This is a genomic window from Acidobacteriota bacterium, assembly GCA_020845575.1.
Lineage (GTDB): Bacteria > Acidobacteriota > Vicinamibacteria > Vicinamibacterales > Vicinamibacteraceae > Luteitalea.
On the sequence record JADLFL010000018.1, the window covers coordinates 1 to 57,671 of the forward strand.

The window sequence follows — 57,671 nt, forward strand, 5'->3', positions numbered from 1 at the left end:
CCTCCGACCCGTCCTTGAACGTGTCGGGCACGATGCCTGTGTAGTTGGCACGCACGACCTGGCCGTTGTGCGTCACCTCGAACCGGTAGTCGAGCGAGTCCGCCTTCCGGCGCACGTCCGACGCGTGTCCGTGCAACTGCAGCCGCTTGCCGTACCAGTCGGCCGGCTGCGTCATCACCTCGTCCACGTGTTTGTAGTACTGCGTGTCCTCGCGAAGGCTCGAGTAGAGCATGGCGCTGAACGCCACGCCGAGGACCAGGGTCGAAATCGCGATTTTGGCCGTTTTTGATCCGCTCATGATGTGACGTGGGCCCAGGAACCGCCGGACGGCCCACGAAGCGAATTATGACCCCGTTAGCCGGTCAGCGCCACCGTCGGCTGACGAACGGGTTGAAACCCGGTCGCTCCATGTCCCGGAGGCTGGAGGCCAGGAGCCTCAGCCCCTGGCACCCCACCGTCGCAGGCGTTCCGCGACCTGGGCGACCGGCAGACCGACGACGTTGGTGTACGAACCGTCGATGCGCGTGACGAAACGGGAGGCCAGTCCCTGGATCCCGTACGCGCCGGCCTTCCCCTCCGGCTCGCCTGACGCGACGTACCACGCGATATCGTTCTCATCCAACGGGGCCATCCAGACCACGGTACGCTCGACGAATGTCTCCACATCGTCGCCGGAGCGCAGGGCCACGCCCGTCAGGACCTCGTGCGCGCGACCGGACAGCCGGCGCAGCATGCGCGCGGCCTCGGCCGCGTCTGCCGGCTTGTTCAGAATCGCGCCATCGCACACCACCGTGGTGTCGGCCGCCAGCACCAGTTCGCCCGCGGCGCACGGAACGGCGTGCGCCTTGGTCAGGGCGAGCCGCTGCACGAGCGCGTCGGCCGCTTCGCCGACGTGTGGCGTCTCGTCTGCATCCGCCACGCGAATCGTGAACGCGAATCCCGCCGCCGTCAGCAACGCGGCCCGACGCGGTGACGCCGACGCCAGCACGATCGTCATCGCGCGGCGGCCCGAGCGCCCGAGACGACGGCGAACCGGCGACCGCGGTCACCAAGCACATCGCGAAGACGCGCTTCGATGACGCGGCGATGCAGGTCGAGCTGTTCGGCGATTCTCGCGTCGCGCGCCTCCACGTACACGACGCCGCCCGCATCGCGCGTCGGCCGGCTCAGGCGCGCCAGCGCCCCGCCGACGGCCATGTGCCAGGCCGCCTCGACCTTCCCTGCGCTGTGTGGCTGGCTGGCGATGAGTTTCGTCACAGACGGCATCAATTGCTGCGTGGGCACCACGGGTGGAGAATAGCAGTCTCGCCATGACTCTCCGCCCTACCGTCCTGGTCTCCGCCGTGCGCACGCCGACGGGCAAGTTTCTCGGCAGCCTGAAGGACCTGCCCGCTCCGGCGCTCGGCGCACTCGTCGTCCGTGAAGCCGTCGCGCGCGCGGGCCTCTCCCCTGCCGACGTCGACGAGTGCATCCTCGGCAACGTCATCTCGGGCGGACTCGGCCAGCATCCCGCCCGGCAGGCGGCGCTGCAGGGAGGTCTGCCGCAGGAGGTGCCGGCGCTCAACGTCAACATGGTGTGCGGGTCTGGCCTGCGTGCCGTCATGCTCGCGTCGCAGGGCATCGCCTGCGGCGACAGCGACATCGTCGTGGCCGGCGGCATGGAGTCGATGAGCCAGGCGCCGTACCTGCTGCCGCGCGCACGCGAGGGCTTCCGCATGGGCCACGCGCAGGTCGTCGACAGCATGATTCACGACGGCCTGTGGTGCGCGATCGATCACTGGCACATGGGCATGACGGGAGAAGCCGTCGCCGAGCGCTACGGGATCGCGCGCGAGGCGCAGGACGCGTACGCGGCGCGCAGCCATCAGAAGGCCGCGCGCGCACAGCGCGACGGTGCATTCACGGCGGAGATCCTGCCCGTCACGCTACCTGCCGCGCGCGGCGGCCGAAATGCCGACCCGGTGCTGTTGGACACAGACGAATCCGTTCGTGCGGACTCGACCGCAGACGCACTCGCGCGGCTGAAGCCGGCGTTCGATCCGAAGGGCACCGTCACGGCCGGCAACGCGCCGGGCGTCAACGACGGCGCTGCCGCGCTCGTCGTCGCGGCCGAGAACGTCGCGCGTGCGCGCGGCCTCACGATCAGGGCGCGCATCGTCGCGCAGGCGACGAGCGGGCTCGAACCACGTTGGGTGATGATGACGCCCGTGCCGGCCATCCAGGCCGTCCTGCGCAAGGCCGGCTGGACGCTTGACGATGTGGACCTGTTCGAGATCAATGAAGCGTTCGCGGTGCAGGCGATCGCGGTGACGGGAGAGCTCGGGATTCCCGAGGAGAAAGTCAACGTCCACGGCGGCGCCGTCGCCCTTGGTCACCCGATCGGCGCGAGCGGCGCACGCGTCCTCGTCACCCTGCTCCACGCCCTCGAGCGCTACGGCCTGCGACGCGGCGTGGCGGCTCTCTGCCTCGGCGGCGGCAACGGCGTCGCGCTGGCGATAGAGCGATGATTCAGTCCATCGGCGTTGTCGGCTCGGGAACGATGGGGAACGGCATTGCGCAGACGTTTGCGCAGCATGAGTTCGCCGTGACGCTCGTCGACGTCTCTCCCGCCGCGCTCGAGCGGGCGAAGACGGCGATTGGCAGGAGCCTCGGCAAGTTCGTCGAGAAGGGCACGCTGACGGCTGCCGATCGCGACGCCACGCTCGGCCGGCTCTCATGGCACGGGTCCATCGACGCCCTCGCCGACGCCCACTACATCGTCGAAGCGATCGTCGAACAGCGCGACGCCAAGCGTGCGCTGTTCGCGAAGCTCGATGCGTTAGCCGGAGCTGACGTGATTCTCGCGACGAACACTTCGTCGATCTCGATCACCGACATCGCCGCGGCGACGCAACGCCCCTCGCAGGTACTGGGCATGCACTTCCTGAACCCGGTGCCGCTGATGCCGCTCGTCGAGTTGATCCGCGGCCAGGCGACGTCCGACGCGTCGATGGCGGTCGCCGAGCACCTGTGCCGTCAGTTGCGGAAAACGGGCATCGCCGCCAACGACTACCCCGGCTTCATCGCCAACCGAATCCTGATGCCGATGATCAACGAGGCGGTGTTCGCGCTGATGGAAGGCGTGGGCACGGCCGAGGCGATCGACTCGGTGATGAAGCTCGGGATGAACCACCCGATGGGTCCGCTCGCGCTCGCCGACTTCATCGGCCTCGACGTGTGTCTGGCGATCCTCGACGTCCTGCATCAGGGCCTCGGCGACCCGAAGTACCGCGCCTGCCCCCTCCTCCGCCGCCTCGTCGCCGCCGGCCACCTCGGTCGCAAGTCAGGGCAGGGGTTCTACAGCTACGCGTGAAAACAGAACCGGCAACGGGCAACCGGCAAACCGGCAACCGGTCGGAGCCGAACCTGTTCTTCAAGTGGCAGGGCCGGCTCTCCAAGTGGTAGGGCCGGCTCTCCGAGCCCGGCCTTTCGACATGCCCAACCGGTTGCCGGTTGCCGATTGCCCGTTGCCGGACCCGGCTCCGCTCACATCCGCCTGTTGGCGACTCGGATGAGGCGCCAGTAGGTGAACGCGGCCAGCGGGGCCACGACGACGAGTTCGCGGGCGACGGCTGTCAGATTGTGCGCAAGGAAACCGTCCACCCAGTAGCGCCGCGAGATCGGCAGGAACAGGTGCAGGTCGGATTGGTAGTAGTCGGGCCGGAACGGCCAGAGCGCCATGACGCCGATCGGCGGCGTGGTGTCGTGCCCGAGCCAGTCGAGCAGCGGGTGCGTGAGGTAGGCCAGGCTCGCGGCGATGGCCCAGCGCCAGCCGCCCGTGACGACGCGCGCGATGAGCAACACAATCACCGCCGCGCCGACGCTATGCGTGTACATCGAGTGCACACCGAAGAGCAGGTCGACGTCGGGCAGCGCGCCCAGCACGGCAAACGGGATCATCGCCAGGAGCGCCGTGTCGATGGGACGCTTGGCGGCCGGCGGGTCGATGGCACGAACGAGGGCGCGGGGGCCGGCGGCCAGCACGCCCACGGCCAGGCCGGCAAGGGCATGCCCCACGGGGCTGGGCATCAGAGGACAGTAGCAATCCCTGCCACGCGCCGGCAACCTGGGGTGTGCATTTGCTGCACGCCTCAGACAGAGAGGCGAAAGTGATGCGATTCCGCAAATGACTATTTCATAGGTCTTTAGAGACAGTAGCCGCCTTCACTTTCGCTTGACTTGCGCCTGGCACATTCCTAGAATGCCCAAGGCGGCAGACACGCAATAGGGCCGCCGCGGCCCAACGCGTACGGACCAGCCACGTTTCATCACCGCAAGGAGTTTCGAGTCATGCCCGTTGACGACATCAAGGAACGCGTTCGTGCCATCGAGATGGCCGTTGGCCAGATCGAGAAGCAGTTCGGGAAGGGCTCGATCATGCGGTTGGGCCAGAAGGACGCCGTCGCCATCCCCAGCATCTCCACGGGTGCCATCAGCCTGGACTACGCCCTCGGCGTGGGCGGTGTGCCGCGGGGCCGTGTCATCGAGGTCTTCGGTCCGGAGTCCTCCGGCAAGACCACGCTGGCCCTGCAGGTGATCGCGCAGGCCCAGATGCTGGGCGGGATGGCGGCGTTTGTCGACGCCGAGCACGCGCTCGACGCGTCCTACGCGCAGAAGTTGGGCGTGAACCTCGAAGACCTGCTCGTGTCGCAGCCCGACAACGGTGAACAGGCGCTCGAGATCGTCGAGGTGCTCGTCCGCTCCGGCAGCGTCGACGTGATCGTGGTCGACTCGGTGGCCGCGCTCGTGCCGCGCGCCGAAATCGAGGGCGAGATGGGCGACGCGCAGGTGGGCCTGCAGGCGCGCCTCATGTCGCAGGCCCTGCGCAAGCTCACCGGCGTGGTGGCCAAGAGCAAGACCTGCCTGATCTTCATCAACCAGCTGCGCGAGAAGATCGGCGTGATGTTCGGCAACCCCGAGACGACCACCGGTGGCCGCGCGCTGAAGTTCTACTCGTCGGTGCGCATCGACATCCGCCGCATCGGCGCGATCAAGGATGGCGATCAGGTGACCGGCGGACGCACGCGCGTGAAGATCGTCAAGAACAAGGTGGCGCCGCCCTTCCGCGAAGCGGAATTCGACATCATGTACGGCGAAGGCATCTCGCGCGCGGGCGACCTGCTCGACCTCGCCGTCGATCGCAAGATCGTCGACAAGAGCGGCACATGGTTCTCGTACAGCGGCGAACGCCTCGGCCAGGGCCGCGAGAACGCCAAGCAGTTCCTCAAGGACAACCCCGCGACCTACCAGGCCATCGAGGAACGTCTCCGCAAGGAGCTCGGCCTCGCCGCCCCAACCGCCGAGCCCGTCGCCGGATAGTCGACCACAGCGTTCCTCTCCCGATCTGTAGGGGCACCCCTTGTGGGTGCCCGTTCGTCACTGTCGTCTCGACGAGCGCCTGAACGGATACAGCAACTGCTTCATCCACCCCACCGGTACGTCTGATGTGCTGGCAAGGCCGTACTGCGTCGGCCAGTGGCCCGGCAGGTAGTACGTCCCGAACAGGAGATCCCACAGCGGCGTGTGCACGGCGAAGTTCTTGTCGAGCGCGTCGCGCTCCGCGCTGTGGTGCCAGTGGTGGAACGCGGGCGTCGCAACGAATCGACCGAGCGCGTGGAACTCCCATCGGACGTTGGCGTGGATGAACGTCGCCTGCGCGGCGACGAGGAACACGTAGACCATCAGGGCCTGCCTGGAGAACCCGAAGACGAAGATCGGGACGTAGGTCAGGCCGCGCGTGAGGATCACGTCCACCAGATGCAGGCGCGAGCCTGCCAGCCAGTCCATCTCCTCCACCGAGTGGTGAATCGCGTGGAAACGCCACAGCACGGGCACCGCGTGGAACGCGCGATGCACCCAGTACTGCGTCAGGTCGGCAACGAGTACCATCGCGAAGACCTGCACGAGCAGCGGCAGCGCCGCGATCGTGCGCTCGATGGTCGCCACGCGCGCCCAGTCGAACAGCACGAGCGCCGGCGTCAGAGTCAGAAGCGTCAGCACTTCGACCAGCAACGAGTTCACGAAGAAGTACGACAGGTCCACGAGCCAGTGCCGGCGGAACACCGCCTGCGTCGTCTTCAAGGCAAACAGCCGCTCGAGCGGCACGAAGACCGCTGAATACAGCAGGAGGTTCAGCACGAAGAAGTCCGCGGCCAGCCAGGACGATGCCCCCGTGACGGCGGTGTCCACGCCGACGCGCGACCCGCCGAGCAATGCCGCGGCGAGCGTGAATCCGATGCCCGTGAGGGCGAGCGCCTTGTTCGCACGGAGCATGGCGCTGACAGTGCCGAGGAGGAACGACGCGACGAGCGTCAGGTGAATCGCCGCGCGCAGGTACGGTGAGGCGTAGAGCGGGCGCAATTCGCCAAAGGCGACGTATGTCGGGAAATGAAGACCGAGCACCAGACCGAGCCCGGCGATGCCCAGCAGGGCGGACATCAACCCGCTGATGAAGCCATGCCCGACAGACGTCGCCTCCGACGTCCTGAGCGCGAGGTGCGCGTGACGCCGTGGCGCCCTCCCGCCGTCACGCACGGATCCCGTCATCCGTCATCCAATCGGTCAGGCGCTCGAACGCCTTGACTCGACAACGTCCACTGACAGGGAAGAGGAAATGGTGCCGAGGGCCAGAATCGAACTGGCGACACTACGATTTTCAGTCGTATGCTCTACCAACTGAGCTACCTCGGCACGAGGTGCGCGGCGGGAACAACCTGCGAAGAATAGCACAGGCCGCCTAACGGGCTGAAGCGCTTCTGAAGTTGGTGTAGGGGCCGGCCCCCTACATCTGCGGGAGAGGTGTGTGCGAGGGGGCGCCGCGTCCCGCGCCGGTCGCGCCGACGCAGCGCGAAGGCGGATGAGTCCGCTCGATTGCGACGAAAAGGCGCCGCGAGAGGGAACTGTTTGCGGCGTTCTTGCAGAAGTGCCCTGTCCGGAAGCTCTGGCGGACTGGCTCGGCGTTTGCTCTTGCGTGGAGCACCGTGAGCGACATGCAGACTTCATCGACGGTGCTGCAGTTCCCATCCGACGGCAGGCGCGGCCGACGCATCGAGCCGCTGTCCTCCGGCGTTGCCCCACTCCCCGAGTTGCCGGGCGACCTCCTTGGTCCTCGTACGCCGGCGATCCCGCCGATCGGCAAGGATCGGGAGCGCGTCCTGCTCGACGCCTGGCGCGAGGCGCACTGGTCGCTCCGCATGGCCCTGCAGGAAGTGGCACGTCAGCGGCCAGAGATCGGTCTCGACGCGCTGTACGACCACGCGCGTCGCTGCGACAACCTCCTCGCCGACTTCTACCAGGCCCGTGCCGAACTGCTCGCGCGAGAGGTGCGCGACCTGCAAGCCGCTCTCGCCAGCAGTGCCAGGGGTTGACAGTGATGTCCGTCCGCCGGATGAAATCCGGCGGCTACCCTGCCCTGTGCTGGCCGGGCGACCTGTCGCGCCGTAGCCCGCGTAGGGCGCAGGCCGACGCCCGGCCCGATCCTCCGTTCTACTTTCCTGCGGTGTACGTCAGCCACGTGAACAGCGTGTGGCCGTGACGGGGGGCGCGAGTAGCGGTGGATGAGACGAACTGCCACACGTAACCGGACTCCAACGTGACGCGCTTGCCCAGCGGGCGGATCACCGTGGCCATCACGCGGTTCTGATCGAAGCCCTGTTGCGGCCCTCCGCGCGTGTCGTCGAGCGTCACGAAGTATTCGTTCCACAGCGCTGCCGTCCAGCGGCTCGCGCCGAGCGGACGCGTCAGGCGCGCCATGGTGCGCAGGCGATGCGACGAGTCCTGCCACGCATCGAGGAACCGTTGCTCCACGCGGATGCGGATCGACGGCGTCCACTTCCCCACGTTCGGGAACGTCGTGCTCAGTTGCTGCCACACCCGCTGCTCGTCGTCCGCGCGCTGACCGTCGGTCCAGCGAGCGACCGTCGCCACACCGCCCCACAGCGTCGCACGCCGCCCGAGCCGGCGCCCGACCGATCCGCGCACGATGGCTTCATGCCGTTCGGAGAGGTCCTCCTTCCACCGCGGCTGCACCTCGGTCTGCAGCGTCCACTGTTCGCCGATCGGTATGAGCGCGACCAGCAGCAGCCACGCCTGCACGTCGTGCGTGGCAGGACCTGTCGCCTCCTGCGCGCGCGCCACACCCACACTCAGCACCACTCCCACGGCCAACGCCAGGACCATACGCACGATCACGCTCACAACGTCCTCCCGAGCATCCTTGCCACGACGCGCATCCCACCGGCGCGCTGCAACCCTGGCACGAAGCACGCCTTCTCGAGTGTCGCATCATCGCCGGCCAACGTTGCCACGTCGAAGGTGACGCGGTGCCCGCCACCGGCAGCGGCAACGGCCACGGCCGCCCAATAGCGCGCATCGCCCACGGCGAGCACGTCAGCCGCGACGCCCGACGGCAGCGTCGCAAGTGCCGCCGCGATGTCTTGGACGCGCGCCTGATCGTCGCTGACGTTGAACGTCAGCCAGTGGTTGTGCGTCCTGGCACGCGGAGCCACCGATTCGCCCGTCTGGAACACTTCGACGATGAGGACGGGGCGACGCGCCTTGCGTGCGGCGGCGACCTCCGCGAGCGCGGCGCCTGCTGCGCGTCCCTCCGGGTGAATCACCACCAGCGGCCGGCCCTTGCCGGGCGTCCACGTGCTCGGCACGCGATCCCCCTGACCGCGCGTGATGATGCCGGCCCCGTCTCGCGTGGCCGTCACTTCGTCCGGCAGCGCGAGGATGCGACGCAACATTGTCCGCAGCGCCGCGTCGTCCTGCACGGCATCGGACTGCGCGGTGGCGGCACGTCGCCAGTCGGCGAACAGGCTGTCGTAGGTCGCGGCGTGGGTGGGCAGCGTTCGGCCCATCAGCGCCAGCATGTCTCCCGGCTTCTCCACCGGCGCCGACCGTTCCTTCCCCTCGTCGGCCCGGCCGAACGCCTGTCGATCCATGAAGCGATACACCGCCTCGCGCGACGTCTGGTTGTAGTTGTGCGGCGCGTCCACCTGCAGGTGCGACAGACGATCGGCAGCCCCGTACAGGTCGTAGATCCGTCTGATCGCCGGGTACTCCTCGTTCGGCACCTGCCTGGTCCAGTCGCCGGTCGCCGAGACCAGGAGCATCGGCTTGGGCGCGAAGGCGGCCGCGATGTCGAGATTGCTGATACCCAGGCGCAGGCCCGGTGCGTTCTCGCAATACGAGCCGCCCTGCATGTACGCCGACACCATGTTGACGGGGGCCGCGTACGCGATGCGGTCGTCGACGGCCGCGAGCAGGAACGTCTGCGTCGCACCGCCCGACGCACCGGTCGCCCCGATGCGTGTCGCGTCGACATCCGGCAGCGACGTCAGGAAATCCACCACGCGAATCGAGTTCCAGAGTTGCAGGCCGAGCGGACCGAATGACCACAGTGTCTCGCGCGGACCATGGAACGAGTGCGGCACCTGCATGGTGTCGTCGTACCCGACCATGTCGTAGATGAAGACCACATGACCGCGGCGCGCGAGGTTGGCAGCACGCATGGGCACCGACGCGAGCGGTTGATGTTCGAGCCTGCCGTAGTTCCAGTGGCCGTGCGGCGAGACCACGGCGGGATGCGGGCCCGGCGTGGCCGGCACGTACAGGTTGCCGCCGAGGAAGAACCCGGGCCACGTCTCGAGCAGGACCTTCTCGATCGTGTAACCGTCTCGTTGCAGTTTCCCGAAGCGCTGTGCGTGCAGCGGTGTCTTCTCCGGCATCGGGTCGAGCCCCGCAGCCGTGAGCACCTGTTGCCGCACACGCGTGCGGTGACGCTCCCAGGCCTCCTTCGTGTCGAACGGCTGCAACACCACATGCGTGTCCGTGTCGGGGACGTCGACATTGCGCCGATCGGCGACATCCGCCGCGAGCGGAGGGGCGATTGGGGCCTGCAACAGCGCAACGAGCAGCAATGGCAGCATGACCTGCACTCTACGCACGTCCCTTCGCGGCACGCAACTGCGCGCGTCCGCCCATTGCAGGCGGCGCGACACGGTGGTACCGTCAACGTTTGGAAGGACAGCCAGACGCCATCACGCCTCCGGCCCGTCCCGGTGGCCGCGCGCAGCGGCCGGCACGTCAGGTCAGGAGGAACGGCAGTGGCGAAGAGCCTGTTCGTCGGCAACATCCCGTACCAGGTCAGCGAACCCGAACTCGAAGAGCTGTTTGCGCAGGCCGGCACGGTCGAGAGCGTGACGGTCATGCGCGATCGCATGACCGGCCGCCCGCGCGGCTTCGCCTTCGTGTCGATGACCAACGACGATGAAGCACTGAAGGCGATCCAGCAGTTCGACGGCGCGCAGCTCGGTGGCCGCGCGATTGCGGTCAACGAGGCACGCCCGCGTCCGGAACGCGGACCCGGCGACTTCGGTGGCGGCGGTGGATTCGGCGGCGGTGGTGGCGGATTCGGTGGCGGTGGCGGCGGTCGTCCCGGTGGCGGGGGTGGCGGCCGCAAGCCTGGCGGTGGCCGCGGTGGCTACGGCAACCGCCGCGAACCCCGCTGGTAAGTCAGCACGAGTGTGCCAGGGGTTGAAACCCCTGGCCTCCATCTGACACTGACTCAGCACTCGCTCAGACTGAGCGGGATGTGCACGGCCAGGCCTCCATCGGCCGTTTCCTTGTACTTCGCGCTCATGTCGAGCGCCGTCGTCCACATCGTGTGAATCACCGCGTCGAGCGACACCCTGGCGTACGCCGGGTCGCTCGCGAGCGCGAGCTGCGACGCCGTGATCGCCTTGATCGCACCCATCGTGTTGCGCTCGATGCACGGGATCTGCACCAGCCCCCCGACGGGATCGCACGTGAGCCCGAGATGGTGCTCCATCGCGATCTCGGCGGCCATCAGCGCCTGGCTCGGTGAACCGCCGTTCACTTCGGTGAGCGCGGCGGCAGCCATCGCCGACGACACGCCGATCTCTGCCTGACAGCCCCCCATCGCCGCGGAGATCGTCGCGCCCTTCTTGAAGAGGCACCCGACCTCCGACGCCACGAGCAGGAACCGCGCCATGCGATCGGGTGTCGACGCCGTCTGCCCGAAGACCACGTCGTACGCCAGCACCGCGGGCAGCACACCCGCCGCGCCGTTGGTCGGCGCCGTCACCACACGCCCGAAACACGCGTTCTCTTCGTTGACGGCGAGCGCGAACGCCGTCACCCAGTCGAGCGTCCATCCGAAGCCCGTCCCGCCGGCCGCGATCGCCGCAAACCACGCGTCGATCTCCGCCGCCGTTGTCGTCGCGCCCGACACGTGGTCGCCGGCCGGCAGATTCTGCGCTGAGAGGTCGCGCGTCCCCAGCAACCGCGCGTTGATATCCGCCGCACGGCGACGCACGTTCAGCCCGCCGGGCAACCGTCCCGGTGTGTGGCACCCGCGATACATGCACTCGCGCATCACGCGCCACACGCGCGCGATGAACGCGTCGGTGTCCGCCCGCGGCCGCCACGCCGCCTCGTTCTGCAGCACGACATCAGCGATCGATCCGCCCGTCGTCTCGCACCACCGCAGCAGATCCTCGGCGGTGTCGATCGGGAACGGCAGCGACACGCCGGATCCCGACGCGCCGTCGCGCCCCTGCCACGCCACGAAGCCACCGCCGATCGAGAAGCACACGATCTCGTCACGACGGCCATCCGTCCACTGACTCACGAAGCGCATGCCGTTGGGGTGTTCCGGCAACGACTCCTGCTCATGGAAGGTGACGGCCAGCGACGCCGTGTCGCTTGTCGCCAAGGTGAGCGTGTGCGTCTCCAGCGCGTGCCTGACGCGCGCCTGCACGTCCACCATGTCGCACGTCTCTGGATCGGCACCGAGCAGCCCCGCGACGACGGCGATGTCAGTACCGTGCCCACGCCCCGTCTTGGCGAGCGATCCGTACAGGTGCGCCTCGATCGCCTCCACGCCGGCGAGGCCCGACTCGGCAGTCCAGCGCGCCATGCACTGCTCCGCCGCGCGCCACGGCCCGAGCGTGTGCGAGCTCGACGGCCCTACGCCAATCTTGAAGATGTCGACGACGGACAGTCGCTCGTCAGCCATGGCAAGTCTGAACCTCTGTCATTCGCCATTCGGCATTCGTCATTCCAATGCCCTGCATTCCGGGCATCGCGCGATCGCGGCATCGCGGCATTTCAGGTCACTGCTCTGGCAGTGCTGCTTCGATTTCGTCGATCTCCGACAACGACAACCGCAGGTCCGCTGCGCCGACAACGCCATCGATCTGCGCCGCCGATCGGCCGCCGACGATCGCCCCGGTGACGACAGGTCGCCGCAGCACCCAGGCGATCGCCACTTCGCCGGGCGACCGCCCATGACGCGCGCCAATCGTGCGCAGCACTTCGACGAGCGCGAGGTTCCGGGACAACTGCGGCTCCTGGTACTCCTTGTTGGTGCGCCGCCAGTCGCCGGCGGGCAGCGACGCCACGCGCTCCCGCGTCATCGCTCCGGTGAGCAGTCCCGAGAGCATGGGACTGTACGTCAGCACGCCGATGTCGTGTGCCTCGCAGTACGGAAGGATCTCCGGCTCGATCGCGCGGCGCAGCATCGAGTACGGCGGTTGCAGCGACGCCACAGGCGCGATCGCTTCCGCCACGCCGAGGTCCGCCACCGTGAAGTTCGAGACACCGATGTGCCGCAGCTTGCCCTGCGCCTTCAGGTCCGCGAGCGTGCCCCATGCCTCCGCCACGCTGCCCGGCGACGGCCCCTCCTGCGCAGTCCACCGCGGCCAGTGCATCTGATAGAGGTCGATGGCGTCCACGCGCAGACGGCGCAGGCTGTCCTCGACTTCCCGTCTGATCGACGCCGCCGTGAGGTCGTGGTGCACGACGCGATCCGCGCCCCACACGAGCGTGCACTTGGTGAACACGTACGGGCGCTCGGACAACGGGATGTCGGCGAGCGCGCGCGCCACGACGTCCTCCGAGTGTCCGAGGCCATACGCAGGTGCCGTATCGACCCAGTTCATGCCGCGGCTCACCGCCTGTCGAATCGCCGCGATCGAGTCACCATCGTCCTGCGGGCCCCACCCGAAGCGCCATTCGCCGCCGATCGCCCACGCGCCGAAACCGATGGGCGTGATGTGCAGATCCGTCCTGCCGAGTTGTCGAGTATGCACGACGAGATTCTACGCCCGGTCAGCGAACGTACACGGAACGGCAAGCGCCGTCGTCAGGCGTTCGAGGTAGTCCGCCCGCGGGATCTCGCGCGCACCGAATTGCACGAGATGCGGCGTGATCCATTGCGTGTCGAGCAGGACGTACCCTCGCGCGCGCAGACGCTCGACCAGCGCGACGAGCGCGACCTTCGACGCATCGGTCACCGTGTGGAACATCGATTCGCCGAAGAACGCCCCGCCAATCGACACGCCGTACAATCCGCCGACCAGCACATCGTCCTGCCAGGTCTCCACCGAGTGCGCGTGGCCGAGCCTGTGGAGCGCCACGTAACTGCCGACGATGTCGTCGGTGATCCATGTCTCGTCTCGTGCGCTGCAGGCGCGCATGACGGCCTCGAACGCGGTGTCCACCCGCACGTCGAAGCGCGACTGCCGGACCACGCGCGCCAGGCGCGACGGGGCGTGGAACGTGTCGATGGGGATGACGCCGCGCGGGTCGGGCGAGAACCACTCGATGCGGCCTCGCCGGCCGGTGCCCATGGGGAACCAGCCGAGCGCATAGGCACGCAGGAGCAGGTCGGGGTCGATGGTCTGTCTGCCGCGCGCGCGCATGGGCCTGCACGCTACGATACCGTCGATGCGCCGGTTCGCAAGACTCCCACCTTGGATACCGCTGGCAGCGAGCGTCGTGGTCGTCCTCGCCGTGACGACAACGCCCTGGTCGGCGTACGTGGGGCATTCACACTGGGCGGACGTGGAATGGGTGCCGTTCACGCGAACGCTGCGCCCGCTCGATTTTCTGCTGAACGTGCTGTTGTTCGTCCCGTTCGGCGCCGCCGCAACGGCGTAGCCCACAACGGGCGAGCGCGCGCGCCCGACAACTGCACGCCTCGCCCTCGTGGTCTGCGCCGGCGTGGCGCTGTCACTCCTGGTGGAACTGTTCCAGGTCTACTGCCACAGCCGCTCGCCCACCATGACCAATGTGGTGAGCAACGGGCTGGGCACCTGGCTCGGTACGCGACCGATGCTACGCGTTGCGACGCCCATCGATGATGGTCCAGTTCGTGAGCGTGGCGTTCAGTCCATACGCATCGGCCGTGAAGTCGTCGAAGAACACAGGAGCCGCCTGCGCTGACGAAACACCCAGTGACAGCACGACAACGAGCGGTGCGAGTCGCTTCAACATTCAAATCTCCTTGAAGACCACACAAGACCAGCCGTCTGGCAGCCCTGACTACCGACGCCGCCTCAGCACGCGGATGATGCTCCGGAACGACCGGTCAGGGCAGGCAGAGCGCTTGCCTGCGCCTGTTGCCAGGGACAGGCTACCGCATCACGTCGCTGATCGGACGGCCGGCATATCCCGTCAATTCGACGTAGCCGCGCCCCTTCACGGGCCGGCCGGCGGCTTCACCCTCGACCTCGACCGCGCCTTCCCAGTACGTGACGCCTGTCGAACGGCGGGTCACCAGTTCCTGCGCGTCGAGTACGGCTCGCACGCGCAGGCGGGTCGCGTCACCCGGCACCGACACGTCCCATTCGACGGGATAGGTCGCATGCGAGGTGGGCGACCGCCACGTCCGCCGCGGCTGGATGGCGAACGCGTCGGCCGCCAGTGGGCGCGACGCGCCATCGGCCGCCACCCACGTGCCCGACGAATATGGGTCCACACCTCCGTCGGTCCGCCTGAACCGATACAGCATCAACTCCCGCCCATCGTCCAGTTGCAGCGCGAACCAGTCCCACCCTTGCACGTGTCTCTCGAGGGTGCTGGAGCCGAACTCATGATCCATCCAGCTCGCGCCCGTGACGCGGACGTCCTTCGAGCCGATGCGCAGCGTGCCGCTCGTCGGCATGCGCGTGAGGGAGTAGTAGTGCGACGCGTTGCCTGGATCGCTGCCTTTCCGGCTGTAGCCGCGGTCCCCCTGCAGGACTGCGGGCTTCCCCGGCTCGAGCCGGAGATCGAGCGCGAAGGTCTCGGCGTCGATCGCGAGGTGGTGACGACCGTCCGCGTCGAGAGACACGCGCCATGTCTCGTTCCACACATCGTAGCGATCGGTGCGGGCGCCGGCCCAGTGCAGGCCCGCGCGATTGATGCGGTCCTCGTAGAGGTGCACACCCGTCGCCCGATCCGTCACGGCAACGTGCGCCATGAACAGATCGCGGACGGCCCACGGTGAGCGCGACGCAGGCTCGCGCACGAGGCCGTACCTGAAGAACGTCACCTGGTATCCGTAAGCACGTCCCTCCGCGCCAGTGACGTTGCCCGTGTAGTACCACCATTCGAGTCGGTAGTCGGGATGCGACACGTGATCGGCGGGCACCGACAGCACGCGCCCCGGCTCGGCCCGCCGCCAGTCCGTTGGCTGCGCGTGCGCGACGGTCATCGCCACCATCATCACCAGCGCGATGCGCATCGCCATCCCCTGCACGATTCGCGTCATTCGTCGCGCTCCGGGACGACGCTGACGTCGCGCATCGCGCGCCAGGCCGGGTACAACCCTGCGACGAGCGTGGCGATGACGACGAATGCGGACATCCGGGCGAGCGCACGCCACGGCACGTACCACTGGATGGTCCATCCGAAGCTCTGGACGAGCACCGTGTACACGAGGATGAGCGACAGCAGAAGGCCGACGCCAAGCCCCATCCCCTGCGCGATTGCGCCGAGCATCGCCGCCTCTCCCACGATCATCGTCGTGAGCTGCCTGCGCGACGTGCCGAGCGCGCGCAGGATCGCGATCTCGCGCCGGCGCTCGATCACCAGCGTCATGAGCGTCCCGATGATGCCGAGCAGCGCGACGAGCACGGCGATTGCCTGCAGCGCGTACGTGACGGCGAACGTGCTGTCGAAGATCCGCAGCACCTCTTGACGGAGCGCGCGGTTCGAGTGGATGAACACGCCAGCCGTTCCTTCGATGTCGCGCAACAACGCGTCCCGTACGGCCACCGCGTCCGCCCCCTCGCGCAGGTACACGGCAAGCCCCGCCGGACGACGATCGCCGAAATGCCGCGTGAACACCGCGATATCCATCCGGACGACGCCCCTGTCGTTCGAGTAGTCGTAGAAGACTGCCGCGACGTCGAACGTGCGCGGCCCCTGCGGCGTGGGCAGCGTCACGCGATCGCCGACGCGCAGGTCATGACGCATCGCGAACGGCTCCGACACGGCCACGACATCACGGCCGGCGAGGGCCTGCAGCGCCGCACGGCCATCAACCGGCGCCTTCACCCGCAGTCCGCCATGCGACAGCAGCGTGTCCACATCACCGGCTACCAGCGTGATGGGAGTATCGTCATACGTCACCGACAGATTACGGAAGGCATCGACGGCTAGGACGTCCGGATGTGCGCGCACGACGGCTTCGACGGTCTGGGAGATGGCGACCGCTCGCGCGCCGCTGGCTCGCGTGGCGGGTCCGACGTAGAGATCCGCCCGCAACGTCTGTCCCACCCACTCGATGACCGTCTCGCGGAAGCTCCCGACCATCACCGTGATGGCGACGGTCATCGCCAGGCTCGTCGCGAGGGCCGCCACGCTCACGGCGACGCGCGACACATGGCCGCCGAGATTCGCGTGCGCCAGCCACCCGCCCACGCGCAGCAGCCGGAACGAGGCCGTTCGCCCGACGCGCGCCGCACCACGCAGGACCGGCGGCGTCAGCAGCGCCGCGCCGAACACGAGTGCAGCGGCAGCCGCGTAACCGGCCAGCGGCAGGCCATCCACGGCAGGCACACGTGCGAGTCCTGCCGCAAGCACGATGAGCCCGACGCCCACCGCTGGCATCACGCCGCCGTTGCGTAGGCGAGCGGTGACGCGATCGGCGCCGCGCATCACGGCCGTCGGCGGCACGCGCGCTGCCTCGCGTGCGGGCAGCCACGCCGCGGCGAGCGACAGCGGGAGGCCGATGACCGCCGCGAGCAGCACGTCCCAACCGCTCAACTCCGGCGTGGCCGCGGCTGATCTGACGTACAGCGTCGCGACGGTGGCCGACGTCAGGCTTCCCATCGCACTCGCGAGCGCGCGTCCCAGCGGGACGCCGGCGGCAACACCCAGCGCGCCGAACACGAGCGCCTCGCCGAGGAACAGCGCCTGCACCTGGCGGCTCGTGCCGCCGAGCGCACGCAGCGTCCCGATCTCGTGCCGGCGCGCGAGCACCGACACGGACACCGCGTTGTAGACGAGGAAGAGGCCGACGAGCAGCGCGATCGACGACAACGCCGTCAGGTTCATGTGGAACGCGGCGAGCATGCGCTCGACCTGCGCGCTGCGCCGCGACGGGCGCTGCACGTTCACACCATCGGGCAGTCGCGCGCGCACGGCGGCTTCGGCCTCGGCAACGTCGACGCCGTCGCGCAGCCTGATGTCGATGCGATCGATCCTGCCGGCGCGACCGAATGCGTCCTGCGCGGCAGCCAGGTCCATGAGCGCGAAGTGACCGTCGAGCAGCGCAGCAGGACCGTCTGCCGCGAGCAGACCGAGCACCGTGAGCGACACCTGCCTGTCGTCGACCAGCCCCACGAGTCTGTCTCCCACGGTCACGCCATGGCGATCGGCGAACGCCCTCGTGACGACGATGGCGCCGGGCTCGACGAGCAGGCGGAGGATGTCTGTCGTACCGCGTGCCGCATCTGCCGTCGCGTACGTGCGCAATGGCGCGTCGCGCAGGACGTCCACGCCATACACACGGAGCAGCTCGGTCGGCTCATCCCCCTTGTCCACCGTAGCCCGCTGCGCGAAGGCGGAGGTTCGTACCACCAGGTCCGCGTCGATGACGGGACTCGCATGGCCGTACACGCGCAGCCAATCGAGATCGGCGATGAGTCGTTCGTCGAGCGTCCCGCCTACACCGAGAATCTCGAGCCCCGTGCGACCGGACGTCATGTCGAGCGCGGCGTCGAATCCGCGGAGGGCGCTCGCATTCGTCAACCTGATGGCCAGCACCACGGCGATACCGACGGCCACGCCGACCGCCGTCACCATCGTGCGCAGGCGCTCGGTGGCGAGGCGCCTCACGATGACCTGCCGGAACAGCTGCGTCATGCCCCGGCCGCGCCGTCGGGCGCCGCGATCCGCCCGTCGCGCAGATGGATGACGCGCGTCGCACCCGCCGCGATGGCGCTGTCGTGGGTCGCGAGGACGATCGTCAGCCCGAGCTCGCGATTGAGGGCGTGCAGCAGATCCAGCACGAGACCGCCGTTGGCGGAGTCGAGATTGCCCGTCGGCTCGTCGGCGATGAGCAGCAGCGGCTCGTGCACCACCGCGCGTGCGATGGCGGTGCGCTGCAGTTCCCCGCCGGAGGTCTGGGCGGGGTACGCGTCGAGGCGTGCGCCGATCCCCATGCGCGCCCCGGCGTCTCTCGCGGCCCGGATGGCGTCGACGGGCCGGCGCCCGGCCAGCAGCAACGGCAACGCGATGTTCTCGGCCAGCGTGAGCGTGGGCAGCAGGTTGAAGAACTGGAACACGAACCCGATGCGCGACCGGCGCGTCAGCGTCAGCGCCTCATCGTCAAGGGTCGTGAGGTCGTCGCCGGCGAGCACCACCCGGCCTGCCGTCGGGCGGTCCATTGCCCCGCACACGTGCAGCAGCGTGGACTTGCCGCACCCCGACGGTCCCATGAGAGCCACGAAGTCGCCGGCGGGCACGGTGAAGGACACGCCGGCCACGGCGTCGCGCGGTTGGTCGGGGTACCGCTTCCGGATGTCGTGCAGGTGCAGCATCGCTCTCAGGATAGGCCGGCCCGCTCGCCGTAGTATGCTGCTATCGACACGCACCACGACTCAACCAGGAAGACTTCAGGTAAGACATTACGCAATAAGCGTTTATCGCCCCTCAATAGAATCGAGAGTCTTCCGTTTGCGGACCTTTGTTCACCGAACCGTCCCGTCTGGGCACGCCGTCTGTCATCCCGTGGGGCGTGCCGGGCCGGCCGAGGGAACTGCAGGATCGGCGCCCGAAGCCGATTCGTGAGGCACGAGCCGCGCTCGTCACGTCATGACCATGTTGAAGAACGCCGAACAGGCTCAGCTCATCGGGACATCCGTTCAGATGACGGAGCTCAGGGAGGAAATCGAGCGCATCGCGCGCACCGACGCGAAGGTGCTCATCACCGGCGAGAGCGGCGTGGGCAAGGAACTGGTCGCCCGGGCGATCCACGTCCACAGCCAGCGTGCCGACAAGCCCTTCATCGCCATGAACTGCGCCGGACTGCCAGAGACGCTGCTCGAATCCGAACTCTTCGGGCACGTCAAGGGGAGCTTCACGGGTGCGTATCGCGACAAGCCGGGGAAGCTCGAATCGGCGCACGAGGGCACGATCTTCCTCGACGAGGTCGGCGAGATGACCCTGCGGATGCAGGGCCTGCTGCTCCGCTTCCTCGAGACCGGCGAGTTGCAGAAGGTGGGCGCCGACCGCGGCGGGCGCATCGTGAACGTGCGGCTGGTGGCGGCCACCAACAGGAACCTGCAGGATCTCATCGCGCGCGAGCAGTTCCGCGAAGACCTGTACTACCGCCTCAACGTCATTCACTTCCAGGTCCCGCCGCTGCGGGAACGGAAGGAAGACATCCCGCAGATGATCGAGCACTTCCTGCGCCGCTACGTGTCATGGGGCGGCCATGCCGTACGCGGGTTCGAGCCCGAAGCGTTCCACCTGATGGTGGACTACGCCTGGCCGGGCAACGTGCGCGAGCTCGAGAACGTGGTCGAGCGACTGGTGGTGACGGGACGGCACGAGCTCATCCGCGCGGAAGACCTCCCGACGGAGGTCAAGTCGCAGCGCGGCGTTGGCGTTCGTCCGCGCCGCGAGCGCCGGCGCACGGTGGCCGACGACCTGTACAAGCGGATGATCGAGCAGCGGGAATCGTTCTGGACCGCCGTGTACCCGCTCTACATGGAGCGTGAGATCACCAAGCAGAACATGCGCGACCTCGTGCGGAAGGGCCTCGAGGAGTCGCGCGGCAACTACAAGATCGTCTGCCGGTTGTTCAACATGGACGCCGGCGACTACAAGCGGTTCCTGAACTTCCTGCGCAAGCACGACTGTCAGTTGCCGTTCAAGGACTTCCGGTAACCGCTGTCACCGGGGCGGCGTCGGCGCGGCCGGCGCTCGACAGGCGATGAGCTGCGCGCTCACGCGTGCTGCTTCCGCGGATCGACCGAGAGCCGTCAACACCTGGGCATAGTGGTCCAACCCGTCACAGAGTGTCGGATCCGTTCGTGTCGCGCGCGACAGGACCTCGGCTGCCGCTTGGCTGCGTCCGGCCAGGTGCCACACCCACCCAACCGTATCCAGGACGGTCGGCGACGTCTGGCCGAGTCGCATCAGCCTGTCCGCCAAGGGAACTGCCGCGTCCACGTCGCCCGCCTGGACGGCGAGGTTGTACGCCAGGTTGTTCAGGGCGATGACATGGTTGGGGTCGATGGCCAGCACCGTACGATAGCTGGCACGCGCCAGGTCGTGATCGCCACGAGCCGTGTGGACGTCGGCCAGCAGCACATGGCCAGCCACGAACCTCGGAGCCTCGGCGACCACCTGCTCCAGAAGGTCGCGCACGACGCCCGATTTCGGCTCGAGGGCATTGGCCTTCAGGGCTGCAAGCCATCGCGCGGTGACCGCGTCCGAGGGCAACCCGAGGCGCGTGCGCATCGCCGCGACTCGGCGAGCCTGAAAGAGCGCCGGCTCACCGCTGGCGTCGTCGATGTCCGTTGCTTCCGGCGACGGCCACGTCCCGTCCGCCGCGCGGGCCAGTGGATCGCCGAACACCACGGCCTGCCAGCTCAGAAACGGCATCGCCATGTAGAAGCTCTCGGCCAGGGTGTAGCCGCGTGTCCATGCCTCGAACAATGTCGCAGGGCGGAATGCCGCGTCGAGATACGGCTCCCCCACCATGGCGCCCAGTCCCGTGAGTCCGGCGTCGAGCCAGTCCACGGCGAGGGCCTCCGGGCCTCCGGCGTAGAACGAGTCGCGCCGATCCCATCGGCCCGGCATCCACTGGGCAGGCGGAGACGTCAGCGTGCGCGCGTCAGCACTCATGAACGACGCGGCGACAGCCGCCGGACCGAATGACACCGGCGGTGTACGAGTCCGCGTATCGTTGGAGCCCCAGCTGTAGTAGCCGGTCACGGCACCTTCGGCAGTCGCAACAGCGGCGGTCTCATCGAACACCGTGGCCAGCCCCTCTCGTCGCGGCGCCACGTCAGCCAACCGGCCTGGCACGTCGGCCAACCAGCGGCGCTCGGCGCCGCTGCGGTCGGCCGCGCGGCCATCAACCACGAATTGCCATCCTGAGGCGCGTTGTCGGCCACGCGCGAGCAGCGCGCGCGTCGCCGCCGTGGTACTACCGTCAAGACGCGTCACCAGGTAGATGTCGTACGCGCGACGATCGAAGGGACGCGGTGTCGCCCCGATCGCGTCTGCCGTGAAATACGGGTTCGGCACGCGTCCGGCCCGCGCTACGACTGCGCCTGTCATCTGTCGGTACAGGAGGGCGAGTTCACTGTCGACGCTGGCTGATGTGCCATCACGACCGACGGTTCCGCCCACGCGCAACGGGAGTCCCGGCATCAGGACGACGAATGTGATGCGATCCGTGGCACCGTTGTCGGCCAGCCACCTGGCGACGGGACCCGCGATGTCCCTCTCGTACGCATCCCTCGCGATCGTCGAGTCCACCGGAACGTCCACGGTGACCACCTGTGATTCCGGCACGGCACGAAGTCGCCGGTATTCCTCGGCAAGCTCACCGCTGGCGGCGACCCGGGTGTTGACGACGAGCAGAACGGAGCGGCCATCGACGTCGGCCGCAGACGCTGCGCCGACCACGCCCAAGAGGGCCACAAGCGCGCCAAGGCCACGCCGGGCCAGACGCCAGCCGGCACGCGTGGCCCGGGTAGCGGCGGGTCGCGTCACTCCGACCGCACGCCCGATGCCTGCATGGCTGGTGCGGTACGCGGCGGGTCCACGCCGACAGACGGGGCGATCTCGGCTTTCGTGTGCTGGTACACGTTGTTGGTGGCCGTACGAATCCGCACAGTGTACGCGATAGGCAGGACCTCGAGAATCGGGCGTACGGCCGCCAGCACGACTTGCGCGACCCGGTCTTCGTCGTCTGGATTCAGGGATGAGATGAAATGGATGTCCATGGGGGACGGTCTGTCCCACCGTCAGAGCAAACCTCGTTCCCGCCATGCGCCCCGGATTCCGCCTCACTGATCTACCGCAAATTCCTGACTTTCCCGAGCAAGGCAGCCAACATCTCAGGAAGTGGCAAGTGTACGTTGTCGGCACACCCTCGGCCAAAAGTCGCGCCATACACGACCTCTCGTCAGCCAGGGTTGACGCGGGTGTCTGCCACTCCCAGAATGGCAGCGCACCATGGCTACCCTCAAGGGCATCATCCTCGCTGGCGGTTCGGGCACCCGCCTCTATCCGGTCACCCGCGGCGTCTGCAAGCAACTCGTGCCCGTCTACAACAAACCGATGATCTACTACCCGCTGGCCACGCTCATGCTGGCGGGCATCCGCGACATCCTGATCATCACGACGCCCGAAGACACGGCCGCCTTCCAGCGTCTGCTCGGAACGGGCGATGACCTGGGCCTGTCGTTCTCGTACGCGCAGCAGCCCAGTCCTGACGGCCTCGCGCAGGCCTTCATCATCGGGCGCGACTTCGTCGGCGACAGTCGCGTGGCGCTCGCGCTCGGCGACAACATCTTCTACGGGCATGGCCTGCCGGACGTCCTCGAGGCGGCGGCCACACGCGCAACCGGCGCGACGGTGTTCGGGTACCTGGTGCGCGATCCCGAACGGTACGGCGTCGTCGAGTTCGATGGGAGTGATCGGGCCATCTCGCTGGAGGAGAAGCCTGCCACGCCACGATCGCCCTGGGCGGTGACCGGTCTGTACTTCTACGACAACGATGTGCTCGATGTGGCCGCGCAACTCCGGCCCTCGCCGCGCGGGGAACTGGAGATCACCGACGTGAATCGCCACTATCTGGAACGCGGGGATCTGCACGTCGAGCGCCTCGGTCGGGGCTACGCGTGGCTCGACACGGGCACACACGAATCACTGCTGCAGGCATCGCAGTTCGTGCAGACCATCGAGGATCGGCAGGGACTGATGCTCGCGTGCGTGGAGGAGATCGCCTGGCGCATGGGCTACATCGACGCGGCACAACTCGCTCGGGTGGCGCAGCCGATGCGCAAGAACTCGTACGGTCAGTACCTCCTGCGCTTGCTGTCTCAGGACGACGCGCGATGATCGTCCATGCCACGTCCCTGCCCGGCGTGCTCGTCATCGAACCCCGCGTGTTCGAAGACTCGCGTGGTTTCTTCCTCGAGACGTATCACGCACGGCGCTACGCCGAAGCCGGACTCGACGCGGTGTTCGTGCAGGACAACCATTCACGATCGGTACGGGACACGCTGCGCGGGCTGCACTTCCAGGAGCAGCGTCCGCAGGGCAAACTCGTGCGAGTCATCGACGGCGCGATCTGGGATGTCGCCGTCGACATCCGCCCGGACTCGCCGACGTTCGGTCGGCACGTGGGTGTCGAGCTCACGAGCAGCAACTTCAGGCAGATCTACGTGCCACCCGGATTCGCGCACGGGTTCTGCGTGACGAGCGACGTTGCGCAGGTGGAGTACAAGTGCACGACGTACTACGACGCGGCCGACGAGCGCGGCATTGCCTGGGACGACCCGCGGCTGTCCATCCCGTGGCCACTGCCGGGCGCGCCGATCCTCTCGGCCCGCGATGCAGCGAACCCGACGCTCGACGCGTGGCTGGCCGCTGGCGCCCCGCCGCACGACGCTCGCTCACGCTGACCGTATCAGCGTGGCAACGATGCGTTCCGCGGCGCGCCCGTCCCAATACTCCGGCACACGCGCGCCCGTGCGGCCCGCCAGGGCGGCGTCGACCGCCGCCGGCACGGCCTGCGCATCGGTCCCCACCAGCACGTTGGTCCCTTCCGTTACCGTGATCGGCCGCTCCGTCGAGTCGCGGAACGTCAGGCACGGCACGCCCAGCGCCGTCGTCTCCTCCTGAATCCCGCCTGAATCGGTGAACACCAGCGTCTGCTAGGCTAGAGGGTCGCGTCGTACCGGAACTCGACGCCCATTCGCCATGACCACTACGCTCGCTCGCATCACGGACCGCTCGGCGGTCGTCGGCATCATCGGACAGGGCTACGTGGGCCTGCCTCTCGCGCTCGTCTTCGAGGAAGCCGGCTTCCGGGTCCGCGGCTTCGACCTCGATCCGAAGAAGGTCGACGCCCTCACGCGCGGCGAGTCGTACATCCGGCACATCGGCTCGGACCGCGTGGCCGCCGCCATCGGCCGTGGTCGCTTCTCCGTGACGACGAACTTCGACCAACTGGCCGACTGTGACGCCATCCTGATCTGCGTCCCGACGCCCCTTGGCACGCACCGCGAGCCCGATCTTTCGTACATCCACAACACCGCGCGCGAGATCGCGAAGCGGCTCCGCAAGGGTCAACTCGTGGTGCTGGAGTCCACGACCTACCCCGGCACGACAGACGAGGAAGTGCTGCCGATCCTCGAAGCCACCGGCCTGACATGCCCCGACGACTTCCTGCTCGCCTTCTCGCCCGAGCGCGAGGATCCGGGCAATCCGCACTTCAACACCAAGACCATCCCCAAGGTGGTCGGCGGCGTGAACGCGCCGTCCACCGAGGCGGCCGTCGCCCTCTACGCCGCGGGCGTGGACAAGGTGGTCCCCGTGTCGTCGGCACGCGTGGCCGAGTCGAGCAAGCTGCTCGAGAACGTGTTCCGCTCGATCAACATCGCGCTCGTCAACGAGCTGAAGATCACGTTCGACAGAATGGGCATCAACGTGTGGGAGGTCATCGAGGCGGCCAAGACCAAGCCCTTCGGCTTCACGCCGTTCTATCCGGGACCCGGCCTCGGCGGCCACTGCATCCCGCTCGATCCGTTCTACCTGTCGTGGAAGGCATCCGAATACGGCATGTGGACGCGGTTCATCGAGCTCGCGGGCGAGGTCAACACGTCTATGCCGCGCTACGTCGTGAGCAAGGTGGCCGACGCGCTCAACGACGCGCAGAAGAGCGTCAAGGGCGCGAAGGTACTGGTGCTCGGCCTCTCCTACAAGGAGAACATCGACGATGACAGGGAGTCGCCGTCGTACGAGCTGATCGAGTACCTGCAGGACAAGGGTGCGCTGGTCGACTACTGCGACCCGTACTTCCCCCACGCGCGGCACGGGCGCCGGCACTCGCTCGAGCTGTCGTCGGTGCCGTGCGACAACGCGACGTTCCGCCGGTACGACGCGCTGCTCGTCTCCACCGCGCACGCGCAGTTCAAGGATCCGGCCCTCTACGCCGGGGTGCCGCTCGTGGTCGATACGCGCAACATCGTGAAGGCCGACCCGGCTGGCCCTGTGGCTGTCGTACGTGCCTGACACAGACGACCGATTCCCGCACACGAGGCGCGACGCGTGCCGGCGGCCTTCTCATCTATACTTCCGGCACAGTGTCCACCCTGGCCGAACCGACGACACGGGCGCGCATCCTCATCGTCGACGACCAGGCCCCCAACGTCCGCCTGCTGGAACGGCTCCTCACCTCCGCCGGCTACCACCGGCTCTACTCCACGACGACACCGGAGCAGGTGACGTCGCTGGTGTCGCAGGTCAACCCGGACCTGATCCTGCTCGACCTGCACATGCCTGGGCTCGATGGCTTCGGCGTCATGGAGCAGTTGCAGGGGCGCCTCAGCGAGGAACGCTACCTGCCCATCCTGGTGGTCACCGCCGACCTGAGCGTGGAGGTGCGCCAGCGCGCGCTCGGCGCCGGCGCGAAGGACTTCCTCAACAAGCCGTTCGACGCCGTCGAGGCGCTGCTCCGCATCCGTAACCTGCTGGTCACGCGGTTCCTGTACCTGCAGCTGGACAAGCACAATCGCAACCTCGAAGCGACGGTGCAGGAACGCACGCGGAAGCTGGAGATCGCGCGCTTCGAGATTCTCGAGCGCCTGGCCCTCGCCGCCGAGTTCAGGGACGACAACACGGGCGAACACACCCGTCGCGTCGGACGCCTGGCCGGGCTGATCGCACGCGAACTGGGCCTGACCGGCGATACGGTGCTCACGATCGAACGCGCCGCGCCGCTGCACGACGTCGGCAAGATCGGGATCCGCGACGCCATTCTGCTCAAGGCGGGGCCGCTCGCACCGGAGGAGTTCGAAGAGATGAAGCGCCATACGGTGATCGGCGCCGACATCCTCTCGGGCAGTCGCGGCGACCTCCTGCGTACCGCCGAGGACATCGCCCTCACCCACCACGAACGCTGGGATGGTACGGGGTATCCGTCAGGCCTCGCCGGTACCGACATCCCCCTGGCGGGCCGTATCACCCACGTTGCCGACGTGTACGACGCGATGACGCATCCTCACGGCGAACCGGCGCCCGATCGTCACGACGAGGCCGTCGCCGGCGTCACCCGCGACGCCGGAACCGCGTTCGATCCCGACATCGCCGCCGCTTTCGCCGCCGTCGCCGCACGAGAGCCGTTGAACAGGTAGGTAGATCCGGCAACCGGCAACCGGCAACCGATCAGCGGCCGGGCAGGCGGCCTGCCAGGGGTTGCCTCCCCGGCCTCCATCTGTGGTGTGAGGAGCGCGTCCATCTGTCGTGTGGGCGCGCCTTCCTGCACCTTTGGACCTTTGAGCCGTGCGCCGTGAGCCCTAACCCGCTGGCGCCCTGAGCCGCATCGACACTGCGAGCGCTGTCGCTGACGCGGCGAGGCCCCAGATCACGGGGTCGATGCCGGCCAGGCCGGTGCTGCCGCGCCAGCTGTGCAGGATCGCGGTCGTGGTGAGGCCGGCGATCATCGCCGCGAGCGCGTCGGGGCGGCGAGTACGCGGGAGAAACAGGCCCGCCATCACGGGCACGAACAGGCCCGCGCTCAACAGGGCGTAGAACACCTGCATTGTCTTCACGATGCTGCCGGCCCAGATCGCCAGGCCGATGCCGAGACAACCTGTGACGACAGCAGCGATGCGCACGACGCGGAGCTGGTCGGCCTGCGCGGCGGCCGGGTTCAGGTGTCCGGCGTACAGATCGCGCGCGAGCGACGTGGACAGCATGAAGAGCACCGCGTCCGCCGTGCTCACCTCCGCCGAGAACAGCGCCGCAAGCGCGAGCGCGCCGAGCCAGGGTGCCAAATCGTCGCGCAGGAGCGTCGGCAGCGCGAGTTCGTGATTCGGCAGACCCGGATGATAGGTCCGCGCCAGCATGCCGAGCAGCACGGGCACGGCGGCAAACGCCAGCAGGACGAGCGCGTTGGCCAGCACCCCGACGCGCACCGCTCGCGCGTCGCGCGCACCGTACACCTTCTGAAGCAGGCCTGGCGACACGATGAACGACGGTCCGAGCAGCGCGAGATACGCGATGCCAGAGGAGCCGCTCGCGGTCGGATTCCAGTACGTGGCCGGTACGTCAACGGGGAGCGCCGCGGCAAGCCCCGACGCAGGCCACAACGCCGGCACGGCAATCAACAAGCCGAGCGTGAGCACGGCGACCTGCATGGCGTTCACGAATGCCGACGACAGCAATCCGCCGGAGACGAAGTACGCGATGGCCACCGCGCCGCCGATCGCACACCCCCACGCGTGCGGCACGCCGGCGACGATGCGAAGCAGGCCCGCCAGCGCGATCAGCTGCGCGGCGAGAATCGCCAGCGACCCGACCCAGAGCAGGCCTGCCATCACCGCGCGGACGTCCGCGCCGAATCGCGCGTGCAGGTAGTCGCCGAGCGTCCGGTGATCGCCCTGCGTGGCCACCTGCCATATGCGCGGGCCGACAACCAGCGCCAGCACGATCGAGCCGAGCCCTGCCGACCCCACCCACCACCAGGCGGCGATGCCGTCCCGATACCCGAGGCCCGCCGCGCCCACCGTGGAACCGGCACCGATATTCGCCGCGATGAGCGTACCGGCCAGCAGCGGCGCCGAGAGTGTGCGCCCCGCGACGAAGAAGTCCGATGCCGTGGCGCGCCGCGACGTCCACCATCCGAGCGCGACGAGGACCAGCGCGTACGCGACGAGGAACAGCAGCGTGGCGGGCGTCGTCATCGAGACGCTGTCTCGAGGCTGCGAACCGACGGCAACGACGGCAGCGGTTCGGCATGCCGCACCGCGTTGACGATCGCCCGTGCCATGACGTCTGCCGCCAGCGCCCCGATGAGGCCGACGTCAGCGACGCCCTCGTGCCTGGCGGTGGAGATGGCAAAGATCGTGTCGCCATCGGACGGCGTGTGGACCGGCGCGATGGCTCGCGCGAAGCCGTCGTGCGCCATGCGCGCCACGAGCGAGGCCTGCGTCTTGGTCAGCACGGCGTTGGTCGCCACGACGCCGAGCGTGGTGTTCTCGCCAGTGAGCGCCGGCGCGGGCGCGCCCTGCCGCAGCAGGATCCGCGCGTCGGCCAACCCGCGTCCGTCTGGAGTGCGGACGCCTGCGACAACGGCCCCGGTCGACGGGTCGATCACGTCGCCGCGCGCGTTCACGGCAACCAGCGCTGCGATGATGACGCCGTCGGGCAGTTGGATCGACGCACTGCCGAGGCCACCCTTCATGGCCCGCGCCATCCCGTGCAACTTCCCCACCGTGGCGCCGGCGCCGGCGCCGACGTTGCCCTGCCTCACAGGCGCGCTCGACGCAGACACCGCCGCCTCGTGCCCGCACGCCGCGTCTGGCCGGATCGCGCCGTCGCCAACGCCGAGGTCGAACAGGATCGCGGCAGGAACGATGGGAACGCGGAACGCACCGACGGGAAAGCCGATACTTTCGGATTCGAGCCAGCGCATCACGCCCGTCGCGGCGTCGAGCCCGAACGCGCTGCCGCCGGCCAGCACGATGGCGTGCACGCGTTCGACGCTGTTGAGCGGATCGAGCAGGTCCGTCTCGCGCGTGCCAGGAGCGGCACCTCTCACGTCGACCCCGGCAACGGCGCCGTCGCGTACGACGACAACGGTGCAGCCCGTCGGCCGCTCGCGGCGCACGGCCTGCCCCACCAGCACGCCCTCGACGTCAGTGAGCGTACCGTTCAGCGGTCGTCGCGGCCCCGTCGTCTGTGCACCCGCCATCGCTGCCACCGCCGCCACTACCAGCGCCGTCCCCCAGGTCCCCGTCACGGCGTCGATCGTATCCCCAGTGCCCTTCCTTTGGCCCTTTGGCCCTTTTGACCTTTCGGGCCGGGCACGCCCGACCCCTACATCTTCGGACTTTCCCCTTCCGGCTTTTTCACTGTCCTTGTCCTTTACCCTTTGGCCTTCTCCCTTGTCACTGCGTGAGGATCCTGTCGAGCACCGGATCCAGTTGCTGGAAGAACGCGGAGGCGTAACGCTCGGCGCTGGCGTCGGTGAGATGGGACCCGTCCATCGTGCGCATGCCGGGCAGATCCGGGGCCACGAGGGGGACGTCGACGAGATCGGCGAGCATCTGCGCGTGCGTCAGTGACACGTCGCGCCCTGGCACCAGGGCGAAGATGAGGTGACCGCCACGCGCCTCCACCTCTCGCTTGAAGGCGCGCGCCAACTCCAGGTTGTGCGGACGTACGATGTCGCGGCCGCGATAGAACTCCTGCAGGCGCGCACCGTGTCCGAAGTCGGTGGCGATGAACCACGCGCCGTCCCGCTCCGACCGGTAGATCACGAACTCGCGCTCGCCGTCCCACAGGTCCGGCACGTGCGGGACGATGGTGTGCAGTTGGCGCCTGACGGCGTGCGAGATGGACGCCTCGGCCTGCACCTTCCACGCGTCGAACGCGGTGTCGTTCATCACGCGCGCGCCCCAGCGCGACGTCACACCACCGAAGAAGTTGTCGACGTTGGCGATGACCACCTTCGGCCTGAGATCGTGCCGTCGCATCACCGCGAGCGGGAACTCGTGCTGCTCGAGATGCCCGAATCCCATCGCGAACGGCCACAACCCGCGCATCGTGAAGTACTGGCGCAGGGACTCGCCGCGCAGCGCGAACATCAAGCGCGAATTGCCCACCAGCAGGACGTCGGCCCGACGCATGTTCTGGAGCACGTCCCGGTCGGTACCGTGCAACAGGACGTGATGATCCACGTGGCCACCGCGGTCGTGCGCGAGAAAGTGTTGAGGAGGCGGATCGGCGGCCGTCGTGACATCGAGCTGGTAGCACCGAAGGGGGGTGTGTTTCCAGATTGCCCACCCCGACAGCACGCACACGGCGAGCGTGAGGAGCCCGACAACGATCTCCCGTCGCGCGTCCCTGCTCCGCCGCTCGCACCGCACACCCGTCTCCGTCATCAGAACTGGAAGTAGATGAACGCGTTACTGGATCCGTACGCGATGAGAATCGTGTACACCATCACACCCGCCAGCACCGCGCGGCGCATCGGCGAGAGCGGGCGCACCCACTCGTGCTCCACGAGCCACGTCCACGCGTGCGCCAGCACCACGGGCAGCAGGAACGCCAGCGCCGTCCACATCTCGCGATTCAGGGCCAGGCCATCGAGCGGCGCGACGTTGCCGATGAACTGTGCCGCCCCCGCGAACGACGAACTGCGGAAGAACACCCACGTCACGAGCACCACCACCTGCACCACGAGCGCCCACGATACGCGCAGCCACCACGGTCGCCGCTCGAGCCCGCGATGCAGTCCCAGCATCCGCTCCACGGCCAGTGCGCCGCCGTGCAGGGCGCCCCACGCCACGTAGGTCCATGCCGCGCCGTGCCAGAGACCGCCCAGCAGCATCACGAGCATCAGGTTGACGTACGTGCGCCGCGGCGACACCCGATTGCCACCGAGCGGCACGTACAGGTAGTCGCGCAGCCAGCGCGAGAGCGTGATGTGCCAGCGCTCCCAGAAATTCTTGAACGATCCTGCCACGTACGGGCTGTTGAAATTGACCGGCAGCTGATACCCGAGCAACTGCGCGCACCCGCGCGCGATCTGCGAATAGCCGGCGAAGTCGCAGAAAATCTGGCCGCTGAACAGAAGCGAGAGCCACAGCACCATCCCGGCGCTGGCGTCGGTCGTGTAGCCCGTGTCCCAGTACTTGTCGACGTAACCGGCCAGGTTGTCGGCACACACCATCTTCAGGAAGTAGCCCTCGACGATGAGGGCGAGACCCGACGCGATGACCGGCCATCGCACGCGCCGTACGCGGGGGATCTGCGGCAGGAACTCCGTGGCTCTGACGATCGGCCCGGCGACCAGTTGCGGAAAGAACGCGATGAAGAAAATGAAGTCCCTGAAGTTCGGGAGGGCCTTGAGCACGCCCCTGTAGACGTCGATGGTGTAGCTCATCGACTGGAACGTGTAGAAGCTGATGCCCATGGGCAGCACCACTTCCCACGTCGGCCTGTCGAACGGCACGTCGAAGGCCTCGGCCAGCCACTGCAGGTTGTCGAGGCCGAAACCGAAATACTTGAAGAACGCCAGGAGACCGAGGTTGGTCGTGAGCGAGACGGCCAGGATGGCGCGCCGGGCCCTGACCGTCAGGCCGGGACGTTCCAGGGTCAGTGCCGCGAAGAAGTCGATGACCGACGAGGCCAGCAGCACCCAGAGATAGGACGGGATGTGCCAGCCGTAGAAGACCAGGCTCGCGACCAGCAGGATCCACGTGTAAACGGGCTCGACCTTGCGGCGGCCCACCGTCAGGCGGGCCAACCACACGGTCATCAGGAGAACGGCGAACGACCAGGAGACGAAATTCACGGGAAAACGTGGACAACCAGACAGATGGCCCCTTACCATCGCATCAGCGTGCGTGTTCGTTCAACCCTGTGCTGCGTCGTCGCGGCCGTGCTGGCGTTTGCCGTTGTGGCTCCCGAGGCCGGTGCGCAGGACACCACGCCCCGCTGGCGGGGCGTGTACGTCGACACATTCAACACGCGTCTCGGTACGCCGGACGAGGTGACGCTGGCGGTGACCCGCGCGACGGCGATGCACGCCAACGTCCTGTTCGTGCAGGTCCGACGCCGGGGCGACGCCTTCTATCTCGACGCCGTCGAACCGCTGCCCGACGGCGTGCCGATCGATGGTGGCTTCGACCCGCTCGGCGATCTCCTCTCGAAGGCACGCGCAGCGGGGCTGGAGGTCCATGCGCTGCTGACCATCGGCCCCGTGTGGCACCTGTCCACAGCGCCCTCCGACCCTCGGCACGTCTTCAACAGACACGGATTCTCGGGCTCCCGCATCGTCGAGGGCGCGGAGAACTGGCTCACGCGAACCCTCGTGCCGGACGGCAACGGCTCGTCGATGGACGGGTACCGTTTCGGCACCGACTACTGGCTCGACTTCGGCCATCCTGCCGCTGTCGACTACGTGGTAGAACTGGTGACGCGTCTCGTCGAGCGCTACCCGGTGGACGGCGTACGCCTCGACGGCCTCCAGTACCCGGAGGCGCCTGGTGGCACGGCGAGCGTCGGGTACAACGCCGTGTCGGTGGCACGCTTCCAGGCGCGCGCGGGCGCCTCAGGCGTACCGAACGCGGTCGATGCGCGGTGGAGCGACTGGCGGCGCGAACAGATCACCGCGCTCGCGCGTCGCGTGACGGCGTCGGTCTTCGCCGTGCGCCCGTCGGTCGTCGTCAGCGTCTCCGGCGTGGTCACGGGTCGCATGCCCGGCGACACGCGCGCCACCATCGCGTATGCCCGCAGCTTCCAGGACTGGTTCGCGTGGGCCGCAGACGGCAGCGTCGACGTCGTGGTCCCGCAGGTCTATCGGGCCGCGCACACGGCCACGGGGGTCGACGAGTTCGACAGTTGGATCGGATGGGTCAACGCCACGCCGACTGCCCGGCCCGTGGTGATCAGCCTCGGCGGGTACATGAATTCCCTCGAAGGCCTGCTGGCACAGGCGCACGCCGCGATTGCCGCCGCGGGACCGGTCGGTGGCGTGAGCTTCTTCTCGCTCGCGGCCAACAACGCACCGGTCGTCAACAACCCCCTCTCGGCTCCCGCTGGCCGCGACACACCACAGCGGCCGTTCGAGGACGTCGCCTCGGCCCTGCGGACGGGGCGCACGACCAGCGGACAGGTCGTCGACCACGTGCAACCCGGTCTATTCACCGTTGTCGTGCCCCGTGCCGCCGCGCCGTGGAAGGACGCCATCGGCTACGTGCTCGGTCGCCTCGTCGACGGCAACGGCGCCCCCGTCGACGGCGCGCACGTGTTCCTCGACAGCACCGGCGGCACGGCCGGCCCCGATGACGTGGTGAGCGACGGCACCGGCGTCTTCTCGACACCCGGCATGACGCCCGGCACCTATCGTCTCCGCGTCGTCACGCCCACCGGCAGCGCGTTCATCGGCGACTGCACCATCGACGTGAGCGCTCGCGCCGTGGCACGCATCACCCTCGGCATCGATCCCTCGCGCACCGGTGTCGCGATCTGTCGCTGAGTCACGCCTGATCCCGTTGCTACTGGCGATCGGCCTCTCCGGCCCCGTCGCCATCGCGCAGGTGCACCCTCTTCCGCAGGATCCCGAGTCCTGTCGCGTGGTCCGCCTCTCCGACGTCGGCTGGACGGACGTCACGGCCACGACGGCCGTCGTCTCGCAGGTACTGACCACGCTCGGCTACGAGCCGCGCGTGACGGTGCTCTCGGTACCCGTGACGTTCGCGGCGCTGCGCAACGGCGACATCGACGTGTTCCTCGGCCATTGGCTGCCCTCGCAGCGCGAGATGATCGCCCAGTACGTCGAAGACGGTTCGATCGACGTCATCGCCACCAACCTTCGCGGCGCGCGCTATACACTCGCCGTCCCCGCGTACCTGTACGACGCAGGCCTGCGCGACTTCCACGACATCAGTCGCTTCCGCGGGGATCTCGGGGCGAAGATCCACGGCATCGAACCCGGCAACGAGGCCAACGACACGCTCCTGCGCATGATCGCGCGCAACGACGCCGGACTCGCGGGGTTCGAACTGGTGGAGTCGAGCGAGCAGGCCATGCTGGCCGCCGTCGAGCGCGCGATGCGCGCCCGGGAGGCGATCGTGTTCCTCGGCTGGTCGCCACACCCGATGAACACGCGTCTGTCCATCCGCTATCTCACGGGCGGCGACGAGTGGTTCGGCGCGGACTTCGGCGGAGCCACCGTCCACACCGTGGCACGCCGCGGCTACACCGCCGCCTGTCCCAACGTGGCGCACCTGCTGCGATCGGTCGTCTTCAGCGTGGACGATGAGAACGGCTTGATGGACGCCATGCTGACGGATCGGCAGCCGGCCGCGCACGCCGCGCGTGCCTGGATCGCTCATCACGAGGATCGCGTGACCGCCTGGACGACGGGGGTCGTGCCATTCCGCGCAGACATGCGTACGAGTGCCCTTACGGACTCTTCCGCAGCCGACGCGATGGCCGCGCGCGTCGCGAGGCACAAGCTCCCTGTCGGCGATTGGGCCACCACGGGAGTCGACGTGGCGCGGCAGCACGCCGGCGTCGCGTTCGACGTCCTCTCGCGCGTCGTCGAACGAGTCGTTGGCGTGACGCACGGCGCGCTGGCCCGCACGCCGGCGGCGCTGCTCCTCGTGCTCGCGACGGTCGCCGCCTGGTACCGTCGCCGCGCCGTCGGCCTCACGGTGTTCGTTCCCGTGGCCCTGCTGCTCATCATGAATCTCGGGTACTGGGCCGCAACCGTGGAAACGCTGGCGCTGGTACTCGTGGCGGCCGGTGTCAGCACCGCGATCGGCATCCCCGTGGGCATCCTCGCGGCGCGCCGGCCACGCGTCCACACGCTGCTGCGTCCGTTGCTCGACCTGATGCAGACGCTGCCGACGTTCGTCTACCTCACGCCGGCGCTCGTCCTGTTCGGTCTCGGCGTGGTGCCGGGACTCATCGCGACGGTCATCTTCGCGCTGCCCGCGCCCATCCGGCTCACGCAGCTCGGCCTGACGTCCGTCCCTCGTCCCCTTCTCGAAGCGGGTCAGGCGTTCGGAGCCACGCCGTGGCAGTTGCTGTGGAAGATCGAGTTGCCGAGCGCCTCGTCGGCCATTCTCACCGGCGTGAGCCAGTGCATCATGCTCAGCCTGTCGATGGTGGTGATCGCGGCACTCGTCGGCGCGGGCGGGCTTGGCGTGCCCGTCGTCAGGGCGCTCAACACTGTGCAGGTCGGCATGGGCGTCGAGGCCGGACTCGCCATCGTGCTTCTCGCCATCGTTCTCGACAGGCTCGCACGTCCGTCGGACCGATCGATCGCACCGGCGACCTCTTCGGAGCGACAGGTGGGTCGATGACCGACGCGCTGTGCTTCGACAGCGTCGACGTGCTGTTCGCGCGCGGCAGAACCAGTACACGCGCGCGCCGCCTCGATGCAGCATTGAGGGCCTGCGACGATGGCGCGCCGCGCGAGCGCGTGGCGATGGACTTCGACGTCTTTGTCGCGGTGCGTGGAGCCGTGCTGCAGGTACGGCCCGGCGAGTTCTGCGTGATCGTGGGCCCATCGGGTTCCGGGAAGTCAACGCTGCTGCGAACCGCCAACGCGCTGACGCCCGCCACGCGCGGCCACGTTCGGATGCGCGACGGCGACACGCTGGTCGACGTTGCCCGGTGCGCACCGGAGACCCTGCGTCGCCTGCGACGCTATCGCGTGGCGATGGTCTTCCAGCAGTTCGCGCTACTCCCCACGCGAACCGTCGGTGAGAACGTGGCGCTGGGTCTGGAACTGCGCGGCGACCCGCCCGACGCACGCGCACGCATCGTGGCCGAGAAACTGGAGATGGTGGGACTTGGCGGATGGACCCATCGTCCCGTCGGCGAGTTGTCTGGCGGCATGCAGCAGCGCGTCGGCATCGCGAGAGCGCTGGCCACGGACGCCGACATCCTGCTGATGGACGAACCGTTCTCGGCACTGGATGCCGTGATCCGGCGGCGCCTGCAGGACGAACTGCGCGCCCTGCACCAGCGCCTCGGCAAGACGATCCTGTTCGTCACGCACGATCTCGCCGAAGCGGCCAGACTCGGCGACCGGATCGCCGTGATGCACGACGGGCGCATCGCTCAGACGGGCACACTCGATCAGGTGCTCGCCTCGCCGGCCACAGACGACGTGGCCCAGTTCCTCCACGAATTCCACCGCTGATCGGCCGCGCTCACCAGAGCCACGCCGCGCCGCGCACGCCGCTCGAGTCGCCGTAGCGCGCCTTGACCAATCGCGTGTCCACGCGGTCGGAGAACACCCACGTGTCCCAGAATTTCGGCACGTGCTCGTAGATGCGGTCCACGTTCGAAACACCGCCGCCGATGACAATCACGTCGGGATCGACGATGTTGATGACGCCGGCGAGGGCGCGGGCCAGCCGATGCTCGTAGCGCTGCCAGGCGTCAATCGCCTGTGCATCGCCCGCGCGCGCGAGATCGTCGACCTGCGCGGGCGTCGCATCGCGCCCCGCCACGCGCCGGAACTCCCGGGCGAACGCCGGGCCCGAGAGCCACGTCTCGATACAACCGCTGAGGCCGCAGTAACAGGCCGGCCCGGGATACTCGTCGCTGTCGGGCCACGGCAGCATGTTGTGGCCCCATTCCCCGCCAATGGCGTTGGCCCCGATCACGGCGTTGCCGTGGACGACGAGGCCGCCGCCCACGCCGGTGCCGAGAATCACGCCGAAGACCACCTCCGCCCCCGCGGCAGCGCCGTCGGTCGCCTCTGACAGCGCCAGGCAATTGGCGTCGTTGGCCAGACGGACGTCACGCGCGAGCACGCGTTGGAGGTCCTCGGCGAACGGTTGGCCGTTCAGCCACGTGGAGTTGGCGTTCTTCACGCGCCCCGTGGCCGGCGAGATCGTCCCCGGCATGCCCACGCCGACAGAACCCGTGACACCTGTGGCCTCTTCGCAGCGCCGCACCAGTTCGGCGATCGCGGCCAGCGTACCGTCGTAGTCGTGACGTGGCGTGGGCAGTCGCTCCCTGTGCCGCTCTTGTCCATCATCGTCGAGGGCAAGTGCCTCGATCTTCGTGCCGCCGAGATCGATCCCGATTCGCATGGTCGGGCGGCAGCGTATACCCGGTACCCTAGCGGAGTGAAGAGCGATCAGACGTGGGTGACGACGGCAGACGAGGAGGGACTGCGCCTGGACAAGTTCCTGGCGGCGGCCGGGCGGGCCGGCTCGCGCCCGCGCGCGGCGGACGCCATCGCCCGTGGGCGCGTGCTCGTCAACGACGAAGAGGTGCCGGCAGGCGCGGGAGCGCGACCGGTGAAAGCCGGCGACCGTATACGCCTCTGGATGGATCGTCCGGGGTCGGCGTCACGCACCGTCAGGCCCGCGGCGCGCGATGGTCTCGTCATCCTCCACGAGGACGATGACATCGTGGTGATCGACAAGCCGGCGGGTCTGCTGACAGTGCCCCTGGACGGCGACAGCCAGGCACCGTCCGTGCTCGCGCTCGTCCACGATCGCTACAGATCCCACAGGACGCGCGAGCCGTTGGTGGTGCATCGCATCGACAAGGACACATCTGGCCTCGTGATGTTCGCGCTGCACGAACCGGCGCGCGCGGCGCTCGTGCGGCAGTTCGCCAACCACACGCCGGAGCGCGTCTATCTCGCGCTGGTGAACGGACACCCGGATCCGCCGGCTGGCACGTGGGCAGACCGGCTGTCGTGGGATGCCGACGCGTTCGTGCAGCGCCGGGCGCGGCCCGGCGATCCGGAGGCCCGCGACGCATCGTGCGCCTATCGCGTTGTCACGCGATTGGCCGACGCCTCGCTGCTGGAGATCCGCCTCCACACCGGACGCCAGGGCCAGATCCGCGCGCAGGCCCAACTGCACGGTCACTCACTCGTCGGCGATCGACGCTACCGCCCGCGCGAAGGCGAGCCCGGACATGCCCTCCGCTTCCCCCGCCAGGCCCTTCACGCGCAGCGTCTGGGCTTCGAACACCCGTCCGACGGCAGGCCCGTCACGTTCACCGCTCCCATGCCAACAGATCTCCGCGACTACCTCGAGAAACTCCGAAAACAGACCAGACAGTCGCGGGGTGGGGATCGGTGAAATGCCGGTAATGCCGAGCATGCCGCATGTCCGACGCACCGCACCTGCCGGAGCGCACGGGCTCGAGCGCGCTGGTCAGCAACAGTCGCGGATTTCGGCAAGGGTGACGACGCGACGTTCGGTGTACGCGCGTTCGAGTGCGCAGATGACTTCGGTGACGAGCACGCCCTGGTCGACGCCGGGACCGAGCGCCTCACCGCGATCCAGGCACGCCACCCACTCCTGCGCCATCCAGATCGGCGCGCCGACGAGGCTCGTCCCGATCCGGCCCGCCAGCGGCCCTCGCGCGTGCTGGCGATCGGTGACGAGCGTGAGGCCCTGATGGATCGGGTCGGCACCGATCGCGCCATCAGTGCCAACGACCTGAAAGCGGAAGTCGACAATCGCATCAGTGCCATCGGGCAGGGTCCACGCCGACGTCAGCGATGCCGTCGAACCATCGTCGAGCGTGATCAGGGCATGGACGACATCGATGGTGTCGATGCCGCGCGCGCGCAGCACGCCTCTCGACGCGACGGCCGTGACCGACACCGGCGTCCTGCCCGAGAGATGCGTCACCAGATCGATGGTGTGCGGCATCAGGAACCAGACGGGAGACGAACGGGCGGCCCACGACAGCATGGTCGTCGGCACGAACCACGTGTTGGAGAGCGTCGCCGTCGTCATGATGTGCGCACCGATCGCGCCATCACCGATCGCGCGGTGCGCCTGGACGATGTGCGGGTTCCAGCGATTCTCGAACCCGACAAGACAGGTGGCCCCGCCGTCGCGCACGGCATCGCGAATCTCGTGCGCCTCGCCAACGGACATGTCCAGCGGCTTCTCGATCAGCAGGTGCCTGCCCGCGCGGGCGGCGGCAACGGCCGCGTCGCGATGCGCGAAGTCCGGCGTGGCGACGATCACCGCGTCGAGGTCGAACTGATCGAGCAACGCGACGTGATCCGAGACGACAGGGAGACCCAGGTCACGCCGAGCCGCGTCCGCCGTAGCCCCAGACGGTTCCGCAAAGGCGACGACATCCGACACAGGCGACTCCGCGAGCGCCGTCGCGAACAACCGACCACGCAACCCCGCCCCGACGATCCCGACCCTCACCACACGGTGCCTCGCTCTCATGACGACCACGCACCACCGCACGCCTCGTCCGCATGCCGGGCGATGGTCACACATCGCCATCGGATCGACAACACGGACATCGCGACGGGCGAACCGCACCCACACGGCGGGGGCGTTACGCCGTGTGAAGTCGCGCCCCATGCGGTCATCCCGCCGTCACGGCACCCTCCATCCGGGAGGTCCGGTGGTGACCACCGTTCACGCGAACGAGGCGGCGGGCATCTCGCGGACGTGGGAGGTATCGGGCCTGAAGCCCATGTGGCGCAGGACGTCGCGATCGAGGTCGAGGCCGGGCGCGATCTCCACAAGGGACACGCCTCCGGGATCGAGGCGCAGCACGGCGCGTTCGGTGACGTACAGCACCTCCTGGCCGCCGCGCCGCGCGTAGTCGCCGCTGAACGTGATGCGCTCGACGCGCTCGACGAACTTGCGCACCCTGCCCGGCGTGACGATCGAGAGGCGGCCGTCGGCCCATGCGATGCGTGAGCCCTGCGCATCGAACGTGCCGCAGAACACCACCTTCTTCGCGTTCTGCGCGATCTCGACGAACCCACCGGGGCCGATCAGGCTGCCACCGAGGTGCGACACGTTGACGTTACCGTGTGCGTCCACCTCGCCCATGCCGAGGAACGCGATGTCGATGCCGCCGCCGCTGTAGTAGTCGAACTGCTCGATCGACGGCACGATCGCGTCGGCGTTGCGCGCGGCGCCGAACAGGTGCTCGTCGAGCATGGCGCCGTTGTGCGTCCCCTGCTCCACGCTCATCCACAGTTGCGGGCCGAGCCCCTGCTCTGCGATCACGCCGAAGATGCCGCCGGGCATCCCGAACCCGAAGTTGAGCGACGCGCCCGGGCGCAGTTCCATCGCCGCACGCCGCGCCACGATGCGCCGTTCGAGCTTCGCTGGAACCGCGGCCTCGTCCTGTCGCAGCGCCGCACGCCGCGAACCGCTCACCGTTTCGTCGTACGCGAGATCGTAGAACTGCTCCTGCTCCGGATCGACGACAAGGGCGTCGACCATGATGCCGGGGATGCGGACGTGCCTGGCGGGAAGCGCGCCAGGCTCCAGCACCTGCCTGACCTGCGCGAGGACCCGGCCGCCGCCGTTGTGCGCAGCAAGCGCCATCGCGTGGACGTCCATGTCGATGGCTTCGCCTTCGGGACTGATATTGCCGCGCGTGTCGGCGTACGTCCCGCGAACGATCGCCACGTCGACGCGGAACGGCTTGTAGTGCAGCACCTCGCGTCCATCGATGGTCAGCAGGTCGACGAGCGATTCACGGCTGCGGGCGTTGCACCGCCCGCCATCCTGGCGTGGATCGACGAACGTGCCGAGCCCGGAGTGCGTGAAGAGGCCTGGCCGTCCCGCACCGATCTCCCGGAGCAGGTGCTGGATGACGCCGCCGGGCAGGCAGTACGCCTCGATCTTCTCGTCGCGAATCAGCGCCTGCATGCGCGGCGACCACGTGAAGTGGGCGGCGATCACCTTCCGCAGCATCCCCTCGTGCGCGAGGCGATTGGTGCCGCGAGCCTCGCGGTCGCCCAGTCCGAGCGAGTGGACGAGCGTGAGCTCACGCGGATGCCCGGTTTGCAGGAAGCGTCGTTCGAGTGCCGCCAGGATGGCTTCGGCGGAGATCATCCCGGCGCCGTTACCGCTGATGGCGACTGTCTCGCCATCGCCGATCAGGGCGGCAGCCTCGTCAGCTGTCATGAAGCGCGTATGGGCCATGAGCGTGTCGAATACGGTCGTGCAACCGGTGACGTGACGGACTATCGATTGTGAAACAGGGGCTTACGCTTCTCGACGAAGGCGCGGACACCTTCACGGCAGTCGCCGGTGGCCGACGCCTGTGCCGCCGCTGCCGCGTGGTGATGTCGCAGATCCCGCCGCGACGCGGACAGCAGCCCCTTCACGAGCGCCATCGCCGCAGGTCCGTTGGCGCAGAGACGCTCGATCCACGCATCGCACTGTCGCGAGAGCGCGTCGTGGTCCGGTGCGACGGCCGTGACGAGCCCCCAGTCGAGCGCCTGCGCGGCGGTGATGGGCGTAGCCAGGAGCGTCAGGTGCGCCGCGCGTGCCGGCCCGACGACGTCCGCGAGCCGCCCCACTCCACCCCATCCGGGAATCATGCCCAGGCTCACTTCAGGTGTGCCGAGTTTCGCGCCGGCGACGGCAAGGCGAAGGTCGGCGGCAAGCGCGAGTTCGAGGCCGCCGCCGAGCGCGTGCCCGTTGAGCGCCGCGACGACAGGCTGCGGCAGGGCCGCCAACCGCTCGAAGACATCGATGCCAGCGAGGATCCACGCACGGCCCATGTCGAGCGCCGACAGGTTTCCCCACGCCTCGATGTCGCCGCCCGTGCAGAAGAAGCGCTCACCCGCACCGCGCAGCACCACCGCTCGCACGTCGCGATCGCGCGCGACTCCCTCGGCCGCGTGTCCGATCGCGTCGAGCATCGGCAACGTGAGCGCGTTGCCCTTCTCCGGCCTGTCGAGCACGATCTCCAGCCACTGCTCGTGCCTCGTGACGCGAACCATCGACCCGGATTCCTCCACGCGTCTCCCCTTCGCCTGTCGCCCTAACACACGGTGAGAAGGCGTTCGACGCAGACGTCGAGCACGTCCTCGTCCGGACGCGTCCACCAGTTGGCCGCGGAAAGGATCTCCGCCTCCACCGGGCCGGCATAGCCGGCGCATTCCAGTACGCCGCGCATGCGCCGCAGCTCGATCACGCCGTCGCCCATCATGCCGCGATCGGCCACGAGATCGCGCGTGTCGCGCAACCAGTCCGACACGTGGAATCCGAGAACGCGGCCATCCCGGCACGCGCGAGAGAGATCCGCGTCGAGATCTGGATCCCACCACACGTGATACGCGTCGACGATCACGCCGAGGCCGCCGCGCCGATCGGAATCGAGTGTCGTACACCAGTCGAGCGCCTGCGCCAGCGTGTTCAGGCACGATCGGTCCGCTGTCGTCATCGGGTGCAGCGGCTCGAGCGCCAGTGGGACGCCGACGTCGCGCGCGCGATCGAGCAGCGACGCAACGCCGTCCATGACCTGCCGGCGCGCGTCTTCCAGACTCCGTTGGCCTGGAGGCAGGCCGCCGACGACCAGCACGAAGCACGCCGCACCGAGCTCCGCCGCCTCGTCGAGCGCGCGCGCGTTGTCGTCGATGGCCGCCCGTCTCTCCGCCTCCGACGACGCGGGGAAGTAGGTGGAGCGGCACAGGCCGCTCACCGTCATCCCGTGGTCTGCGATTCGCGTTCGGAGGTCCGCCAGTCGCCGGCCCGCGATGTCGCGCCGCCACGGCGCGATCGCCCCGAATCCCCGCGCGGCGCAGATGTCGATGACGTCTTCGAGCGTCCGGCGATGCCCGAGCGTGGCCGTGTTGAGGGAGAGCGCCGACCGACAGTCGCTCAACTCGCGCATCTCAGAATCTCGGAATCGTGAGGCCGCCGTCGACGGCCACGGACTGTCCGACCGTGTAGACCAATCGACCCTCGGCCATCGATCGCACGGTGGCGGCCACATCGTCCGGGGTACCCCATCGCCGTGCCGGGACGAGACCGTCTGCGATCGCCCTGTCGTAGGTGTCCTTCACCGGCAGCGTCATGTCCGTTTCGATCACGCCCGGTCGTACCTCGTAGACGCCGATGCCGGCGTCGGCGAGTCTGACGGCGAACACTCGGGCGACCATGCTGGCCGCGGACTTCGAGACGCAATACTCGCCCCGCGCGATCGATACGGCAACCGCGTTGCTCGAGGTGACGGTGATGATGCTGCGATGCTGTCCCGCCATCGCGGGCTGCGCCAGCATCACGCGCGCAGCGCGCTGCGTGAGGAAGAACACCGCACGTGTGTTGACGGCGATGCAGCGATCGAAACTCTCGGGCGTGACATCGAGCACGTCGCCGCGCTGCATCACGCCGACGCCCGCGTTGTTCACGAGGCAGTCCACGCGCCCCCAGCGCGCTGTTGCAGCGTCGAGCAGCGACGCGTGCTGGTCGAGTCTTGCGACGTCAGTGACCACGGTCACGACGTCGACATCGCGTGCCAACACCTCATGCGCCGTCTCGCGCAGGGGACCGTCGGCGGTTCCCGGAAGGTCCGCGAGTACGGCGTTGAAGCCGGACGCACCGAGCGCGAGCGCGCACGCGCGCCCGATGCCCCGCGACGCTCCCGTCACGATGGCGACGGGACGCACGGACACGACGGGGGCAGAAGAACCGATGGCCAGACGCGAGGCTCCGGAAACGTGGAGAGCATAGATCAAGCCGCTCCCTCACGTCGGGAGCGGCATGACCACCATCCGGAGCCCGGGGATGTCGGCAAAGTCCTTGCGGTTGGTCGTCAACAGACCCAGATCCCGCTGGATCGCCTGCGCCGCGAGCCAGAGATCGTTGATCCGTACGTCGGGCGCCTTGCCCGACTTCCTGATCGCGGCGGCCAGTGTGCCGAACGTGGACGCGGTTTCGAGGGTGATCCGCAACTGCGGTTTGCGAAGCAATCGCCGAAGCGCCGCCGCGGCCTTCTGCTTCCGTGGGCCCGACGGCATGAGATCGAGACCGAAACGGATCTCGGCAACGTTGACCGGCGAGAGGTAGACGGGGTCGTGTCCGGTGATCGCGTGGATGTCGGCCGCACCGATGGTGCCGCGCTCGACGGCGACCCAGAGACTCGTGTCGATCAGCCAGCCCATGGGTCGCGCAGTTCCGAGACCCGTCCGCGCCGGCTCTTGCGCTGCGTCGCCACGGCAGCAGTCAGGGCGTCGGCGGTGTCCTCGTCCAGCGTTCGATACAGATCGCCCAGCACGCTCAGGGCATCGTGCTGCGGCGCCTCGGGAACGAGGCGCGCAACCTGGCGCTGATTGCGCACGAGGATCACTTCTTCCTGGTCGAGTTCCAGGGCGTCGAGTACCGCGCTGAAGTTCCTTGCCACCTCCGTCACCGAGAGGGTCTTCATGCGGGCATGCTATCTGATTCAATCTGATTCAGCAAGGTTGTCGAACCAGCGGGCCCCCGCTCCGTTACACTGCCTCGTGCCGCGTTTCAGGCTGCTCATCGAATACAACGGGACGCGCTACTCGGGGTGGCAGATCCAGCGCAATGCGCGGACGGTGCAGGGCGACCTGCTGGAAGCCGTCCACACGGTGACGGGTCGGCGCGACAAAGTGGAACTGTATGGCGCCGGGCGGACCGATGCCGGCGTGCACGCGCTCGGGCAGGTGGCGCATCTGGACGTGGCCACGTCGATCCCACCGGCCACGCTACTGACGCGGCTCAACGAGGCGCTCCCGTCGGACATCAACGTGCTCGACGTCAGGGTCGCGCACCACCGCTTCCATGCCAGGCACGACGCGATAGCGCGTCGTTACGTGTATCGCGTCAGCCGGCGCCGCACCGCGTTCGAGAAGCCGTTCGTGTGGTGGGTGCGCGATCGCATCGCCGTCGACGCGATGCGGCGCGGCGCGGCGAGCTTCGTCGGCCGGCTCGATTTCGAGGCGTTCTCCGACGATGATGCCAGCGAGAAGAGCACGCGCGTCCAGGTGGACGCGGTCGACATCGTCGAGGAGGGGCACCTGATCCTGATTCGCGTCACGGGATCCCACTTCCTGTGGCGCATGGTGCGCCGCATGGTCGGCGTCCTCGTCCGCGTGGGCACCGGCGACCTGCGCGAGTCCGACATCGCCAGCCTGCTCCGAAGCGACGGATCGGACGTCGCCAGGCTGACGGCCCCGGCATCAGGGCTGTTCCTCGAGGAGGTCATCTACAGGGACGGGCAATGACGAATGCAGAATGACGAACGACGGGAATCCTCGCGGGTCGGGCCCCTGCCCTGGCGCTCCATACCGCCGTGTCCCTTACACTGTGTCCCGTGACCGTCGTCTGTCTGGCCAGCTATTTCAAGGGCAACGAGTTCCTTCGCCAGTTGCGGCAGCGCGGGTGCCGCGTGGTGCTTGTCATCAAGGAGAAGCTGCGCGACGAGGACTGGGCGCACGAGGCGATCGACGAGGTGCTGACCGTCCACAATGGCGCGACGGCCGACCACTTCGTGGAGGCCGTCTCCGAGTTCGCCCGGCACAATCGCGTGGACCGCATCGTGGCGCTCGAGGAGTACGACGTGATGCACGCCGCGACGATCCGCGAGCACCTGCGCATTCCCGGCATGGGCACGACGACGGCGCGCCTGTTCCGCGACAAGCTGGCCATGCGCGTGAAGGCATTCGGTGCCGGCATCCGCGTGCCGGCGTTCGTCCACGTCCTGAACTACGACGAGATTCGCGGCTACATGGAATCGGTCCCCGCCCCGTGGGTCCTCAAGCCGCGGTCTGACGTGTCTGCCGTCGGCATCCAGAAGCTGCACGAATCCGAATTGGTGTGGCGTGCCATCGACGCGCTCGACGCACGGCCGGTGGTCAGTGAGCGCTCCACGCACTACCTGCTCGAGCGCTTCGTGCCTGGCGACGTGTTCCACGTCGACTCGCTCGTCGAGAACGGCACCGTCATCTTCGCCGGCGTGAACCGCTACTGGCGTCCGCCGATGGAGGTCGCGCACAGCGGCGGCGTGTTCATCACCAACACCGTGCGCCGAGGGTCCGACGAGGAGCGCACCCTCCTCGACATGAATCGCGCGCTGCTCTCCGCGCTCGGGTTCATCCGCGGCGCCACGCACGCCGAGTTCATCCGCGGACACGACGGCGAGTTCTACTTCCTGGAAGTGGCGGGCCGCGTGGGCGGCGCGTACATCGCCGACTCGCTGGAGGCCGCGACGGGCGTCAACGTGTGGCGCGAGTGGGCCAACCTCGAGATCGGGGGCGGCGAGACGCCATACGCGCTCCCCCCGCAGCGTGGGGACTACGGCGGCGTGGTGCTCGCGCTGGCGCGCCAGGAGTGGCCAGACACGAGCCGCTACACGGATCCCGAGGTCGTCCTCAGGCCCGCCAAACGCCATCACGCGGCCCTCGTCATCGGGTCGCACGACTACGACCGCGTGCAGCATCTGCTCGGCGAGTACGCACGGCGCTTCGAGCACGACTTCCTCGCCGTCCTGCCGCCGATGGAACGGCCGCCAGTCTGACGCACGCGTACCGTATGGCCCGTTTCGTCTCTCTCACGGCGTTCGCCGCCATCACGTCCATCCTGCTGATCGGCCTCTCGTTCACCGGCTGCGCGCAGGATCACGCGATCGTCGACGCGACACAGGCACCCGCCCCACAGGAGGCGTCGACCGATGACGCACCCTCCACGCCCTACGACGCCGATGCCCTGCCAGACGATGCGTACGGACAACTCGTGCGCTACGGCAGAGACCTCGCGGTCCGGACGTTCGCGCATATCGGCCCTGAGGTGAGCGACCCCTCGATGCGGTATGCCGGCAACAACATGGCCTGCACGTCGTGTCACCAGGGACTGGGCACCAAGGCGTTCGCGATGTCGTGGGTAGGCGTGTCCGCGACATTTCCGCAATACCGTGCGCGCGAGGACGCGATCAGCACGCTCGACGATCGCATCAACGGGTGCCTGGAGCGGAGCATGGCGGGCAAGGCCCTGCCGGCCGGCAGTCGCGAGATGAAGGCCTTCCTCGCGTACATGCACTTCCTGTCGGCGGGCGTGCCTGTCGGCAGTCGCCCCGACGGACTGGGCCTGCCGAAGTTCACGCCGCCCGAGCGACGCGCGGATCCCGCTGCGGGCCAGGTGGTGTATCAGGAGCGCTGCGCGCTCTGTCACGGTCCCGAGGGTGCCGGCCTTCCGGCCGGGCCGCCCGGCACGGCGAGCGGCTACGTGTTCCCGCCGCTCTGGGGTCCCGACTCGTTCAACGACGGCGCCGGCATGGCACGACTGCTGATGGCGTCTGCCTTCATCAAGACCAACATGCCGCTCGGCGCGCAGCAGGGCGCTTCGGTGCTCACCGACAACGAAGCGTACGACGTGGCGGCCTTCGTCCTGAGCCATCCACGCCCGAGCAAGTCACATCTCGATCGCGACTTCCCCGCGCGCTGGAACAAGCCCGTCGACAGCGCGTTCCCGCCGTACGTGGACGAGGCGCCTGCCGACCAGCACAAGTACGGTCCGTTCCAGCCGCTGCAGGAGAAGATGAAGGCGCTTCGCGACGCGCGCTGACGCGCGTCAGTCTTCGACGTAGTCGAGGTCCTTGCCGAACGTCTCTTCGAGCCCGGACAGCGCGACGAAGCTGATGACCAGCGCAATCACGCCCACGATGAGCGCGCTGTACACCACCCCTACCTGTGGCCGCAGCCAGCCGACAGACGAGGTCAGGAGCACGACGGACCCGCGCACCACGTTGGGCACCGTGGTGGTGGCTGTGGCGCGAATGTTCGTGCCGAACTGTTCCGACGCCACCGTGACGAACACCGCCCAGTACCCGGCGCCGAACCCGAGCGCGACGCAGAGCGCGTAGAAGGCGTTCAGCGAGAACGGCGCCAGGAAGAAGTACACGGCCACGAACGCCGCCGTGATCGTCTGGAACACGAGCACCGCACGACGACGGCTGCCGATGTACTGGCTGAAGAACCCGCTCCCGATGTCGCCGGCCGCCAGTCCCAGATAGGCGAACATCACCGCACGTCCCGCCGATGGCGCCTCTGCCATCCCGAGCGCGAGTCCGAGTTCTGGCGAGAACGTGATCAGGATCCCGATGACGTACCAGATCGGCACGCCGATCAGGATCACGGCGATGTACTTGCGCGCGCGATCCCACCGGTTGAACAACTGCAGGACGTTGCCGCGACTGGCGCCCGCCTTGCGCACCTGCTCGAACATCCCAGATTCGTACACGCCGATGCGCAGCGCGAGCAGCGCGAATCCCATCACGCCGCCGACGATGTACGAGATGCGCCAGTCGAAGAAGTCGCCGACGAGCGCGGCGACTACGGCCCCGAGAATGCCCGTGGCCGCGACAACGGCGGTCCCATAGCCGCGCGTCTCCTTGGGCATGATCTCGCTCACGAGCGTGATGCCCGCGCCGAGCTCACCTGCCAGTCCGATGCCGGCCAGGAACCGCAGCCACGCGTAGGCCTCCACCGAGTGGACGAACGCATTCGCGATGTTGGCTGCCGAGTACATGAAGATCGACCCGAACAGCACGCTGATCCGGCCGCGTCGATCGCCGAGCACACCCCACAGCAGGCCGCCGAGGAGCATGCCCGACATCTGCATGTTCAGCAGGCGCTCGCCCGCGCGCAGCAATTCGTCGCCGCTGATGCCCATGCTGCGCAGGCTCGGCACGCGGACGATGCTGAAGAGGAGCAGGTCGTAGATGTCGACGAAGTAGCCGAGCGCGGCCACCACCACGGACAGCGTGACGGCGCGCTGGCCGGCCTGCCGCAGCGGTGCCGCGGAGTCTGGCTGAAGCATCCGGGGATTCTACGCCGCGGTGCGCGTCGTCGGCCTCAGATTCGCGAGGCGTGCCCGCAGGCGGTGCCAACCCTCCGTTGCGGCCAGGTCCTCGAAGACCGAGTAGGCGACGGGCGTGACCAGCAGCGTGAGCAGCAGCGACAGCGTCTGCCCGCCGATGACCACGACGGCGATGGTCCGTCGTTCCTCGGCACCAGGCCCCATGCCGAGCGCCAGCGGCATCATGCCGCCGACCAGCGCCAGCGTCGTCATCAGGATGGGGCGCAGGCGATCGCGGTTGGCCTGCATGACGGCGTCGAGGCGCGGCATCCCCTGCGCGCGCAGGTTGTTCATGTGATCGATCTGCAGAATCGAGTTCTTCTTCACCACGCCGAACAGTACGAGCAGGCCGAGCGCGGAGAACAGGTTCAGCGTGGTGCCCGTTGCCCACAGGGAGAGCAGCGCGAAGGGAACGGCCAGCGGCAGCGACAGGAGAATCGTGAACGGGTGGATCACGCTCTCGAACTGCGCCGCCAGGATCATGTACATGAAGATCACCGACAGCGAGAACGCCCAGAGGAACTCGGTGAAGGTCTTTTCGAGCTCCTTGCCGCGGCCGCCGATCGTCAGGACGTAGCCCGCGGGCAGGTTCATGCTCGCGGCTTCCTGCCTGATGGCCGCGAGGCGGTCGGCCAGCGCGTAGCCATGCATCACGTTGCCGCGCAGGCGCGCGTCTCGCTGTCGGTCCAGACGGTCCACGCGCGACGGGCTGGTCGACTGTTCGATGGTGACGAGGTTGTCGAGGCGGATGAGCCGCCCGTCGCGCGACGGCACGAGCAGCCGGCCGATGGTCGCCACGTCCTGGCGATCGGTATCGGTCAGGCGCAGCTGGACGTCGTAGTCGTCGTTGAGCGCCACGTCGCGATACCGGGTGACCTCGTCGTCGCCGCCGACCAGCAGGCGGAGCGCCGTCGCGACGTCCTGGGTGTCCACGTCGAGATCGGCAGACCGCGCGCGATCGATCTGCACCCGCAGTTCGGGGCGATCGAGCTTCAGCGTGGTGTCGGCGTCCACGATTCCGAGTTCGGGTGCGCGCTCGCGGAGTTCTTCGGTATAGCGCGCGAGCTCTTCGAGCACCGGCCCCTGGACCGACACGTCGATCTCGAACGGTCCGCCGCCGAAATTGAACGTCTGCATGTTGCGCGGACCGCCTCGCAACTCCGGGTACGCGCGCAACACCTCCCTGACGCGTGTCATGACCTCCCGCTGCGTGTAGTTGCCTTCGAAGGCCTTCCATGGCTGGAGGCGCAGCGTTTCGCGCGCAAGACGTCCGACCGAGAACAGACGCTCCTCGTGCGGCGCGATCCTGATGTAGGCCCGTCCCTGGTTGACCGATCCCAGGAAGCTGCTGCCCACCGTGGCCAGCACCGTCCGCACGCCGGGGATCTCGCGGATCTGCTGCTCGATCTGCCGCATGGCGTCGTCCATCGCGACCATGGCCGTGCCTTCCGGCGCGTTGACGCTCAACTCGAACTCGGCCTCGTCCACGTCACTCGGTACGTATTCCTGTTTCACGATCGAGTAGAGCGGAATCGACGAGAGCGCGACCAGGAGACCGATGCCCATGATCACGGTCCGGTGGCTCATCGACCAGCCGAGCGCGCGCGTGTAGAACGCGTCGATGTGGCGATAGAACCCGGCGCGGGACGCCGCGCCATGCGCGTCCTTGTGCTTGGCGGCTTCGCCGCGCAGCAGGCGGGCGCTCATCATCGGCGTGAGCGTGAAGCTCACGAGCAGACTCACGAGGATCGCGACGGCCGCGGTGATGCCGAACTGGTAGAGGAAGCGCCCGGAGATGCTCGACATGAACGAGACCGGGATGAAGATGACCGCGAGGCTGAGCGTGGTGGCGAGCACGGGCAGCGCGATCTCCGCCGTGGCGTGGCGCGCCGCCTCGAACGCGTCCATCTTCTTCTCTTCCACCCAGCGGAAGATGTTCTCCAGCACCACGATGGCATCGTCGATCACGATACCCACCATCAGCACGAGCGCCAGCATCGTCACGCTGTTGAGCGTGAAATCGAGCGCCCGCATCATCCCGAACGTCGAGACGACGGACGCCGGAATCGCGATACCCGCGATGATGGTGGAACGCCAGCTGCGCATGAAGAGCATCACCACCAGGCACGCGAGGATGCTGCCGAGCACGAGGTGGATGTTGATCTCGTGCAGCGCGTTGTAGATGTAGCGCGACTGGTCGGAGATGATTTCGAGCGACACGTCGGCTGGAAGCTGGGCCTCGACACGCGGCATCGCCGCCTTGATGCCCTCGATGACGGCGACGGTGTTCGAGCCCGACTGCCGGCGCACCTCCATGACCACCGTCGGCTTGCCGTCGAGGCGCGCCAGGCTCCGCTGTTCCTTGGTGCCGTCCTCGACGCGGCCGATGTCGCTGATGCGCAGCGGGACGCCGCCACGATTGGAGATGACGATGTTGGCGAAGTCCGCGGGCTCCTGCACGCGCCCCATCGTGCGCAGGACGCGCTCCTGCACGTCGGTCGTGACGTTTCCGCCAGGAAGATCGGCGTTCTGGCGCACCAGCGCGTCTCGCACGGCGCTCACCGGAATGCCGTAGGCCGCCAGGCGGTTGGCATCGAGCCAGACGCTGATGGCGCGTTCCTGCCCGCCGACGATCAGGACCTCGCCCACACCCGGACGCCGTTCGAACTGGACCTTCGCCACCTTGTCGGCCAGTTCCGTGAGCTCGCGCAGGGAACGGTTGCCGGACAGCGCGATGGACATCACCGGTGCCGAGTCGTTGTCGAACTTGGCAATCACCGGCGGCCGGGCGTCACGCGGCAGGCGGGAGAGCACCGTCGCCACGCGGTCGCGCACGTCCTGCGCCGCCACGTCGACGTTGCGATTCAGGTCGAACGTGACCATGACGAGCGACATGCCCTGGCCCGAGATGCTCCGCAGCTCGGAGATGCCTTCGACGGTGTTGACGACTTCCTCGATGCGCTGGCTGACGAGGACCTCGACCTCTTCGGGCGACGCGCCGGGCAGCGACGTCTGCACGCGCACCGTCGGCAGGTCCACCGATGGGAACCTGTCAACCCCCAGCCCGAGATAGGCGGCCGCGCCGACCACGACCAGCGACAGCACGATCATGCTGGCGAAGACGGGGCGACGGATGCAGATGTCAGCAAGCGTGTGCATGGCCTGGCCTGTTCCCTACGGCGTGACGCGCACGGCTTCCCCGCCCACGAGGTTGCCGGGTTCGACGATGACGCGGTCGCCCGCCGTCAGTCCCTTGAGGATCTCCACCGACTCCGCCTGACGCCGTCCGAGCTCGACGCGGCGCTCCACGACCTTCGCGTCTGCAACCGTCAGCACCTTCTCGACGCCGGCGAAGCTGACGATGGCGGTGGCGGGTACGACGATGGCGGGCGTGGCTGCCGCGACGAGGATGTCGGCGGTGGCGAACGAGCCGGGGCGGATGGTGGCGGCCTCGTTGCCGACCTGTGCTTCGATGCGGAGCGAGCGGCTCTGCTCGTCGATCGCCGGGCTCACCCGCACGACCCGCCCGTCGTACGCAACGGCATCGCCCTCCACCCGGACCCTCACCGTCTGCCCCACCTTGACGCTGCTCGCCTCGCGCTCGGGCACGTCGGCCTGCAGACGAAGCGGGTGCATGCGAACGAGGGTGGCGACCGGGGCGCCGGCGTTCACGTACTGGCCGGGAGAGACGGACCGTTCGCGGATGATGCCCGCAAACGGGGCAATGAGCACGGTGTCCACCAGCTCCTGTCGCGCGAGGTCCAGTTCCGTCTTGCGTTGCGTCAGCAACGCCTGCCGGTTACGGACCTCCTCGAGGGCGTCCTCGTAACGGCCGTCGGCGACCTGCAGGGCGGCTTCGGCCGAATCCAGCTCGGCGCGAGACGCGATGCCGCGTTCCACGAACGTCTTCACGCGGCTGTGGCTCAACTTCGCTTCGTCCAGCACGGCGCGGGCCTGACGCACGACAGCCGTTCGTTCGGGATCGACGCGATCGGTCGTGCCGGCCGGCTCGAGTCCGAGGCGCGCGCGCGCCTGCTGCAGGGCCGCCTCGGCCTGCTGGACACGCAGTTCGAAGTCGACAGGCGCGAGGCGCGCGATGGTCTGGCCTGGCCCGACGCGCGAACCGAGATCCACCGCGATGCCCTCGATACGGCCGGCCACCTTGAAGCCCATGGCGACCTGATCCTCGGCGGCCAGCGTCCCCGTGACGGTGACGGTGCGCACGAGCGTGGTTTCACGCGCGGGCTGCACGCGCACGGCCGTCGGCTCACCGGACGTGCCGTCGCCAGCCGCGCCGGTGGCGGCCGGCGCGGCCCCGCCGCACCCGGCCGTCAGCAACAGGACCGTGACCAGCATCGGGCACAGCACAAGCGGGAATCGCACGAAACACGGAACCGACACGAGCATGGCAGGAGCGGCGAAAGACATTGATCCACACAAGAGTACGACGGACGGCTGCAGTCCGCTTAGAGGGGACTCACGGGGCAGGGCGTACGGCGCATTCGGCATTCGGCATTCGGCATTGCCGTAGAATCACCCCCTGTATGCATCCCTGGCACGACATCTACGTCGACGACCATCTCATCGCCAAGACCTTCCCTGTCGTCATCGAGGTGCCGATGGGGAGCAAGAACAAGTACGAGCTCGACAAGGAGTCCGGATTGATGCGGCTGGATCGCGTGCTCTACAGCGCGGTCTACTACCCGGCCAATTACGGATTCATCCCGCGGTCGTTCTGCGACGATGGCGACCCGCTCGACGCGCTGGTGCTGGGACAGGAGCCCGTGCACCCGCTCACCGTCGTGCAGGCGCGGGCCATCGGTGTGATGCGCATGCGCGACGAGAAGGGGCTCGACGACAAGATCATCGCCGTCAGTACGCTCGATCCGGCCTTCAACGAGTACTCCGATCACACGCAGTTGCCGGGGCACACCCTGCGCGAGATCAAGCGGTTCTTCGAGGACTACAAGCAGCTCGAGAACAAGCTGGTCGAGGTGACCGACTTCCTGGGCCCCGAGGAAGCCCTCAACATCCTCAAGGACTCGCTCGACATGTATCGCCGGCTGCGGCGCGGCGAGCTCTACGGCAAGTAGCACTCGCATCGAGTCATCGACGCCGATGATCCAGGGACTTTTCGACGGCTATCCAGACTGGGCGCGAGCCATCCTCGTCGCCGTCATCGTCCTGACGGTGGCCTACATGGTCGCCGAGGCGTTCTCGCGCCTCGTGGGCGCGCTCATCGGTCGCATCGATGCGCGCGTATCGGGCGAACTGGCGCGCCGCCGGGCCACGCGTGCCGGCCTGCGCGTGGTACGGCTCATCGTCACGCTGCTCGTGGCGGCGGTCCTGATGTTCCCCTCGATGGCGCTCGTGGGCCTCCGTCCCGGCGTGGGCCTCACGCCCGAGAGCCTCGCCATGTGGATGACCGGTTCGGGCCTCCGCATCGGCCTGGTCGTGCTGCTCTCCTGGCTGGTGACGCACGTCGTCGCGCTGGGCGTCGCGCGACTCGAAAGCGACGTCGGCACCGGAACGACGGTTGACGCGATCGAGCGCACCAAGCGCGCCCGGACGCTCGGCACGCTGGTGCAGACCACCGCGTACACGCTGGTGTCCTCGATCGCGCTGCTCATGATCCTTCGCGAACTGCACGTGGACATCACGCCCATCCTCACGGGCGCCGGCATAGTCGGCCTGGCCGTGGGGTTTGGCGCGCAGTCGCTGGTAAAGGACATCATCAGCGGGTTTTTCCTGATTCTCGAGGACCAGGTGCGCGTGGGCGACGTCGCCAACATCGATGGCACCGGTGGGCTCGTCGAACGGATTACGCTGCGCACGATCATCCTGCGCGACGAGACGGGCACCGTGCACGTGATTCCCAACGGCAGCATCCAGCGGCTCTCGAACCTGACCAAGGACTTCTCGTTCTACGTGACGAGCGTCGGCGTCAGCTATCGCCAGGACACCGACGATGTCATCGCCGTGCTGCAGGAGGTCGCCAATGGGATGCAGGACGATCCGGCGTTCGCCCCGTTCATGCTCGCGCCGCTGGATGTGATGGGCGTGAACACGCTCGGTGAGTCCGTGGTGGAGATCAAGGTGCGTCTCAAGACCATCCCGGCCAAGCAGTGGGCCGTCGGGCGAGAGTTCCTGCGCCGCGCGCGGATGGCATTGCTGCGCGCAGGCGTGGAACTGCCGGCTCCCGCGCGCCGCGTGCTGCCATCCGTCGGGCCGGGTTCACTGGCGCACGCGAGCGAGGCGCCCGCGCTCGACACGTCCACGCCATCCGAACCGGACGCATGACCGGCAGCGCAGTGTTCGGCCTCGCCATCGCGCTCGGCGCCTGCCTGCTCTTCCAGGTCCAGTTCCTGCTGGCCAAGCTGATCCTGCCGTGGTTCGGCGGGTCGCCGTCTGTCTGGTCCACGAGTCTGGTCGTCTTCCAGGTTCTGCTGCTGGCGGGGTACGCCTACGCGCACGCCATCGCGGCCCTGCCGCGACGCGCGCAGTTGACGCGACACGTCGCGGTCGTCGCCGTGATACTCGGCGTACTGATCTGGCGCGCGGCGACGTGGCCGTCTCCCGTCACGCCGGGTGATGACTGGAAACCGGATCCTGACAGGTCGCCAATCGCGCAGATTCTCGTACTGCTGACGGGTGCCATCGGCCTGCCCTTCCTGGTACTCGCCAGCACGAGCCCCCTGCTGCAGCGCTGGCACGCCGACCGCTGGCCGGATCGATCGCCGTACCGGCTCTACGCGCTCTCGAACCTCGGATCGCTCGTCGGCCTCGTGTCGTATCCGTTCCTCGTCGAGCCGCACCTCGACGTCTTTCAGCAGGGTCGATGGTGGGCGCTCGCGTACGGGCTCTACGCCGTGGCAGTCATGGCGTGCGTCAGGGGCATGCGGACCATCCCTGTCGCGACGCAGCATGGCGCTGCAATCGCGCCCACCGTGGGCCTCGACGCTCCCACGACAGTCCGACGTCCCAGGCTCGGTGATCACGTCCTGTGGCTCGTGCTGGCGGCCGTGCCTGCCGCACTGCTGCAGGCCACCACGACGCGAATCACACAGGACATCGCCGCCGTACCGTTCCTCTGGATGGTGCCGCTGGCCGTCTATCTCGTCACATTCATCGTGGCTTTCGAGTACCCGCGTGCGTTCCACCGCGGCATCCTGACGGTGCTGCTGGCGCTGGGCATGGCGGCGGCGATCCCCGAGTGGTCAGTGAAGTACACGCTGTCTGCCGTGCTCGGCGAACTCGCGTTGGTGGGCTGGTGCTTCCATGGCGAACTGGCCGCGCGTGCGCCGGCACCGGCGTGGCTCACGCGATATTTCCTCGTCGTGTCTGCCGGCGGCGCGATGGGGAGTGCGCTCGTGGCGTTCGGCGCGCCCGCCTTCTTCAACGGTCTGCTCGAATACCCGCTCACGCTGATGCTGGCCGCGCTCGTCCTCGGTGCCGTCTACGTCCTGCGCGGGGAGCACGCCGCGACCATCGGTGCCGCGCGTCTCGCCAGAACCGTTGGCGTGATGTTGGCCGTGCTGGGAGGAACCGTGGGCGGCAAGACGCTCCTTGGCTGGAACAGCCTCACCTCCGATGCGATCTTCGCGTCGCGGAGCTTCTTCGGCGCGCTGCGCGTGCGGGAACAGCAGTTCGACGATGGCGCGCGCTATCACCGGTTGCTGCACGGCACGACCCTGCACGGCCTGCAGCATCTCGGCGCGGAGAAGGCACGCAGGCCCACCACCTACTACACGCCGACGAGCGGTGTGGGGCAGGCCTTGAGCGCGCTCTCGTTGCAGGAGCAGCCGGTGCGCGTCGGGGTGATAGGCCTCGGCGCGGGCACGCTCGCGGCGTACGGCCGCAAGGGGGATGCGTACACGTTCTTCGAGATCGATCCGCAGGTCGTCGCGCTGTCAACGGCACCGGCGCCGCTGTTCACGTACCTCCGCGACTCGGAGGCACGCGTGGACATCACGGGTGGCGACGCGCGGTTGAGTCTCGAGCGCGCCAGCCCGTACGGATTCGATCTGCTCGCCGTCGACGCCTTCAGCAGCGATTCGGTGCCCGTCCACCTGCTCACGCGCGAAGCCTTCGCGCTGTACGCGCGCCACCTGCGATCGCCGCAGGGCGTGCTGGCCGTCCACGTCTCCAACCGCTTCCTCGAACTCGAAGCGATCGTGCAGGCCGGCGGCGCCACAGCGGGATTCACCACCGTCCAGGTGGACGACGACATCGAGACCGACGATGCGGATCGCAGCACGTGGATGCTGCTCGCCCGCGATCCGTCGGTGCTCGCCCATTTCGGCGATGCGTGGAACGACGCACCGGTGACCCCGTGGACCGACGCGTCGAGCAACCTGTTCCAGGCCCTGCGCTGGTGACGATCGCATGAGCCGTGCCGCGCCGCTCGCCTGCGCCATCACGCTCGGCGCCTGCCTGCTGTTCCAGATCCAGTTCCTGCTCGCGCGACAGATCCTCCCGTGGTTCGGCGGCTCTCCCGCCGTGTGGTCCACCAGTCTTGTCGTGTTCCAGGTCTTGCTGCTGGCGGGCTACGCCTGGGCGCACGGCCTGGCGCGCCTGCCATCGAAGCGCTGGCAGGCCGGCCTGCAGGCAGCGCTCGTCATCGCAGGTCTGGGCGTCGTGGCGTGGCACACGATAATGTGGCCATCGCCGGTGATGCCCGGCGCCAACTGGAAACCTGTCGCTGACCAATCACCCATCGCATCGATCGCGGTGCTGCTCGTCGCGACGATCGGCGTGCCGTTCCTGACGCTCGCAAGTACGAGTCCCCTGCTCCAGCGATGGCATGCGGCGGGCGTCTTCACGCGGCGCGCAGACACATCGACAGTCGGCCGTACCGGCTCGCCCTATCGCTGGTACGCCGCCTCGAATGCCGGATCCCTCGTCGGCCTGCTCTCCTATCCCCTCGTCGTCGAACCGAATCTCGATCTGCTCCGCCAGGGTCGCTGGTGGTCGCTCGGGTAC

The 57,671-nt window shown here is 68.2% G+C and carries 54 protein-coding genes, 1 tRNA gene and 1 pseudogene (1 of these 56 running past the window's edge); 23 read left to right on the plus strand and 33 right to left on the minus strand.

The annotated features are described in order from the left end of the window. The 3 genes from IT182_05230 to IT182_05240 all read right to left on the minus strand — a co-directional run. Window positions 1-298 (minus strand): cytochrome c maturation protein CcmE (locus IT182_05230; GenBank protein ID MCC6162735.1); only part of this gene is annotated, 298 nt, incomplete at its 3' end. Between the two features lie 138 nt (window positions 299-436). Beyond that, complete coding sequence (gene maf, locus IT182_05235; GenBank protein MCC6162736.1) at window positions 437-997, minus strand: septum formation inhibitor Maf; 561 nt, start codon at window positions 995-997, stop codon at window positions 437-439. Then, entirely contained in the window at window positions 994-1,287 is a 294-nt protein-coding gene (locus IT182_05240) for a DUF721 domain-containing protein (protein MCC6162737.1), read from the minus strand. The genes maf and IT182_05240 overlap by 4 nt, the downstream gene beginning before the upstream one ends. Before the next feature lie 23 nt (window positions 1,288-1,310). Here IT182_05240 and IT182_05245 point away from each other — a divergent pair, with 23 nt between their 5' ends. Together IT182_05245 and IT182_05250 are read left to right on the plus strand one after the other, a co-directional pair. Continuing rightward, window positions 1,311-2,507: an acetyl-CoA C-acetyltransferase gene (locus IT182_05245; GenBank protein MCC6162738.1), complete on the plus strand. Its 1,197-nt coding sequence runs from the start codon at window positions 1,311-1,313 to the stop codon at window positions 2,505-2,507. After that, window positions 2,504-3,352 (plus strand): 3-hydroxybutyryl-CoA dehydrogenase, encoded by an 849-nt coding sequence (locus IT182_05250; GenBank protein MCC6162739.1) that lies wholly within the window; start codon window positions 2,504-2,506, stop codon window positions 3,350-3,352. Before IT182_05245 ends, IT182_05250 begins: the two co-directional genes overlap by 4 nt. A 173-nt stretch (window positions 3,353-3,525) precedes the next feature. On the opposite strand, the gene IT182_05255 is transcribed toward IT182_05250, so the two are convergent. Next, window positions 3,526-4,068, minus strand: a complete 543-nt coding sequence (locus tag IT182_05255; GenBank protein MCC6162740.1) for a metal-dependent hydrolase — start codon at window positions 4,066-4,068, stop codon at window positions 3,526-3,528. Between the two features lie 261 nt (window positions 4,069-4,329). On the opposite strand from IT182_05255, the gene recA reads away from it, so the two are divergent. Further along, window positions 4,330-5,358, plus strand: a complete 1,029-nt coding sequence (gene recA / locus IT182_05260; GenBank protein ID MCC6162741.1) for a recombinase RecA — start codon at window positions 4,330-4,332, stop codon at window positions 5,356-5,358. Window positions 5,359-5,415: 57 nt separating this feature from the next. Here recA and IT182_05265 read toward each other — a convergent pair whose 3' ends face one another. Together IT182_05265 and IT182_05270 are read right to left on the minus strand one after the other, a co-directional pair. After that, complete coding sequence (locus IT182_05265) at window positions 5,416-6,585, minus strand: sterol desaturase family protein (GenBank protein ID MCC6162742.1); 1,170 nt, start codon at window positions 6,583-6,585, stop codon at window positions 5,416-5,418. Window positions 6,586-6,653: 68 nt separating this feature from the next. Then, window positions 6,654-6,729, minus strand: a tRNA-Phe gene (locus IT182_05270). A 299-nt stretch (window positions 6,730-7,028) separates the two neighbouring features. On the opposite strand from IT182_05270, the gene IT182_05275 reads away from it, so the two are divergent. Continuing rightward, window positions 7,029-7,406 (plus strand): hypothetical protein, encoded by a 378-nt coding sequence (locus tag IT182_05275; protein ID MCC6162743.1) that lies wholly within the window; start codon window positions 7,029-7,031, stop codon window positions 7,404-7,406. Window positions 7,407-7,524: 118 nt separating this feature from the next. Here IT182_05275 and IT182_05280 read toward each other — a convergent pair whose 3' ends face one another. Both IT182_05280 and IT182_05285 read right to left on the minus strand, forming a co-directional pair. Continuing rightward, entirely contained in the window at window positions 7,525-8,223 is a 699-nt protein-coding gene (locus IT182_05280) for a DUF2490 domain-containing protein (protein ID MCC6162744.1), read from the minus strand. An 8-nt stretch (window positions 8,224-8,231) separates the two neighbouring features. Then, window positions 8,232-9,962 (minus strand): hypothetical protein, encoded by a 1,731-nt coding sequence (locus IT182_05285; GenBank protein MCC6162745.1) that lies wholly within the window; start codon window positions 9,960-9,962, stop codon window positions 8,232-8,234. Between IT182_05285 and IT182_05290 the strand changes: the two genes are divergently transcribed. Next, window positions 9,864-10,556, plus strand: coding sequence for an RNA-binding protein (locus IT182_05290; GenBank protein MCC6162746.1), 693 nt, complete (start codon window positions 9,864-9,866; stop codon window positions 10,554-10,556). The genes IT182_05285 and IT182_05290 overlap by 99 nt on opposite strands. 53 nt (window positions 10,557-10,609) lie before the next feature. Here IT182_05290 and IT182_05295 read toward each other — a convergent pair whose 3' ends face one another. The 3 genes from IT182_05295 to IT182_05305 all read right to left on the minus strand — a co-directional run bounded on the left by IT182_05295 (window position 10,610) and on the right by IT182_05305 (window position 13,769). Further along, entirely contained in the window at window positions 10,610-12,082 is a 1,473-nt protein-coding gene (locus tag IT182_05295) for an L-serine ammonia-lyase, iron-sulfur-dependent, subunit alpha (protein ID MCC6162747.1), read from the minus strand. Window positions 12,083-12,179: 97 nt separating this feature from the next. Next, window positions 12,180-13,157, minus strand: coding sequence for an aldo/keto reductase (locus tag IT182_05300; protein ID MCC6162748.1), 978 nt, complete (start codon window positions 13,155-13,157; stop codon window positions 12,180-12,182). A 9-nt stretch (window positions 13,158-13,166) separates the two neighbouring features. After that, window positions 13,167-13,769 (minus strand): leucyl/phenylalanyl-tRNA--protein transferase, encoded by a 603-nt coding sequence (locus IT182_05305; protein ID MCC6162749.1) that lies wholly within the window; start codon window positions 13,767-13,769, stop codon window positions 13,167-13,169. 25 nt (window positions 13,770-13,794) lie between these two features. Here IT182_05305 and IT182_05310 point away from each other — a divergent pair, with 25 nt between their 5' ends. Continuing rightward, on the plus strand, window positions 13,795-14,007 hold the full coding sequence (locus IT182_05310) for a hypothetical protein (protein MCC6162750.1): 213 nt from the start codon (window positions 13,795-13,797) through the stop codon (window positions 14,005-14,007). Between the two features lie 177 nt (window positions 14,008-14,184). On the opposite strand, the gene IT182_05315 is transcribed toward IT182_05310, so the two are convergent. From IT182_05315 to IT182_05330, 4 genes are all read right to left on the minus strand, one after another. Continuing rightward, window positions 14,185-14,343: a hypothetical protein gene (locus tag IT182_05315; protein MCC6162751.1), complete on the minus strand. Its 159-nt coding sequence runs from the start codon at window positions 14,341-14,343 to the stop codon at window positions 14,185-14,187. Window positions 14,344-14,482: 139 nt separating this feature from the next. Beyond that, window positions 14,483-15,601 carry a carotenoid 1,2-hydratase gene (locus IT182_05320; protein MCC6162752.1) on the minus strand — a complete coding sequence of 373 codons (1,119 nt, stop codon included), beginning with the start codon at window positions 15,599-15,601 and terminating at the stop codon, window positions 14,483-14,485. Further along, a complete protein-coding gene (locus tag IT182_05325) occupies window positions 15,598-18,201 on the minus strand; it encodes an FtsX-like permease family protein (protein ID MCC6162753.1) in 2,604 nt (867 codons plus the stop codon). Before IT182_05325 ends, IT182_05320 begins: the two co-directional genes overlap by 4 nt. Continuing rightward, the gene (locus IT182_05330) at window positions 18,198-18,887 is read right to left on the minus strand and encodes an ABC transporter ATP-binding protein (GenBank protein ID MCC6162754.1); all 690 of its coding nucleotides are present in this window, start codon (window positions 18,885-18,887) and stop codon (window positions 18,198-18,200) included. Before IT182_05330 ends, IT182_05325 begins: the two co-directional genes overlap by 4 nt. Window positions 18,888-19,206: 319 nt before the next feature. On the opposite strand from IT182_05330, the gene IT182_05335 reads away from it, so the two are divergent. Continuing rightward, window positions 19,207-20,229 carry a sigma-54-dependent Fis family transcriptional regulator gene (locus tag IT182_05335; GenBank protein ID MCC6162755.1) on the plus strand — a complete coding sequence of 341 codons (1,023 nt, stop codon included), beginning with the start codon at window positions 19,207-19,209 and terminating at the stop codon, window positions 20,227-20,229. A gap of 6 nt (window positions 20,230-20,235) precedes the next feature. On the opposite strand, the gene IT182_05340 is transcribed toward IT182_05335, so the two are convergent. Beyond that, window positions 20,236-21,996 (minus strand): TIGR03790 family protein, encoded by a 1,761-nt coding sequence (locus tag IT182_05340; GenBank protein MCC6162756.1) that lies wholly within the window; start codon window positions 21,994-21,996, stop codon window positions 20,236-20,238. 68 nt (window positions 21,997-22,064) lie between these two features. After that, window positions 22,065-22,301, minus strand: a complete 237-nt coding sequence (locus IT182_05345) for a hypothetical protein (GenBank protein ID MCC6162757.1) — start codon at window positions 22,299-22,301, stop codon at window positions 22,065-22,067. Window positions 22,302-22,533: 232 nt separating this feature from the next. Between IT182_05345 and rfbA the strand changes: the two genes are divergently transcribed. Further along, window positions 22,534-23,421 (plus strand): glucose-1-phosphate thymidylyltransferase RfbA, encoded by an 888-nt coding sequence (rfbA, locus tag IT182_05350; protein MCC6162758.1) that lies wholly within the window; start codon window positions 22,534-22,536, stop codon window positions 23,419-23,421. Further along, window positions 23,418-23,987, plus strand: coding sequence for a dTDP-4-dehydrorhamnose 3,5-epimerase (rfbC, locus tag IT182_05355; protein ID MCC6162759.1), 570 nt, complete (start codon window positions 23,418-23,420; stop codon window positions 23,985-23,987). The genes rfbA and rfbC overlap by 4 nt, the downstream gene beginning before the upstream one ends. On the opposite strand, the gene IT182_05360 is transcribed toward rfbC, so the two are convergent. Further along, window positions 23,979-24,233, minus strand: a complete 255-nt coding sequence (locus IT182_05360) for a UDP-N-acetylglucosamine 2-epimerase (protein MCC6162760.1) — start codon at window positions 24,231-24,233, stop codon at window positions 23,979-23,981. The genes rfbC and IT182_05360 overlap by 9 nt on opposite strands. A gap of 52 nt (window positions 24,234-24,285) precedes the next feature. Here IT182_05360 and IT182_05365 point away from each other — a divergent pair, with 52 nt between their 5' ends. Further along, complete coding sequence (locus IT182_05365; GenBank protein MCC6162761.1) at window positions 24,286-25,599, plus strand: nucleotide sugar dehydrogenase; 1,314 nt, start codon at window positions 24,286-24,288, stop codon at window positions 25,597-25,599. A 71-nt stretch (window positions 25,600-25,670) separates the two neighbouring features. Further along, complete coding sequence (locus IT182_05370; GenBank protein ID MCC6162762.1) at window positions 25,671-26,720, plus strand: response regulator; 1,050 nt, start codon at window positions 25,671-25,673, stop codon at window positions 26,718-26,720. 162 nt (window positions 26,721-26,882) lie between these two features. Here the strand turns inward: IT182_05370 and IT182_05375 are convergent, their stop codons facing one another. From IT182_05375 to IT182_05390, 4 genes are all read right to left on the minus strand, one after another. Beyond that, entirely contained in the window at window positions 26,883-28,271 is a 1,389-nt protein-coding gene (locus IT182_05375; GenBank protein MCC6162763.1) for a sodium:solute symporter family protein, read from the minus strand. Further along, window positions 28,268-29,281, minus strand: a complete 1,014-nt coding sequence (locus tag IT182_05380; GenBank protein ID MCC6162764.1) for a P1 family peptidase — start codon at window positions 29,279-29,281, stop codon at window positions 28,268-28,270. The genes IT182_05375 and IT182_05380 overlap by 4 nt, the downstream gene beginning before the upstream one ends. A gap of 196 nt (window positions 29,282-29,477) precedes the next feature. Then, window positions 29,478-30,473, minus strand: coding sequence for a hypothetical protein (locus IT182_05385; protein ID MCC6162765.1), 996 nt, complete (start codon window positions 30,471-30,473; stop codon window positions 29,478-29,480). Next, window positions 30,473-31,888 (minus strand): MBOAT family protein, encoded by a 1,416-nt coding sequence (locus tag IT182_05390; GenBank protein MCC6162766.1) that lies wholly within the window; start codon window positions 31,886-31,888, stop codon window positions 30,473-30,475. The genes IT182_05385 and IT182_05390 overlap by 1 nt, the downstream gene beginning before the upstream one ends. A 48-nt stretch (window positions 31,889-31,936) precedes the next feature. On the opposite strand from IT182_05390, the gene IT182_05395 reads away from it, so the two are divergent. From IT182_05395 to IT182_05410, 4 genes and pseudogenes are all read left to right on the plus strand, one after another. Beyond that, window positions 31,937-33,574, plus strand: a complete 1,638-nt coding sequence (locus tag IT182_05395; GenBank protein ID MCC6162767.1) for a family 10 glycosylhydrolase — start codon at window positions 31,937-31,939, stop codon at window positions 33,572-33,574. Between the two features lie 7 nt (window positions 33,575-33,581). Further along, window positions 33,582-34,469 (plus strand): annotated as a pseudogene (gene choX, locus IT182_05400) (choline ABC transporter substrate-binding protein). Between the two features lie 60 nt (window positions 34,470-34,529). After that, window positions 34,530-35,408 carry a choline ABC transporter permease subunit gene (choW, locus tag IT182_05405; protein MCC6162768.1) on the plus strand — a complete coding sequence of 293 codons (879 nt, stop codon included), beginning with the start codon at window positions 34,530-34,532 and terminating at the stop codon, window positions 35,406-35,408. A 125-nt stretch (window positions 35,409-35,533) separates the two neighbouring features. Further along, window positions 35,534-36,253: an ATP-binding cassette domain-containing protein gene (locus tag IT182_05410; GenBank protein MCC6162769.1), complete on the plus strand. Its 720-nt coding sequence runs from the start codon at window positions 35,534-35,536 to the stop codon at window positions 36,251-36,253. 10 nt (window positions 36,254-36,263) lie between these two features. Here IT182_05410 and IT182_05415 read toward each other — a convergent pair whose 3' ends face one another. Next, a complete protein-coding gene (locus IT182_05415) occupies window positions 36,264-37,154 on the minus strand; it encodes an ROK family protein (GenBank protein ID MCC6162770.1) in 891 nt (296 codons plus the stop codon). 36 nt (window positions 37,155-37,190) lie between these two features. On the opposite strand from IT182_05415, the gene IT182_05420 reads away from it, so the two are divergent. Further along, on the plus strand, window positions 37,191-38,162 hold the full coding sequence (locus tag IT182_05420; GenBank protein MCC6162771.1) for an RluA family pseudouridine synthase: 972 nt from the start codon (window positions 37,191-37,193) through the stop codon (window positions 38,160-38,162). Between the two features lie 75 nt (window positions 38,163-38,237). Here the strand turns inward: IT182_05420 and IT182_05425 are convergent, their stop codons facing one another. From IT182_05425 to IT182_05455, 7 genes are all read right to left on the minus strand, one after another. After that, the gene (locus tag IT182_05425; GenBank protein ID MCC6162772.1) at window positions 38,238-39,278 is read right to left on the minus strand and encodes a Gfo/Idh/MocA family oxidoreductase; all 1,041 of its coding nucleotides are present in this window, start codon (window positions 39,276-39,278) and stop codon (window positions 38,238-38,240) included. Between the two features lie 198 nt (window positions 39,279-39,476). Next, on the minus strand, window positions 39,477-41,006 hold the full coding sequence (locus IT182_05430; GenBank protein ID MCC6162773.1) for an acyl CoA:acetate/3-ketoacid CoA transferase: 1,530 nt from the start codon (window positions 41,004-41,006) through the stop codon (window positions 39,477-39,479). A 41-nt stretch (window positions 41,007-41,047) separates the two neighbouring features. Continuing rightward, a complete protein-coding gene (locus IT182_05435) occupies window positions 41,048-41,812 on the minus strand; it encodes an enoyl-CoA hydratase/isomerase family protein (GenBank protein MCC6162774.1) in 765 nt (254 codons plus the stop codon). 41 nt (window positions 41,813-41,853) lie between these two features. Next, a complete protein-coding gene (locus tag IT182_05440) occupies window positions 41,854-42,705 on the minus strand; it encodes a sugar phosphate isomerase/epimerase (protein ID MCC6162775.1) in 852 nt (283 codons plus the stop codon). Window position 42,706: 1 nt separating this feature from the next. Continuing rightward, window positions 42,707-43,486, minus strand: a complete 780-nt coding sequence (locus IT182_05445; protein MCC6162776.1) for a 3-ketoacyl-ACP reductase — start codon at window positions 43,484-43,486, stop codon at window positions 42,707-42,709. 72 nt (window positions 43,487-43,558) lie between these two features. Further along, entirely contained in the window at window positions 43,559-43,975 is a 417-nt protein-coding gene (locus IT182_05450) for a PIN domain-containing protein (GenBank protein ID MCC6162777.1), read from the minus strand. Then, window positions 43,963-44,238 carry a type II toxin-antitoxin system Phd/YefM family antitoxin gene (locus tag IT182_05455; protein MCC6162778.1) on the minus strand — a complete coding sequence of 92 codons (276 nt, stop codon included), beginning with the start codon at window positions 44,236-44,238 and terminating at the stop codon, window positions 43,963-43,965. Before IT182_05455 ends, IT182_05450 begins: the two co-directional genes overlap by 13 nt. A gap of 76 nt (window positions 44,239-44,314) precedes the next feature. Here IT182_05455 and truA point away from each other — a divergent pair, with 76 nt between their 5' ends. From truA to IT182_05470, 3 genes are all read left to right on the plus strand, one after another. Continuing rightward, the gene (gene truA / locus IT182_05460; GenBank protein MCC6162779.1) at window positions 44,315-45,061 is read left to right on the plus strand and encodes a tRNA pseudouridine(38-40) synthase TruA; all 747 of its coding nucleotides are present in this window, start codon (window positions 44,315-44,317) and stop codon (window positions 45,059-45,061) included. A gap of 89 nt (window positions 45,062-45,150) precedes the next feature. Next, window positions 45,151-46,353, plus strand: a complete 1,203-nt coding sequence (locus IT182_05465; GenBank protein ID MCC6162780.1) for an ATP-grasp domain-containing protein — start codon at window positions 45,151-45,153, stop codon at window positions 46,351-46,353. A 14-nt stretch (window positions 46,354-46,367) separates the two neighbouring features. Then, window positions 46,368-47,396: a c-type cytochrome gene (locus tag IT182_05470; protein ID MCC6162781.1), complete on the plus strand. Its 1,029-nt coding sequence runs from the start codon at window positions 46,368-46,370 to the stop codon at window positions 47,394-47,396. Window positions 47,397-47,402: 6 nt separating this feature from the next. On the opposite strand, the gene IT182_05475 is transcribed toward IT182_05470, so the two are convergent. From IT182_05475 to IT182_05485, 3 genes are read right to left on the minus strand one after another with little or no spacing between them, the layout of a single operon-like run. After that, window positions 47,403-48,650, minus strand: coding sequence for an MFS transporter (locus IT182_05475; GenBank protein MCC6162782.1), 1,248 nt, complete (start codon window positions 48,648-48,650; stop codon window positions 47,403-47,405). A gap of 9 nt (window positions 48,651-48,659) precedes the next feature. After that, window positions 48,660-51,848, minus strand: a complete 3,189-nt coding sequence (locus IT182_05480) for an efflux RND transporter permease subunit (protein MCC6162783.1) — start codon at window positions 51,846-51,848, stop codon at window positions 48,660-48,662. 15 nt (window positions 51,849-51,863) lie between these two features. Then, a complete protein-coding gene (locus IT182_05485; GenBank protein MCC6162784.1) occupies window positions 51,864-53,072 on the minus strand; it encodes an efflux RND transporter periplasmic adaptor subunit in 1,209 nt (402 codons plus the stop codon). Window positions 53,073-53,233: 161 nt separating this feature from the next. Between IT182_05485 and IT182_05490 the strand changes: the two genes are divergently transcribed. The 4 genes in view from IT182_05490 to IT182_05505 are tightly spaced (at most 25 nt apart) and all read left to right on the plus strand, a layout consistent with a single transcriptional unit that may run on beyond the window. After that, window positions 53,234-53,782 carry an inorganic diphosphatase gene (locus tag IT182_05490; protein ID MCC6162785.1) on the plus strand — a complete coding sequence of 183 codons (549 nt, stop codon included), beginning with the start codon at window positions 53,234-53,236 and terminating at the stop codon, window positions 53,780-53,782. 25 nt (window positions 53,783-53,807) lie between these two features. Further along, window positions 53,808-54,989 (plus strand): mechanosensitive ion channel, encoded by a 1,182-nt coding sequence (locus IT182_05495; GenBank protein MCC6162786.1) that lies wholly within the window; start codon window positions 53,808-53,810, stop codon window positions 54,987-54,989. Continuing rightward, window positions 54,986-57,067 (plus strand): fused MFS/spermidine synthase, encoded by a 2,082-nt coding sequence (locus IT182_05500; GenBank protein MCC6162787.1) that lies wholly within the window; start codon window positions 54,986-54,988, stop codon window positions 57,065-57,067. The genes IT182_05495 and IT182_05500 overlap by 4 nt, the downstream gene beginning before the upstream one ends. A gap of 7 nt (window positions 57,068-57,074) precedes the next feature. Next, window positions 57,075-57,671, plus strand: partial view of a fused MFS/spermidine synthase gene (locus tag IT182_05505; GenBank protein MCC6162788.1) — the 5' end (the start) only. 1,545 nt of this gene lie beyond the right edge of the window; 597 of the gene's 2,142 nt are visible here — the first part of the coding sequence; it begins with the start codon at window positions 57,075-57,077; its stop codon lies off the right edge, out of view.

Coding starts and splice junctions, on each gene's coding strand:
- IT182_05450 (MCC6162777.1), bottom strand. CDS start 43,975: ATGGGCTGGCTGATCGACACGAGTCTCTGGGTCGCCGTCGAGCGCGGC.
- IT182_05490 (MCC6162785.1), top strand. CDS start 53,234: ATGCATCCCTGGCACGACATCTACGTCGACGACCATCTCATCGCCAAG.
- rfbA (MCC6162758.1), top strand. CDS start 22,534: ATGGCTACCCTCAAGGGCATCATCCTCGCTGGCGGTTCGGGCACCCGC.
- IT182_05335 (MCC6162755.1), top strand. CDS start 19,207: ATGACGGAGCTCAGGGAGGAAATCGAGCGCATCGCGCGCACCGACGCG.
- maf (MCC6162736.1), bottom strand. CDS start 997: ATGACGATCGTGCTGGCGTCGGCGTCACCGCGTCGGGCCGCGTTGCTG.
- IT182_05415 (MCC6162770.1), bottom strand. CDS start 37,154: ATGCGAATCGGGATCGATCTCGGCGGCACGAAGATCGAGGCACTTGCC.
- IT182_05305 (MCC6162749.1), bottom strand. CDS start 13,769: ATGCGCGCGCGCGGCAGACAGACCATCGACCCCGACCTGCTCCTGCGT.
- IT182_05435 (MCC6162774.1), bottom strand. CDS start 41,812: ATGGTTCGCGTCACGAGGCACGAGCAGTGGCTGGAGATCGTGCTCGAC.
- IT182_05425 (MCC6162772.1), bottom strand. CDS start 39,278: ATGAGAGCGAGGCACCGTGTGGTGAGGGTCGGGATCGTCGGGGCGGGG.
- IT182_05385 (MCC6162765.1), bottom strand. CDS start 30,473: ATGACGGAGACGGGTGTGCGGTGCGAGCGGCGGAGCAGGGACGCGCGA.
- IT182_05315 (MCC6162751.1), bottom strand. CDS start 14,343: ATGTTGAAGCGACTCGCACCGCTCGTTGTCGTGCTGTCACTGGGTGTT.
- IT182_05250 (MCC6162739.1), top strand. CDS start 2,504: ATGATTCAGTCCATCGGCGTTGTCGGCTCGGGAACGATGGGGAACGGC.
- IT182_05265 (MCC6162742.1), bottom strand. CDS start 6,585: ATGACGGGATCCGTGCGTGACGGCGGGAGGGCGCCACGGCGTCACGCG.
- IT182_05440 (MCC6162775.1), bottom strand. CDS start 42,705: ATGCGCGAGTTGAGCGACTGTCGGTCGGCGCTCTCCCTCAACACGGCC.
- IT182_05455 (MCC6162778.1), bottom strand. CDS start 44,238: ATGAAGACCCTCTCGGTGACGGAGGTGGCAAGGAACTTCAGCGCGGTA.
- IT182_05275 (MCC6162743.1), top strand. CDS start 7,029: ATGCAGACTTCATCGACGGTGCTGCAGTTCCCATCCGACGGCAGGCGC.
- IT182_05475 (MCC6162782.1), bottom strand. CDS start 48,650: ATGCTTCAGCCAGACTCCGCGGCACCGCTGCGGCAGGCCGGCCAGCGC.
- choW (MCC6162768.1), top strand. CDS start 34,530: ATGGCCGCGCGCGTCGCGAGGCACAAGCTCCCTGTCGGCGATTGGGCC.
- IT182_05495 (MCC6162786.1), top strand. CDS start 53,808: ATGATCCAGGGACTTTTCGACGGCTATCCAGACTGGGCGCGAGCCATC.
- IT182_05295 (MCC6162747.1), bottom strand. CDS start 12,082: ATGGCTGACGAGCGACTGTCCGTCGTCGACATCTTCAAGATTGGCGTA.
- IT182_05380 (MCC6162764.1), bottom strand. CDS start 29,281: ATGGCGGGTGCACAGACGACGGGGCCGCGACGACCGCTGAACGGTACG.
- IT182_05430 (MCC6162773.1), bottom strand. CDS start 41,006: ATGGCCCATACGCGCTTCATGACAGCTGACGAGGCTGCCGCCCTGATC.
- IT182_05375 (MCC6162763.1), bottom strand. CDS start 28,271: ATGACGACGCCCGCCACGCTGCTGTTCCTCGTCGCGTACGCGCTGGTC.
- rfbC (MCC6162759.1), top strand. CDS start 23,418: ATGATCGTCCATGCCACGTCCCTGCCCGGCGTGCTCGTCATCGAACCC.
- IT182_05410 (MCC6162769.1), top strand. CDS start 35,534: ATGGACTTCGACGTCTTTGTCGCGGTGCGTGGAGCCGTGCTGCAGGTA.
- recA (MCC6162741.1), top strand. CDS start 4,330: ATGCCCGTTGACGACATCAAGGAACGCGTTCGTGCCATCGAGATGGCC.
- IT182_05470 (MCC6162781.1), top strand. CDS start 46,368: ATGGCCCGTTTCGTCTCTCTCACGGCGTTCGCCGCCATCACGTCCATC.
- IT182_05290 (MCC6162746.1), top strand. CDS start 9,864: ATGCGTGTCCGTGTCGGGGACGTCGACATTGCGCCGATCGGCGACATC.
- IT182_05310 (MCC6162750.1), top strand. CDS start 13,795: ATGCGCCGGTTCGCAAGACTCCCACCTTGGATACCGCTGGCAGCGAGC.
- IT182_05325 (MCC6162753.1), bottom strand. CDS start 18,201: ATGACGCAGCTGTTCCGGCAGGTCATCGTGAGGCGCCTCGCCACCGAG.
- IT182_05365 (MCC6162761.1), top strand. CDS start 24,286: ATGACCACTACGCTCGCTCGCATCACGGACCGCTCGGCGGTCGTCGGC.
- IT182_05255 (MCC6162740.1), bottom strand. CDS start 4,068: ATGCCCAGCCCCGTGGGGCATGCCCTTGCCGGCCTGGCCGTGGGCGTG.
- IT182_05480 (MCC6162783.1), bottom strand. CDS start 51,848: ATGCACACGCTTGCTGACATCTGCATCCGTCGCCCCGTCTTCGCCAGC.
- IT182_05245 (MCC6162738.1), top strand. CDS start 1,311: ATGACTCTCCGCCCTACCGTCCTGGTCTCCGCCGTGCGCACGCCGACG.
- IT182_05500 (MCC6162787.1), top strand. CDS start 54,986: ATGACCGGCAGCGCAGTGTTCGGCCTCGCCATCGCGCTCGGCGCCTGC.
- IT182_05345 (MCC6162757.1), bottom strand. CDS start 22,301: ATGGACATCCATTTCATCTCATCCCTGAATCCAGACGACGAAGACCGG.
- IT182_05320 (MCC6162752.1), bottom strand. CDS start 15,601: ATGACGCGAATCGTGCAGGGGATGGCGATGCGCATCGCGCTGGTGATG.